Annotated in this window: 51 protein-coding genes, 17 tRNA genes, 2 rRNA genes and 1 pseudogene (1 of these 71 running past the window's edge); 53 read left to right on the top strand and 18 right to left on the bottom strand. The window is 41.7% G+C overall.

Annotation, left to right across the window (positions count from 1 at the left end; genetic code table 11):
- The 19 genes from ACIQXR_RS06575 to ACIQXR_RS06670 form a co-directional block, all read left to right on the top strand.
- Window positions 1-89: ribosomal RNA gene (locus ACIQXR_RS06575) — 23S ribosomal RNA — on the top strand; the annotation flags it as partial.
- Window positions 90-212: 123 nt separating this feature from the next.
- Window positions 213-328 (top strand): 5S ribosomal RNA (gene rrf, locus ACIQXR_RS06580).
- A gap of 9 nt (window positions 329-337) precedes the next feature.
- Window positions 338-412, top strand: a tRNA-Asn gene (locus tag ACIQXR_RS06585).
- 4 nt (window positions 413-416) lie between these two features.
- Window positions 417-508, top strand: a tRNA-Ser gene (locus tag ACIQXR_RS06590).
- A gap of 10 nt (window positions 509-518) precedes the next feature.
- Window positions 519-593, top strand: a tRNA-Glu gene (locus tag ACIQXR_RS06595).
- A 15-nt stretch (window positions 594-608) separates the two neighbouring features.
- Window positions 609-684: transfer RNA gene (locus tag ACIQXR_RS06600), tRNA-Val, on the top strand.
- Window positions 685-769: 85 nt separating this feature from the next.
- Window positions 770-843, top strand: a tRNA-Met gene (locus tag ACIQXR_RS06605).
- 5 nt (window positions 844-848) lie between these two features.
- Window positions 849-924, top strand: a tRNA-Asp gene (locus ACIQXR_RS06610).
- A 13-nt stretch (window positions 925-937) separates the two neighbouring features.
- Window positions 938-1,013: transfer RNA gene (locus tag ACIQXR_RS06615), tRNA-Phe, on the top strand.
- A 7-nt stretch (window positions 1,014-1,020) separates the two neighbouring features.
- Window positions 1,021-1,096 (top strand) — tRNA-Thr (locus tag ACIQXR_RS06620).
- A 12-nt stretch (window positions 1,097-1,108) separates the two neighbouring features.
- Window positions 1,109-1,192, top strand: a tRNA-Tyr gene (locus ACIQXR_RS06625).
- A 6-nt stretch (window positions 1,193-1,198) separates the two neighbouring features.
- Window positions 1,199-1,272: transfer RNA gene (locus ACIQXR_RS06630), tRNA-Trp, on the top strand.
- Between the two features lie 14 nt (window positions 1,273-1,286).
- Window positions 1,287-1,362: transfer RNA gene (locus ACIQXR_RS06635), tRNA-His, on the top strand.
- Between the two features lie 38 nt (window positions 1,363-1,400).
- Window positions 1,401-1,475 (top strand) — tRNA-Gln (locus ACIQXR_RS06640).
- Between the two features lie 3 nt (window positions 1,476-1,478).
- Window positions 1,479-1,553: transfer RNA gene (locus ACIQXR_RS06645), tRNA-Gly, on the top strand.
- An 8-nt stretch (window positions 1,554-1,561) separates the two neighbouring features.
- Window positions 1,562-1,635, top strand: a tRNA-Cys gene (locus ACIQXR_RS06650).
- Between the two features lie 9 nt (window positions 1,636-1,644).
- Window positions 1,645-1,725, top strand: a tRNA-Leu gene (locus ACIQXR_RS06655).
- Between the two features lie 422 nt (window positions 1,726-2,147).
- On the top strand, window positions 2,148-2,972 hold the full coding sequence (locus tag ACIQXR_RS20545; RefSeq protein ID WP_427651229.1) for a methyl-accepting chemotaxis protein: 825 nt from the start codon (window positions 2,148-2,150) through the stop codon (window positions 2,970-2,972).
- Between the two features lie 312 nt (window positions 2,973-3,284).
- Window positions 3,285-8,240 carry a S8 family serine peptidase gene (locus ACIQXR_RS06670; RefSeq protein WP_402867465.1) on the top strand — a complete coding sequence of 1,652 codons (4,956 nt, stop codon included), beginning with the start codon at window positions 3,285-3,287 and terminating at the stop codon, window positions 8,238-8,240.
- 188 nt (window positions 8,241-8,428) lie between these two features.
- On the opposite strand, the gene ACIQXR_RS06675 is transcribed toward ACIQXR_RS06670, so the two are convergent.
- Window positions 8,429-9,319, bottom strand: coding sequence for a TauD/TfdA dioxygenase family protein (locus ACIQXR_RS06675; RefSeq protein WP_402867466.1), 891 nt, complete (start codon window positions 9,317-9,319; stop codon window positions 8,429-8,431).
- Between the two features lie 613 nt (window positions 9,320-9,932).
- Window positions 9,933-11,090, bottom strand: coding sequence for an ATP-binding protein (locus ACIQXR_RS06680; RefSeq protein WP_403079763.1), 1,158 nt, complete (start codon window positions 11,088-11,090; stop codon window positions 9,933-9,935).
- Between the two features lie 362 nt (window positions 11,091-11,452).
- Here ACIQXR_RS06680 and ACIQXR_RS06685 point away from each other — a divergent pair, with 362 nt between their 5' ends.
- Both ACIQXR_RS06685 and ACIQXR_RS06690 read left to right on the top strand, forming a co-directional pair.
- Window positions 11,453-12,592 carry a zinc-dependent alcohol dehydrogenase gene (locus ACIQXR_RS06685; RefSeq protein WP_402867468.1) on the top strand — a complete coding sequence of 380 codons (1,140 nt, stop codon included), beginning with the start codon at window positions 11,453-11,455 and terminating at the stop codon, window positions 12,590-12,592.
- 299 nt (window positions 12,593-12,891) lie between these two features.
- Window positions 12,892-13,350, top strand: coding sequence for a hypothetical protein (locus tag ACIQXR_RS06690; RefSeq protein ID WP_402867469.1), 459 nt, complete (start codon window positions 12,892-12,894; stop codon window positions 13,348-13,350).
- A gap of 34 nt (window positions 13,351-13,384) precedes the next feature.
- On the opposite strand, the gene ACIQXR_RS06695 is transcribed toward ACIQXR_RS06690, so the two are convergent.
- Window positions 13,385-14,158 (bottom strand): STAS domain-containing protein, encoded by a 774-nt coding sequence (locus ACIQXR_RS06695; RefSeq protein ID WP_402867470.1) that lies wholly within the window; start codon window positions 14,156-14,158, stop codon window positions 13,385-13,387.
- 157 nt (window positions 14,159-14,315) lie between these two features.
- Complete coding sequence (locus ACIQXR_RS06700) at window positions 14,316-15,209, bottom strand: PdaC/SigV domain-containing protein (protein WP_402867471.1); 894 nt, start codon at window positions 15,207-15,209, stop codon at window positions 14,316-14,318.
- Window positions 15,210-15,321: 112 nt separating this feature from the next.
- On the opposite strand from ACIQXR_RS06700, the gene ACIQXR_RS06705 reads away from it, so the two are divergent.
- Window positions 15,322-15,870: a histidine phosphatase family protein gene (locus ACIQXR_RS06705; protein WP_402867472.1), complete on the top strand. Its 549-nt coding sequence runs from the start codon at window positions 15,322-15,324 to the stop codon at window positions 15,868-15,870.
- A gap of 202 nt (window positions 15,871-16,072) precedes the next feature.
- Window positions 16,073-16,861: an HAD family hydrolase gene (locus tag ACIQXR_RS06710; RefSeq protein ID WP_402867473.1), complete on the top strand. Its 789-nt coding sequence runs from the start codon at window positions 16,073-16,075 to the stop codon at window positions 16,859-16,861.
- A 33-nt stretch (window positions 16,862-16,894) separates the two neighbouring features.
- On the opposite strand, the pseudogene ACIQXR_RS06715 reads toward ACIQXR_RS06710, so the two are convergent.
- A pseudogene (locus ACIQXR_RS06715) lies at window positions 16,895-17,403 on the bottom strand (DUF3231 family protein).
- A 228-nt stretch (window positions 17,404-17,631) separates the two neighbouring features.
- Here ACIQXR_RS06715 and ACIQXR_RS06720 point away from each other — a divergent pair.
- A complete protein-coding gene (locus ACIQXR_RS06720) occupies window positions 17,632-18,237 on the top strand; it encodes a spore coat protein (RefSeq protein ID WP_402868498.1) in 606 nt (201 codons plus the stop codon).
- A 62-nt stretch (window positions 18,238-18,299) separates the two neighbouring features.
- Here ACIQXR_RS06720 and ACIQXR_RS06725 read toward each other — a convergent pair whose 3' ends face one another.
- From ACIQXR_RS06725 to ACIQXR_RS06735, 3 genes are all read right to left on the bottom strand, one after another.
- The gene (locus tag ACIQXR_RS06725) at window positions 18,300-18,665 is read right to left on the bottom strand and encodes a carboxymuconolactone decarboxylase family protein (RefSeq protein WP_402867474.1); all 366 of its coding nucleotides are present in this window, start codon (window positions 18,663-18,665) and stop codon (window positions 18,300-18,302) included.
- A gap of 85 nt (window positions 18,666-18,750) precedes the next feature.
- A complete protein-coding gene (locus tag ACIQXR_RS06730) occupies window positions 18,751-19,545 on the bottom strand; it encodes a cytochrome c oxidase assembly protein (RefSeq protein ID WP_403079767.1) in 795 nt (264 codons plus the stop codon).
- The gene (locus tag ACIQXR_RS06735) at window positions 19,542-20,057 is read right to left on the bottom strand and encodes a DUF2243 domain-containing protein (protein ID WP_402867476.1); all 516 of its coding nucleotides are present in this window, start codon (window positions 20,055-20,057) and stop codon (window positions 19,542-19,544) included. Before ACIQXR_RS06735 ends, ACIQXR_RS06730 begins: the two co-directional genes overlap by 4 nt.
- Before the next feature lie 352 nt (window positions 20,058-20,409).
- Here ACIQXR_RS06735 and ACIQXR_RS06740 point away from each other — a divergent pair, with 352 nt between their 5' ends.
- Window positions 20,410-21,249 carry a manganese catalase gene (locus tag ACIQXR_RS06740; protein WP_402867477.1) on the top strand — a complete coding sequence of 280 codons (840 nt, stop codon included), beginning with the start codon at window positions 20,410-20,412 and terminating at the stop codon, window positions 21,247-21,249.
- Window positions 21,250-21,426: 177 nt separating this feature from the next.
- Window positions 21,427-22,341, top strand: a complete 915-nt coding sequence (locus ACIQXR_RS06745) for an NAD(P)H-quinone oxidoreductase (RefSeq protein WP_402867478.1) — start codon at window positions 21,427-21,429, stop codon at window positions 22,339-22,341.
- 52 nt (window positions 22,342-22,393) lie between these two features.
- Here ACIQXR_RS06745 and ACIQXR_RS06750 read toward each other — a convergent pair whose 3' ends face one another.
- Window positions 22,394-23,059 (bottom strand): TetR/AcrR family transcriptional regulator, encoded by a 666-nt coding sequence (locus ACIQXR_RS06750; RefSeq protein WP_402867479.1) that lies wholly within the window; start codon window positions 23,057-23,059, stop codon window positions 22,394-22,396.
- A 224-nt stretch (window positions 23,060-23,283) separates the two neighbouring features.
- Between ACIQXR_RS06750 and ACIQXR_RS06755 the strand changes: the two genes are divergently transcribed.
- Both ACIQXR_RS06755 and ACIQXR_RS06760 read left to right on the top strand, forming a co-directional pair.
- Window positions 23,284-24,753: an aldehyde dehydrogenase family protein gene (locus tag ACIQXR_RS06755; protein WP_402868500.1), complete on the top strand. Its 1,470-nt coding sequence runs from the start codon at window positions 23,284-23,286 to the stop codon at window positions 24,751-24,753.
- A 210-nt stretch (window positions 24,754-24,963) separates the two neighbouring features.
- Window positions 24,964-25,728 carry an arylamine N-acetyltransferase family protein gene (locus tag ACIQXR_RS06760; protein ID WP_402867480.1) on the top strand — a complete coding sequence of 255 codons (765 nt, stop codon included), beginning with the start codon at window positions 24,964-24,966 and terminating at the stop codon, window positions 25,726-25,728.
- 36 nt (window positions 25,729-25,764) lie between these two features.
- On the opposite strand, the gene ACIQXR_RS06765 is transcribed toward ACIQXR_RS06760, so the two are convergent.
- Window positions 25,765-26,247 (bottom strand): tetratricopeptide repeat protein, encoded by a 483-nt coding sequence (locus ACIQXR_RS06765; RefSeq protein ID WP_402867481.1) that lies wholly within the window; start codon window positions 26,245-26,247, stop codon window positions 25,765-25,767.
- A gap of 193 nt (window positions 26,248-26,440) precedes the next feature.
- Here ACIQXR_RS06765 and ACIQXR_RS06770 point away from each other — a divergent pair, with 193 nt between their 5' ends.
- The 6 genes from ACIQXR_RS06770 (at window position 26,441) to ACIQXR_RS06795 (ending at window position 31,016) form a co-directional block, all read left to right on the top strand.
- Window positions 26,441-26,674 (top strand): hypothetical protein, encoded by a 234-nt coding sequence (locus ACIQXR_RS06770; RefSeq protein WP_402867482.1) that lies wholly within the window; start codon window positions 26,441-26,443, stop codon window positions 26,672-26,674.
- Window positions 26,675-27,047: 373 nt separating this feature from the next.
- Window positions 27,048-27,845 carry a transporter substrate-binding domain-containing protein gene (locus ACIQXR_RS06775; RefSeq protein WP_402867483.1) on the top strand — a complete coding sequence of 266 codons (798 nt, stop codon included), beginning with the start codon at window positions 27,048-27,050 and terminating at the stop codon, window positions 27,843-27,845.
- A gap of 67 nt (window positions 27,846-27,912) precedes the next feature.
- Window positions 27,913-28,557, top strand: coding sequence for an amino acid ABC transporter permease (locus ACIQXR_RS06780; RefSeq protein WP_402867484.1), 645 nt, complete (start codon window positions 27,913-27,915; stop codon window positions 28,555-28,557).
- Complete coding sequence (locus ACIQXR_RS06785) at window positions 28,554-29,288, top strand: amino acid ABC transporter ATP-binding protein (RefSeq protein ID WP_402867485.1); 735 nt, start codon at window positions 28,554-28,556, stop codon at window positions 29,286-29,288. Before ACIQXR_RS06780 ends, ACIQXR_RS06785 begins: the two co-directional genes overlap by 4 nt.
- Before the next feature lie 300 nt (window positions 29,289-29,588).
- Window positions 29,589-30,476, top strand: coding sequence for a YitT family protein (locus tag ACIQXR_RS06790; protein WP_402867486.1), 888 nt, complete (start codon window positions 29,589-29,591; stop codon window positions 30,474-30,476).
- A 168-nt stretch (window positions 30,477-30,644) separates the two neighbouring features.
- Window positions 30,645-31,016, top strand: a complete 372-nt coding sequence (locus ACIQXR_RS06795; RefSeq protein WP_402867487.1) for a hypothetical protein — start codon at window positions 30,645-30,647, stop codon at window positions 31,014-31,016.
- A 141-nt stretch (window positions 31,017-31,157) separates the two neighbouring features.
- On the opposite strand, the gene ACIQXR_RS06800 is transcribed toward ACIQXR_RS06795, so the two are convergent.
- The gene (locus ACIQXR_RS06800) at window positions 31,158-32,222 is read right to left on the bottom strand and encodes an ATP-binding protein (RefSeq protein ID WP_402867488.1); all 1,065 of its coding nucleotides are present in this window, start codon (window positions 32,220-32,222) and stop codon (window positions 31,158-31,160) included.
- Between the two features lie 271 nt (window positions 32,223-32,493).
- Window positions 32,494-33,954, bottom strand: a complete 1,461-nt coding sequence (locus ACIQXR_RS06805) for an aldehyde dehydrogenase family protein (RefSeq protein WP_402867489.1) — start codon at window positions 33,952-33,954, stop codon at window positions 32,494-32,496.
- Between the two features lie 118 nt (window positions 33,955-34,072).
- Here ACIQXR_RS06805 and ACIQXR_RS06810 point away from each other — a divergent pair, with 118 nt between their 5' ends.
- The 4 genes from ACIQXR_RS06810 to ACIQXR_RS06825 all read left to right on the top strand — a co-directional run bounded on the left by ACIQXR_RS06810 (window position 34,073) and on the right by ACIQXR_RS06825 (window position 37,494).
- Complete coding sequence (locus tag ACIQXR_RS06810) at window positions 34,073-34,951, top strand: LysR family transcriptional regulator (RefSeq protein ID WP_402867490.1); 879 nt, start codon at window positions 34,073-34,075, stop codon at window positions 34,949-34,951.
- 231 nt (window positions 34,952-35,182) lie between these two features.
- Window positions 35,183-35,275, top strand: coding sequence for a putative holin-like toxin (locus ACIQXR_RS06815; RefSeq protein ID WP_402867491.1), 93 nt, complete (start codon window positions 35,183-35,185; stop codon window positions 35,273-35,275).
- A gap of 149 nt (window positions 35,276-35,424) precedes the next feature.
- A complete protein-coding gene (locus ACIQXR_RS06820; RefSeq protein ID WP_402867492.1) occupies window positions 35,425-35,997 on the top strand; it encodes a TetR/AcrR family transcriptional regulator in 573 nt (190 codons plus the stop codon).
- A 63-nt stretch (window positions 35,998-36,060) separates the two neighbouring features.
- Entirely contained in the window at window positions 36,061-37,494 is a 1,434-nt protein-coding gene (locus ACIQXR_RS06825) for a DHA2 family efflux MFS transporter permease subunit (protein WP_402867493.1), read from the top strand.
- Between the two features lie 65 nt (window positions 37,495-37,559).
- Here ACIQXR_RS06825 and ACIQXR_RS06830 read toward each other — a convergent pair whose 3' ends face one another.
- Together ACIQXR_RS06830 and ACIQXR_RS06835 are read right to left on the bottom strand one after the other, a co-directional pair.
- Window positions 37,560-38,771, bottom strand: a complete 1,212-nt coding sequence (locus ACIQXR_RS06830; protein ID WP_402867494.1) for an MFS transporter — start codon at window positions 38,769-38,771, stop codon at window positions 37,560-37,562.
- A gap of 12 nt (window positions 38,772-38,783) precedes the next feature.
- Entirely contained in the window at window positions 38,784-39,170 is a 387-nt protein-coding gene (locus ACIQXR_RS06835; protein WP_402867495.1) for a MarR family winged helix-turn-helix transcriptional regulator, read from the bottom strand.
- A 296-nt stretch (window positions 39,171-39,466) separates the two neighbouring features.
- Here ACIQXR_RS06835 and ACIQXR_RS06840 point away from each other — a divergent pair, with 296 nt between their 5' ends.
- The 5 genes from ACIQXR_RS06840 (at window position 39,467) to ACIQXR_RS06860 (ending at window position 43,473) form a co-directional block, all read left to right on the top strand.
- A complete protein-coding gene (locus tag ACIQXR_RS06840; RefSeq protein ID WP_402867496.1) occupies window positions 39,467-40,495 on the top strand; it encodes an NADP-dependent oxidoreductase in 1,029 nt (342 codons plus the stop codon).
- Between the two features lie 193 nt (window positions 40,496-40,688).
- Window positions 40,689-41,069: a YbjN domain-containing protein gene (locus ACIQXR_RS06845; RefSeq protein ID WP_402867497.1), complete on the top strand. Its 381-nt coding sequence runs from the start codon at window positions 40,689-40,691 to the stop codon at window positions 41,067-41,069.
- A gap of 177 nt (window positions 41,070-41,246) precedes the next feature.
- Window positions 41,247-41,320, top strand: a tRNA-Gly gene (locus ACIQXR_RS06850).
- Window positions 41,321-41,489: 169 nt separating this feature from the next.
- A tRNA-Gly gene (locus tag ACIQXR_RS06855) sits at window positions 41,490-41,563 on the top strand.
- A gap of 179 nt (window positions 41,564-41,742) precedes the next feature.
- A complete protein-coding gene (locus ACIQXR_RS06860; protein ID WP_402867498.1) occupies window positions 41,743-43,473 on the top strand; it encodes an ABC transporter ATP-binding protein in 1,731 nt (576 codons plus the stop codon).
- A gap of 87 nt (window positions 43,474-43,560) precedes the next feature.
- Here the strand turns inward: ACIQXR_RS06860 and ACIQXR_RS06865 are convergent, their stop codons facing one another.
- Complete coding sequence (locus ACIQXR_RS06865; protein WP_402867499.1) at window positions 43,561-44,229, bottom strand: B3/B4 domain-containing protein; 669 nt, start codon at window positions 44,227-44,229, stop codon at window positions 43,561-43,563.
- Between the two features lie 105 nt (window positions 44,230-44,334).
- Here ACIQXR_RS06865 and queG point away from each other — a divergent pair, with 105 nt between their 5' ends.
- The 7 genes from queG (at window position 44,335) to ACIQXR_RS06900 (ending at window position 52,004) form a co-directional block, all read left to right on the top strand.
- Window positions 44,335-45,474, top strand: a complete 1,140-nt coding sequence (gene queG / locus ACIQXR_RS06870; RefSeq protein WP_402868502.1) for a tRNA epoxyqueuosine(34) reductase QueG — start codon at window positions 44,335-44,337, stop codon at window positions 45,472-45,474.
- Window positions 45,475-45,716: 242 nt separating this feature from the next.
- Window positions 45,717-46,574 (top strand): amidase domain-containing protein, encoded by an 858-nt coding sequence (locus ACIQXR_RS06875; protein WP_402867500.1) that lies wholly within the window; start codon window positions 45,717-45,719, stop codon window positions 46,572-46,574.
- A gap of 64 nt (window positions 46,575-46,638) precedes the next feature.
- Window positions 46,639-47,127 carry a tRNA (uridine(34)/cytosine(34)/5-carboxymethylaminomethyluridine(34)-2'-O)-methyltransferase TrmL gene (trmL, locus tag ACIQXR_RS06880; RefSeq protein WP_402867501.1) on the top strand — a complete coding sequence of 163 codons (489 nt, stop codon included), beginning with the start codon at window positions 46,639-46,641 and terminating at the stop codon, window positions 47,125-47,127.
- A gap of 69 nt (window positions 47,128-47,196) precedes the next feature.
- The gene (nfsA, locus tag ACIQXR_RS06885; protein ID WP_402867502.1) at window positions 47,197-47,946 is read left to right on the top strand and encodes an oxygen-insensitive NADPH nitroreductase; all 750 of its coding nucleotides are present in this window, start codon (window positions 47,197-47,199) and stop codon (window positions 47,944-47,946) included.
- Window positions 47,947-48,297: 351 nt separating this feature from the next.
- Window positions 48,298-49,041 (top strand): hypothetical protein, encoded by a 744-nt coding sequence (locus ACIQXR_RS06890; RefSeq protein WP_402867503.1) that lies wholly within the window; start codon window positions 48,298-48,300, stop codon window positions 49,039-49,041.
- 469 nt (window positions 49,042-49,510) lie between these two features.
- Window positions 49,511-51,406: a PrkA family serine protein kinase gene (locus ACIQXR_RS06895; protein WP_402867504.1), complete on the top strand. Its 1,896-nt coding sequence runs from the start codon at window positions 49,511-49,513 to the stop codon at window positions 51,404-51,406.
- A gap of 271 nt (window positions 51,407-51,677) precedes the next feature.
- Window positions 51,678-52,004 carry an SCP2 sterol-binding domain-containing protein gene (locus tag ACIQXR_RS06900; protein WP_402867505.1) on the top strand — a complete coding sequence of 109 codons (327 nt, stop codon included), beginning with the start codon at window positions 51,678-51,680 and terminating at the stop codon, window positions 52,002-52,004.
- A 58-nt stretch (window positions 52,005-52,062) separates the two neighbouring features.
- Here ACIQXR_RS06900 and ACIQXR_RS06905 read toward each other — a convergent pair whose 3' ends face one another.
- Window positions 52,063-52,272, bottom strand: a complete 210-nt coding sequence (locus ACIQXR_RS06905) for a heavy-metal-associated domain-containing protein (protein ID WP_402867506.1) — start codon at window positions 52,270-52,272, stop codon at window positions 52,063-52,065.
- 118 nt (window positions 52,273-52,390) lie between these two features.
- Here ACIQXR_RS06905 and ACIQXR_RS06910 point away from each other — a divergent pair, with 118 nt between their 5' ends.
- Together ACIQXR_RS06910 and yhbH are read left to right on the top strand one after the other, a co-directional pair.
- Window positions 52,391-52,570: a hypothetical protein gene (locus ACIQXR_RS06910; protein WP_402867507.1), complete on the top strand. Its 180-nt coding sequence runs from the start codon at window positions 52,391-52,393 to the stop codon at window positions 52,568-52,570.
- Between the two features lie 570 nt (window positions 52,571-53,140).
- Complete coding sequence (gene yhbH, locus ACIQXR_RS06915; RefSeq protein WP_402867508.1) at window positions 53,141-54,310, top strand: sporulation protein YhbH; 1,170 nt, start codon at window positions 53,141-53,143, stop codon at window positions 54,308-54,310.
- A 46-nt stretch (window positions 54,311-54,356) separates the two neighbouring features.
- Here the strand turns inward: yhbH and ACIQXR_RS06920 are convergent, their stop codons facing one another.
- Together ACIQXR_RS06920 and ACIQXR_RS06925 are read right to left on the bottom strand one after the other, a co-directional pair.
- Window positions 54,357-55,592 carry an ABC transporter permease gene (locus tag ACIQXR_RS06920; RefSeq protein WP_402867509.1) on the bottom strand — a complete coding sequence of 412 codons (1,236 nt, stop codon included), beginning with the start codon at window positions 55,590-55,592 and terminating at the stop codon, window positions 54,357-54,359.
- A 32-nt stretch (window positions 55,593-55,624) separates the two neighbouring features.
- The gene (locus tag ACIQXR_RS06925; RefSeq protein ID WP_402867510.1) at window positions 55,625-56,098 is read right to left on the bottom strand and encodes a MarR family winged helix-turn-helix transcriptional regulator; all 474 of its coding nucleotides are present in this window, start codon (window positions 56,096-56,098) and stop codon (window positions 55,625-55,627) included.
- A gap of 329 nt (window positions 56,099-56,427) precedes the next feature.
- Here ACIQXR_RS06925 and ACIQXR_RS06930 point away from each other — a divergent pair, with 329 nt between their 5' ends.
- Window positions 56,428-57,671: the 5' portion of a methyl-accepting chemotaxis protein gene (locus ACIQXR_RS06930; RefSeq protein ID WP_403079849.1), read on the top strand. Its footprint extends 463 nt past the window's final position; only the first 1,244 of its 1,707 coding nucleotides appear in the window; it begins with the start codon at window positions 56,428-56,430; the stop codon falls past the right edge of the window.

Below are 57,671 nucleotides of genomic sequence, written 5' to 3' on the forward strand. Positions count from 1 at the left end.
CCTGAAAGATGATCAGGTTGATAGGTCAGAGGTGGAAGCGTGGCGACATGTGGAGCTGACTGATACTAATAGATCGAGGACTTAACCAACGCTTTAAAAAGATGAACACCTTCTGATATTATCTAGTTTTGAAGGAATGAAAATTTCTTCTTGCATTTTTTAAAAAAGATGATATAATAATAGATGTCTTGAAAAAATGCTAACCAACAATGTTTGGTGACGATAGCGAAGAGGTCACACCCGTTCCCATTCCGAACACGGCAGTTAAGCTCTTCAGCGCCGATGGTAGTTGGGGGTTTCCCCCTGTGAGAGTAGGACGTCGCCAAGCTTGTATTGTTCCGCAGTAGCTCAGTGGTAGAGCATTCGGCTGTTAACCGAACGGTCGTAGGTTCGAGTCCTACCTGCGGAGCCATATTGGAGAGCTGTCCGAGTGGCCGAAGGAGCACGATTGGAAATCGTGTAGACGGGTAACCCTGTCTCAAGGGTTCAAATCCCTTGCTCTCCGCCATTTAATACCTGGCCCGTTGGTCAAGCGGTTAAGACACCGCCCTTTCACGGCGGTAACACGGGTTCGATTCCCGTACGGGTCACCATTTCGATAACTTATTGGAGGATTAGCTCAGCTGGGAGAGCATCTGCCTTACAAGCAGAGGGTCGGCGGTTCGATCCCGTCATCCTCCACCATTTCTTTTAAAAAGCATCAAGTTGTTTCTTTATGAATGGAACACTTAACACGAAAACTTGAGGCATATAGTAACATTATTATTATCGCGGGGTGGAGCAGTCCGGTAGCTCGTCGGGCTCATAACCCGAAGGTCGCAGGTTCAAATCCTGTCCCCGCAATCTATGGTCCCGTGGTGTAGCGGTTAACATGCCTGCCTGTCACGCAGGAGATCGCGGGTTCGATTCCCGTCGGGACCGCCATTTTTAATTGTTTGGCTCAGTAGCTCAGTCGGTAGAGCAAAGGACTGAAAATCCTTGTGTCGGCGGTTCGATTCCGTCCTGAGCCACCATAGTAGTGCCGGTGTAGCTCAACTGGTAGAGCAACTGACTTGTAATCAGTAGGTTGGGGGTTCAAGTCCTCTTGCCGGCACCATGTTTCATCCGTGGAGGGGTAGCGAAGTGGCTAAACGCGGCGGACTGTAAATCCGCTCCTTCGGGTTCGGCAGTTCGAATCTGCCCCCCTCCACCATCTTACAGGGGTATAGTTTAAAGGTAGAACAGAGGTCTCCAAAACCTCCGGTGTGGGTTCGAGTCCTACTACCCCTGCCAATTTTATTGTTATGGCGATTGTGGCGAAGTGGTTAACGCACCTGATTGTGGTTCAGGCATTCGTGGGTTCGATTCCCATCAGTCGCCCCATTTTCAATAAAATGATGGTATAATGAATATAACATTAATGGGCTATAGCCAAGCGGTAAGGCAACGGATTTTGATTCCGTCATGCGAAGGTTCGATCCCTTCTAGCCCAGCCATATGCGAAAGTAGTTCAGTGGTAGAATACAACCTTGCCAAGGTTGGGGTCGCGGGTTCGAATCCCGTCTTTCGCTCCAAAAATGTTGGCGGCATAGCCAAGCGGTAAGGCAGAGGTCTGCAAAACCTTTATCACCGGTTCAATTCCGGTTGCCGCCTCCAACAAATTTTGCCCGAGTGGTGGAATGGCAGACACGCTGCACTCAAAATGCAGTGCCGCAAGGCGTGCCGGTTCGACCCCGGCCTCGGGTATCATACGGTCGAAGATATTAAATACAAAAAGGATCTCAACTTAATTGTTGAGGTCCTTTTTGTATTTAATAAACATGAGATTTAGATTATACGTCAGAAAGGATGTGAAATATGTCCATTCTCAATTCAGGTTATGCAATTCTTTCTTCAATAACTTAAGACATTCCCCTTACTTGTTATTTACTATGGTGATTGGATTATCAAAAATTCGAACCATAATGTTTTTATATGCGTTTAACAAAGCGATAAACGCAATGCTCTTAGTGAACGAAACTAATTGAAATAGGTTGAAACGCTAGGTGGATTGCCCTGAAATTTTCTAATGACATGATTAAATTGAAAAATAAAGAGTTCAGTATAGGCGTTCTTACCCATTATCCTGTAATATTATTACTAAACGTAATAACAGGGGGTTTTTTGATATGAGCATTTCTTTAAGGACTAACATAAGCACTCAAGTATTGGATGAAACATCCGTTTTAGCTGCACTGGAGTCAAATTTAGCAATGATAGAATTCAATCTAAATAGAGAAGTAATATGGGTAAATGAAAACTTTGCAATGACCTTGGGATATACAATTGACGAAATGAAAAATATGCAGCATCATCAATTTTGTACAACGGAATTCAGGAATACCCGAGAATATGAATCATTATGGGTTACCCTCAAAAATGGAAAAAGGTTTCAAGAAAAAATTCAAAGGGTCGGTAAAACCGGTAATCTCCTATGGCTCGAAGCCACCTATATACCCATCCTAAATGAAGAAGGTAGAGTCCATGCTGTTCTTAAAATCGCAACAGATATTACAGAGCGTGAAAACAACACAATAAAAATCATTTCTCAGCTAAAAGATATGCCTGAAAAATTAGTGAATATCGTTGTTGAGAATTCCAATGAGAAAATTCAAGCAGTGGAGTCACTAAAAAAACAAACGGGTTTAATAAGTGATGTATCTAAAATCATACAAACCATCTCTTTCCAAACAAATGTATTGGCCTTAAATGCAGCGATCGAAGCAGCTCGAGTAGGGGAACAAGGTCGAGGTTTTAAAGTGGTTGCAGACGAAGTTAGAAGATTAGCAGGAAATGTTGATAAAGCCATAAAAAATATAAATTCCAATGTAGAAAATATTACTTTAGACGTAGTGAAGGTTAGTGAGATAACAGAAGATTTACAAAAAATAATCATAGACACTCAATCCATATTCAATAAGACGATTGAAAAGTTAGAAGGGATGACTAAATAAATGAGAAGGCTAGGTTTTCCTAAACTCAATATTCTTAATTTTTAAAAAATGTGGATAAAGAGAAATCATTACTTGATATCATAATGGAGCTATTGAAAATCTCTACAGATTGGCCCTCTTAGTATAGGGCTTTTTTTGTTTTCCAAGCTATGAGCTATATCAGGGCATGGGGCTGAATATTGAATCTAGGTATTAGGGATGATACTGCTAGATTTTTCGGAAAAATTATTGACAATGATAATCATTCTCGACTATGATGGTTTGGTGTGGTCCACCACATATACGGTAATGAGTAGGGAGAGAGCTTATTTTATGAGACAGAAAAAAACTTGGCTTCAAACGATGGCAGCAATTACGCTTGCCACATCTGCAATTCTACCAGTCGGTTCAATAGCTTCTGCGGAGGAGGAATCCAATACAGAGACCGATCAATTAATAGTTAAATATAAAACGAATAAAACCGCCTTATCAAAAAAACAAATGAAAAACATAGGCGTTGAAGATGTAGAAGAGGAAAATCAACTGGGGCTGTATGATGTAAAAGCTGAAGAAGCAAATACTGCCATTACAAAGCTTGAAAAGATGGATAACGTCGAATATGTTGAGAAAAATGTTACATATCAAACCGCTGAAACTATAGATGTAAATGATACATATTATAAAAACCAATGGAACTTAAGTGCCATCGATGCACAGGGCGCATGGGAAAACGTCAAGGATAATAGCAATCTAGTAAAAGTAGCTGTGCTTGATACAGGTGTTCAAGGTACTCATGAAGACTTAGCAGGCCGTGTACTAGAGGGGAAAACATTCGTAGAAGGATATGATGCAGCGTTTCAAGGGGATGACCAAGGTCATGGTACATTCGTATCCGGGATCATTGCCGCGAATGCTAATAATGGAAAAGGGATTTCCGGTATAGCAGGTGAGAAGAATGTCCAAATACTCCCTGTTAAGGTCATGAATAAATCAGGTGTCGGGGATGCCTTCAATATTGCACAAGGTATTGATTATGCAGTTGAGCAAGGTGCTGATGTCATCAATATGAGCATAAGCGGTGAATATAGCGAGACAATAGAAAAGGCCGTAAAGAATGCGGCGGACAAAGGTGTCGTCGTTGTAGCTGCTTCAGGTAACGGTGGCGGCAATGCAGATGCATCCTATCCTGCCGCTCTTCCGAATGTCTTATCGGTTGGTGCCATTGCTACAAAAGATCAAGTGTATGAACGCTCGAATTATGGGAGCACTTTAGATATCGTGGCACCAGGCGTCAATGTTTTAAGTACTTCATTACTTGGTGATTTAGGTACGGATGCAGGCCACTACTCTACAGGTTCTGGTACATCCTATGCTGCTCCACATGTCGCTGCCGTTGCGGCGCTGTATAAGCTCAACCATCCAGAAGCGACTTCGAGTCAAGTCGAAGAAGCATTAACATCAACGGCAATCGATTTGAACGAAGAGGGCTGGGATGAGAAAACGGGCCATGGTAAGCTAAATGCGAAAGCCGCGTTAGCGGATGATGTGGAAACTCCCTCATTAGCATTCGTCTTACCGAAAAAGAATGCGAATGTCGTTGGCACCACGACTGTACAAGTAGCGATTAATGATGCGAATACAAGTAAGACTATTTTCTATACAGACGAAGTAAACGATGGAAATGTCATCGGTGAGGTAAAGACAGCGAGTCAAACCTCGGTGCAATTCAAATGGGATACGACTAAGGTGGCAGACAGGTCACATCAGGTAATTGCCGTTGCACTCGATTCGAATGGTAAAGAACTGTCCCGTACTCAAACATCAGTGAAGGTAATGAATGCCCCGCAATCAGGCTACATGTTCACGGTTACGACACCAAGCGGTACAATCGCAAAAGGTGCATCCGTTAAATTGTATGAAAAAGTGGAACAAGAGGATGACACAAATGCTCATGGCTACAATGAATTGTGGACAGGCACGACAGATACGGAAGGAGCCGTTCGTGTACCGAGCCATGTGGGTACGGATTTGAAAAACTTACAAGTTGTTGTACAAGGGAAATTCGATACGGCAAAAGGTAACTCGTGGTTCATGTATTCACGTGAGGTGGCTTCATCAGGAACGATTACGTTAAAAAGTGAAAATACCGTTCCAGTCGCATTGAATACGGTGGATGAAGAAGGAAAAGGTTTGCCAGGTGCACAATACTTCATCGCCATGAAAGATGCAAAGGATATGACATTAGGTTCAACGACAATGATTAATGAGGAAGGTGCGAAAGAGGCACCGACTGTCTATTTAGATAAGGGCGCATATAATATTTTCTCCTACCATAAGGCCGAGGGGAAAACGTACTTCCTATCAAATACAGCAGCCCAAGTAGGGAACGATACGAAGACTTTGAATTTTGACAGCCGTGAAGCTGGGGAAGTGGCCATTGATAATCGTGAAAAGGGACTGGAAAATGGCGTGTTGTATTTATATAATGATGCCATTTCAGAAGCAATCGGTTCAGACGAAGTCATCACTGGTCAAAAATTCTTTGCCACACCGGGTGACTACGATTATATGGTTGATGCGGAAGTGAAGGATCCGGATGGCGGGGAAAACTGGGTTTACGTCCTTGCGAATGATAAAACAAAAGCCGTCATCAAAAAAAATAAAAAGACGGTGATTAAAGCCGGTGGTTCAATCGATATTACAAAATTTGAACCGGATCAAGAATCACTTAAAAATTACTACAAGCAACGGGGCTTAACGTACATTGAACGTCCTTATCCAAATATTGCGTATAAACTAGATAAAGCATTTTACACGAAGCAAACATTTGGTGATGATTACGGCAATAAATTAGCGGGCATGTACCGAGGCTCCCTACATTCAGAAGATGCTTTATATAAAAAAGATGTGAATACAGGAAAAACCGTGACCACTGTGGATGATGAAGCACAGATCGAAACGATTAACTTTGGTGATATTTATTCGAAGTACAAAGTTATGAGACTATCTGATAATAAAGTGATGCTTGATAGCCATGCGAAAAACGCAACAAACCCAGCCAACCGCCAATATTATTTCTATTCTTTCTGGGTGACGAGCAGTTCGGACGTGACAGAAGGAAAATATGAAATTTCACTGACGTTAGATGAAAACCCTTTAGCGAAAAAGGGCTTATACAAGGCAATCAATATTGACATGCAGGATTCAGGCACGACGATGCAGGTAAAAAATAAGGGTGGTAATAATGTTCCATCATACATCACGATCAATCGTTTAGAGAAAACGGAAGATGGCGATTCGGAATGGGTCCAATCTCTGGGTCAGAATACGGATACGACGAAAAGTTTATCATTACCAAGCAATCTCGAATTAAGCGATGAAGAAAATGGTAACATGGCGATTATTCGTTATATGCAGCCATCAGGTGAATACTCGTATATATTCCGCCAGTTCACCAGTTTAGATGAATTAAAGAACATCTCCATTCCGGATAATATGCAAAAGGTTGCGGTGACGGCGATGGATGGGGACAAAAAGCTTGATGGTGTCTCTACAAGACTTTGGATGATTAAAAAGCCTGTTACAATAGGTGGTCAAACAACCTATGTAACGGCGAATAATTTACAAAATTATAAGTATGATTCAATTTATCTAGAACCAGGAAACTTCGTCATGGAAGGGAACTATGTTTCATTACCGGATGAAAACAACCAGAAGGCCAACTATTATTTCCTTGAACCTACAGTACAAGTGAAAGATGGCCAAACGAATACAGTGGTTTTCGATAAAGAGAAATTAGCCCAAGTGAAGGTCTCAGCTGACGCAACAGGCTACAGCGATGTACGAGGGGCCATTATTTATCCGTACAACGAATATAGTCAGTCCTTTATAAAAACATTACGCGTTGGTCATACCTTTTATGTACCGTCCAATTTAAAAATGGATTTACAAGTTCAACTAGGTCTTGGCGACAATGAATCAGCGAATATCATTTGGAACTACTTCCTATCAAAAGGTGAACAAACATTCCAAAAAGGGCAGCAAGTCCAGTGGCAGGTTGGAGGCGACTTCAAGGCTAATATTACCCTCTCAAAAACAAAACTGCTTCAAGGAGACAAGCTTTCCGGTCATACATCCATAAATGATGCATATGGGAATGCCGTATCATCGGTATTAGTCAATCAGTCGACTGACTTCAGCATAGCTGACGATGCACTCATTGCCTATGAAAAACAAGCGAACGGGCAAATTGTTGAAAAAGCAGTGAAGAGCGACTATACGATTAGTCATGGTGGAACAACGGCTTCAGCTTCAAGTGTCAAGCCTGTACTGCGTATTTACGATAAAGCGGATAATAAGGTATTCGAAGACGCCAGTCTGAGATATTACGGACATATCGATGATAAGGATATATCTTTGAAGGAAGGTCAATATCGTGCAGAATTAGCACTGGCCGCAAGTCCTAAAGGACCAATCGCATCAGCGAAGAATACGGGACTATTCAAAGTCGGTAAAGACTCTGAGATGGTAGCACCGGTTCCGGGTATCAAAGAAGAAGTAAAGGTACCGACTATCTCACCGGTCACTGATCAAACAACCATGGTAAAAGGAAAAACGACGCCTAAAGCGGTTGTGACCTTAAAAAATGGTAAAAAGAATATCAAATCAGCAAAAGCGGATAAAAATGGGCAATACACAATGAAGATTTCCAAGCAAAAAGCGGGTACAAAGTTATCTCTTTCTGCGACACTAAAAGGCTATACGGCTAGTAAGGTAAAAACGATTACCGTGCTCGACCGCACCGCGCCAACCGTTAAGCCCATTACAGTGACAGATAAAACGACTGCTGTCACGATCGTTACCGAAAAAAATGTGACGATGACATTCACTGCAAAAGGAATGACGTATACAAAGCCTGTTTATAAAAATGGAAAGTATACATTAAAAATCGCCAAACTCCCTGCCAAGACGAAATGGACATTGATCGTCAAGGACAAAGCCGGGAATAAAACGAAGAAAACAGGCGTTGTATTAGATCGAACTGCTCCAAAAGCAGCGACTGTAGAAAAAGTGACAACGGCAACTACTATCGCGAAGGGAAAAGCTGAGAAAAAAGCCACGGTCACCATATATAAAGGAAAAGAAAAAGTAGCATCGGGTAAAGTCAATGCGAAAGGCACATTCTCAATCAAGGTGCCAAAGCAAAAAGCCAATACGACATTGCATGTTGTCGTCCAGGATGCAGCGAAGAATAAGTCAAAAGTGGCGAAAGTTAAAGTTGGGAAATAACTACGAACCAACCTCCGATATAGGAATATCGGAGGTTGGTTTTTTTTAGCTCTAAATGATTTGGGGTTAACAAACAATTCAGGGATAGAAAAATAATCGGATTTAATGTCTTACAATTCAAATGAAGATCATGGAGTCCTATCAACATACTGAGAAGAAACAAATATCTGGGAGGCTCGTACTATCACTTATTTCTTATTAATTAACTTACTGGCTTCGCCTTGCTGATTTACGGGAATATCTTTTCCGACTGTGACACGGCGTACGACGCGTTGGTCTTCGTAGTCTGCTATTGCGTAATGTTGAGTGGCCAAGTTATCCCAGATTACGACATCCCCTTCAGTCCACTGCCAGCGTACGGTGTTTTCCAAGCGCGTGACGTAAGAATCAAAGATGCTTAGTAGTCTTTCGGATTCGCTTGTGGAATAGCCTTCGATCCTGCCTGCAAATCCTCCTAGTAACAGATGTTTTTTACCTGTTTCGGAGTGCACATGAACTACGGGATGTCTTGTTTTATAAACGGTCGATGCAAATACGGCACGATAGTTCTTTTTCACTTCATCATCAATCGTTTCACTTGGTTTGAATTGTGCATAATCATATTCATTTGTATGAATACCCCATGCTTCATCTGCAAGCTTTTGCAAACCTACCGGAAGGTCTTCGTATGCTTGATTCGTATTCGCCCAAACCGTGTCTCCACCCACATTTGGAATGGTGACGCCTCTTAGAATGGAGTATTTGGGAACTTCGGGAACGAACGTGACGTCAGTATGCCAATGGTTGGCTTTGGCACCTTGTTTGGAATCGAGCTCGAAGATATAGTTGGTATTGTCTTTTACGGGTACGGTTGGATGAGCGTAGGGTTCACCCAATAGACTGGAAAATGCTTCTTGGCCTGCATCGTCTAAGTGGTGTTGCCCTCTGAAGAAAATCACTTTATGCTCGTTCAGTGCTTGCTTGATTTCGTTAAAAATAGCCGGGTCCAGGTCTCCGCTTAATTGAACACCTTGAATCTCCGCTCCGATTCTTCCTGCTACTGGTACCACTTTGACTTGTTTTGTCTTAACTTCAGTCATACTATATTCCTCCTCAATTTTTGAAATGAATGTCTCCTTGATATAACCTTATCAAATAAAAATATGGTAAAGTGGGGGGACCACTGGAAAAACCCACTACGCTCTATAGCTGCATGATGTTTCAGAAAAATCCACTTTGAAAAATTTCTTTTTTCTTTCCACTAACTAGAAGTCCCATTTTTTAGATGGTTTGATTTTCTAGTGAGGTTTCACTGACATTTACAATACATCCCGCTAATACTAATCGAGAGACCGTACCTTTTTAACTGGTACTATTCCTTCAATAAGTCCCCTCCTTGTTTTAAATTACACTTTACCTACTTGAATAGTCGACTTTTAAGACGTAAGAAACAAAAAAGAGATCCAACAAAGAGTTTCCTCTTGTTGAATCTCTGGTAGACCAGTTGATTCCGAACGTCTAACTATATGGTCTATTCTGGAAAGTGGTTTGTGTATGAATGCATCTTACCAATGATTGGATGAGTTTGTCAATCTTTTATGTATTAATCTTATAGTTTTAGTTGGAATAAAAGGAAAAATTGTTTTAACGTCCAATAGAAAAGGATGACCTTATGATAGCGGGTCACCCTTTGTACCTATAGTATCAATACACTCATCCCTTATATACAGGGAAATAAATAATAAAGGAAGTTCCTTTATTCACTTGGCTTTCAACGACGATTTTCCCCTTGTACTTTTGGGCAATGGTATAGCAGACTGTCAGACCGATACCGGTTCCTCTATCTTTCAGTGAATAAAAGGGGGTGCCGATTATTTCAAGCTGTTCTTTGGATAGACCGATGCCTGTGTCGGTTATTTTGATTTTTGCCATGTCTCGTTCCTGACTGGTCTCGACGATGATAAATCCTGGATTGTTCATGGATTCAATGCCATTTTTCATAATGTTGACCAGTAGTTGCTTGAGCTCAATGGGATTGATCTTTATGATTAAATCTTCCTTGAATAGTAGTTGGAATCCTATATTACGATTGTTTGCAAAGCTGGTCAAAAGGTCAGAGGTCTTCTGGATTTCCTGATTCAGCTGGATGACCTCAATATTATCGGTATGGGGTTTTGCCAATGATAGATAGTCATTGATAATGACCTGTGTGAATTCCAGTTCGGTAAGCATCGTTTGTACGTAGAATTTTTCCGTTTTGTTCAATTCCTTTTCTTGATCCAATAGCTGGGCAAATCCCTTTACGACCGTAATTGGGTTTCGAATCTCGTGGGCGATGGTGGCAGCAAGCTGACCGACCGAATCCAATTGCTTGGCTTGTTGTAATTCAGTATGAAAGGCATTTATGGAATTCATCCTGTTGTTTGTACTGATGAACACAAAGGCCAAGATGATCTGGATCGCGATGAAATTCAAGATATTTCCGAAACTATCAAATGAGACGTACTTATATGTATATTGTAAATTTGTATGAGAAATGAAATGGATGAAAATTGGACCGAGTATGGCATTTGATGCAGCTACAATGTAAAATCCGATTTTATCAAATAAAAATATGGGGATTAAGGGTGCCATGGCAAACATGGCCATCATGATGGCGGTATCTGGATACAACCAGAATTTCAGGTATAGGTAAATCGTGATGAGTAGAATGAAAATCGTTTTCCATTTGTTTTCGTCTTTTTTTATGAAAAAAAACAAAGATAGTATGATGGCGGATATCAAGAAAACTTGTATAGCCATATCGATAGGGTCATGTTTCCAGCTTATTGGCGATACGGAAATGCCCACCACTAGTAATAAAGACAACACAATCATGAAACTCTTAAGAATGAATCGTTGTTGGTTTTGAAAATACTGATGGTTTTTTAACATACATCACCTTATTCTAAAAATTCTATTTAATTAATAGTAATCTTTTCCTGGTTCTTTGTAAATCAGAAAAGATAGGGTGTGTGTTCAGCTTTTGATTTCCTGTCTATTACTAGAGTATGAAAGGCAGGTCAGTAAGGAAGTTGTTAGGCGGCAATAGGAATAGGTAGGAATGTATGCCCTGATTGAATCGTGGAAGTTTATTTTTTTACAAAATTTTCTTTGAAAATTTTCAAATGGGGACATATTAGTAAGATGGACGGGTATAAAAAAAGTAATAAGAATCCATTAGGAGGTTGAATATGAAGGCGGTAACTTTTCAAGGTGCAAAGGATATAAAAGTAAAAGAAGTGGAGGATCCGAAATTACAGCAGAAGGATGATATCATCGTACGGGTGACATCGACGGCGATTTGTGGGTCCGATCTTCATATTTATCAGGGAGCGCTCCCGACACATAAGGATTACGTCATTGGCCATGAGCCGATGGGAATCGTGGAGGAAGTCGGACCGGAAGTCACGAAGGTAAAGAAAGGGGACAGGGTCGTCCTTCCTTTCAATATTTCGTGTGGACATTGTTATTATTGTGAACATGATATGGAAAGCCAATGTGATAATTCGAACCGTAATGAAGAAATCGATACGGGTGGATATTTCGGCTTTACGGAACGTTATGGGAACTATCCAGGCGGACAGGCTGAATATTTGCGGGTACCATACGGAAACTTCATGCCATTCGTGATCCCGGAGTCGTGTGAACTAGAGGATGAGGCGCTTCTGTTCATGTCGGACGTGCTCCCGACCGCTTATTGGAGTGTGGAGAATGCGGGTGTGAAGGAAGGCAGCACGGTCGCCATTCTAGGGTGTGGACCAATCGGTTTGATGGCCCAGAAGTTTGCCTGGATGAAAGGCGCCAAGCGTGTGATTGCCATCGATAACCTTCCCTACAGGCTGAACCGGGCAAAACAGATGAACAAGGTGGAGACGTATAATTTCGATGAGTATAATAATATGGGTGCCTATATTAAGGAAATCACTTCAGGCGGAGTGGATATCGTCATTGACTGCGTCGGAATGGACGGAAAAAAATCAACCATTGAAGCCATCGAGCAAAAACTCAAGCTTCAGGGCGGAACATTAAGTGCCATCGAGATTGCGATGAACTCAGTCAAGAAATTCGGTACGATCCAACTGACCGGTGTATACGGATCCAAATATAATATGTTCCCGCTTGGTAATTTATTCGAACGGAACATTAACCTGAAAATGGGACAAGCCCCGGTCATTCACTACATGCCGATGCTTTTTGATAAAATTACAAAAGGTGAGTTCGATCCGACAGAAATCATCTCACATAAAGTCCCGCTCGACCAAGCGAGTGCTGCTTATCAAATATTTAACGACCATGAAGATGAATGCATCAAAGTCGTGTTAAAACCATAAAAATGCTTCATGCATGCCAAAAGCCAATGCGTCTATCCATTGGCTTTTTTTGTGCAGAGGATGAAAATACGAGTATACGAGGTCCGGTTATTCCAGTATGGTCGATATGGGAAATGGACATTTTGGTATGTTGTCTGGCAGATCGGGGCCAGGTGAGGAAGAGACTATCAACATTCACTTTTATGCTAAAGAGAAAAATGTACTGTTATTAAGAAAGAATCGCTTCGAAGGGAGATTGAATAGACGCGTCAGGGGGAGAAAATGTTATATAATAATAGCAAAAGTAAGGGGGAGAGTGAATGATAGTGAATACTGTAGCAGAATTGTGTGCAGAAGTTGAGAAGGTGTACCAGCCGTTACATGTTACATTAACGATTGACATCCTAGATAAGAGATTCGGTCCTGTAAAGGCGGAAGCGGAGATTACCGTTTGCCCCGTTGAATCCAAGGGGTATTTCGAGATCCTGGTCGAGGAACTTGAATCGGAGCATATCTATGCTGCTGAAAATGGGTCCATTTATGGCAGCTTTGGCATTGACCAAAGTATCCAGGTTTATGATGAGGTATTGAACACGGTTCCATTCGATGCATTAATCGGAACGGGAAACTGGAAAGAAAAGATGGATTCATATTTGGCGGAAGATACATTAAAGAGTCAACTTGAAACCGTGCTGAAGAATTACCAGTTCAGCGATATGAGCGGGAAATATAAATTCAGAAAAATATGCACGATAACGGACTTTCACCTTGAAAAGTGAACAAAATAATAGAGAAGGCGATGTCGCCTTCTCTTTATTCTTTAATTAATTTAAATCCATTGGTATCCAAGATATATTGAATGCCTTGCCTAAAGGAATTGAAGGGACGAAAATCGATATCTATCCGAGATCGGAGGATCGACTGAGCAAGTTTTGGTCCGATGCCGACCACGACGGGTTCCACACCCATTAAGGACAGGGCCTTGAATATTTTATTGATACCATCCAATTCGAACATATCAAAGTCATGTTTAAACGAAGTGAAATCCAGGATGATATACTCGATTTGGTGATCTCTACAATAGTTCAGGATTTTAGATTGAATCGTTTCTAAACGGTCGGGCGTCATTTTTCCTATGATAGGCACTAAAGCCGTTGAATCGTGGACGGTTGGGATTATCGGCGTATCGATTTCCATAAGCAGTTTTTTGCCTTCCTTGATCGTTTCCTCATATTCCGTTACATCTTGCCATGAGAGGATAAAGCCTGTTCGCTTTCCACTTTCATTCAGTATTTCATCCACCATGATATTGGCACTGAATTTTTTGAAAAGAACGATTTGTGCCGAGTGTGGAAAAGGACCATCCCGAAGAATTTTTTCCTGTCGTTCCCCGTGAAAGGAACTGACGTTTAGTCCAATGAAATCATCGGGATTTGTTATTCTCACATAGGGACCGATGGTTACTAAAAGATCCCTCGCATATTGGTTAAACCAAACAATGGTATGGTCGGAATCCGTTAAAAAGATGTTTTCTTCTATTTTATCCAACAGTTGGTATGTGTTGACGTTATTTAATATATCTGACATGGAGATACCCCTTTATGCGATTTCTTATGATGCTCGCTCGCCAAAAATCGTAACAGATTGAGATGGATCTGTCTATTCTTTATCATATGTTAGCGAGAATGAATAAAGGGTAGTAAAAAGGCATAGGAGTTAAAGCCAATCCCCATGCCAAACTACATCATTTATAAACCGACCCCGGGATTTTTACGGATGGGTTTCCGGAAGAATAGGGAGCTACTTCGTATTCCTGGAATATTAGATAAATTCCGTCTTTAGTGTAATAAAACTGGGAATGTTTGTTTACGGGAACATCACTTTGTTTATCGACAAAAAAGTCTTCATGTTTGCTCATGTATTTGTAAGCGTACTTCTGTACTTTCTTATATTTCTGTTTCGATGTGAGGATGTCGGCAATTTTCATTTGCTTGCCGGAAGATATTTTGAAATTATATGATGTTACAGCGCCGATTCCGTGTGCCCCGCCCTCATATACATAATTGTAGAGCAGGATACTTAGCTTTCCGTCTTGGTTGTACTTCACTTTATATTGGGTCGCATACATATAGTTACACGTTTTCCCATTGCACCACTCTTCATTTTTATCATCCTTATCCGCTTGTTTCACTTTTAAATAGGATGTATAAGCTTCTTTGGCATGTTTAGTGAATGTTCGGTTGATTTTTTCCTGGGCTGTTTTACTTTTTAGTCCGGATACTTGAGGATACGATAAGTCACTGATACTTTTATACTTCTTCTTGGTAATCTTCACGGGGCTGAACGCTAAATATTTAGTAGATACATAGGATTTTTTGTCTTTGTAACGAATTTCCGACCATCCCGATTTGGTTCTGGAATAGACGGTCACTGATTTTCCTTTCTTTAGGGAGCCGACTTTTTTATAGTTGGTCCCAGGACCGCTCCTGACGGTCAAATCACTGTTCTTCGTATTGACCAAGGCATTTTCGGTAGTGGCAGCGGAAGCAGAGTCAGTTGATAGCAGAAAGTATGAAATAGTTGAAAAAGCTAGTATGGTAGCGAGGACGATTTTTGAGAGGTTTTTGATTGGCCACATGCGCATTCCTCCTAGTGCTATATTTTTACAGTTCCATTATATAAGGGTATTGATTAACTAGATAGTGTTATTTACGTATCAATTATATTACACAGATAATGAGGGGAATAGGATGAAAATTGGACTTGTACGACATTTTAAGGTCAATCATGATTTTCCAACCGGAAAGTATGTGACGGCCGATTTCATGGACCAATGGTTCAAGGATTATGATGAAGCGGATATTGTTTATGGGGAAACTCCACTATTGGATGTGGAGTGGAAGGCTTGCTACACAAGCGATATGTCGAGGGCACTGAAGACCGCCGAGCATATTTATCCCGATAAAATCATTCAAATGAAGGAACTGCGTGAAATTCCTTCGCCCCCTCTTAAAGGGAAAGTGAAACTGCCCTTCATTCTATGGGCCATCTGGATTCGGTGCTCCTCATTCTTGAACAAGCAAACGAGACTGGAAATCAAGAAAGCTGAAAAGCGGATCAATCAAGCACTGGATCAAATCTTGGCAAATGGGGAGCAAGATACCCTGATCGTGAGTCATGCGGCTCTCATGGTGTATATAAGGAAAGAGTTGATCCGAAGGGGGTTCTCTGGTCCGAAGTATGCAGTCGCCAGCAATGGGAGGTTATATATGTTCGAAAAGGTCCCCTTTCCTAAATAAGTGGAAAATAGTTTGTAAGGGGCCACAATGATAGTGGTATGGGTGGTTTGTATCCGTGTAAGTAATGCGAAAATCTTTTTATTATTCCAGAAAAAGATGTAGGTAATTTCCCCAATAGTTATTCTTTTTCCAACCGTTGTGGTTTATTATTGTAATAGTGCAATTTTTTCGAATATAACGAATGGAAAAGAGGGTGAACGTCTTGGTGAAAGCTATATTTTTTGATTTGGATGATACATTACTCTGGGATCAGAAAAGTGTGAAAGAAGCTTTTGTAGCAACATGTGAAGTGGCAAAGGCGAAGTATGACGTGAATATTGGCGAGTTTGAGGAAGCGGTGCGCAAGGAAGCACGTGAGCTTTATTCTTCTTATGATACATACGAGTTTACGAAAATGATTGGAATCAATCCTTTCGAAGGGCTTTGGGGAGATTTTCAGGATGACCATGATGAGTTCCGGAAAATGGCCAAGATTGTGCCGACATACCGGAAAGAGGCATGGACCAGAGGGTTGAAGGCCCTAGGTATTGATGATCCGGCATTCGGGGCGGAACTTGCAGAACGCTTTCCGGCTGAGAGACGGAAAAAGCCGTTCATCTATGAAGAGTCCTTCCGCGTGTTGGATGAGTTAAAAGGAAAGTACAAATTGTTATTGCTGACGAATGGTTCACCCCAGCTTCAAAATACGAAGCTTGAAATCACGCCTGAACTTGTCCCATATTTTGATCAGATTGTCATTTCCGGTGCGTTTGGACGCGGAAAACCGGATGCTTCCATTTTTGAGCATGCACTTGAACTCATGAATCTTGATAAGGATGAAGTGCTCATGGTCGGTGATAATTTAATGACGGATATTCTTGGTGCCACACGTGCCGGCATTCAGTCGGTATGGATCAATCGTCATGACAAGGAACGGAATGAAGTCATCCCTTCCTATGAAATCAAACATCTAGAAGAACTATATCCCATTCTTGAGGGGTTAAAAGAATAAAACAGAAATCCCCCTTTATCTTGGGGATTCATTTTATTTCGTTTTATTAAAATGGAGGGGTGGCGGGACCAACCATCCTTTTTTCTTGTTCAAATGAAGGAAATTGGCACCCATAGCTGCATGTTCAGTATGGAATTGTTCGAACATCCCTGCAATGTCCTCCCGTATGGATTGGGCTATCATATTGCTGCAAGCTATTAAACCGGCGGCAATATCCATGGATATGGAAGCGGCGATTTCCGGGTCCTGAAAGCGGGCGCCAACGGGGATTTCTTCAATATCGACTTTTGATCGATCAGGTGGCGTTGGAGGTAATCCGATACCATTTTCCTTTCAATAGTGCCTCCACTTTGGCGATTTCCTGTTTCCCTCTTTCGATTTTTTCTTCAATCAATTTACGCAGATCTTCATCACCAGCATGGTTGAGCAAGGTTTGATGACAAGCGATACAAGCCCTTTGTGGTTGCTAAATAGGTCCACGTTCCAAATACTTCTCCGTAGTGCATCGGTTCTTCTTTTGGATTTCCACTTAATATTCCCATCGTCAACCTCCTTATGAAATAGGCAATCATACTGTAATGTACTCTGTTTCCACACCGTTATTAATCGCAACGAAGAACGATATTTCAATGAGAAATTTGGTCAATGGAAGGGAACAGGCATGAATATTCCCTATCGGTTTACCCATACTAATATTGGTTCCAACATCATACAAGGAGGGGATGTAAGTGCAAAATCAAAATCAACAACAGGGTCAAACACATCAAAATATGCAAACAGGCGCGGTACCTCCGCAAATGAATCATGGTGGTCATGAACTATTTGATGCACACGAAGTGCTAGCGGGGACGATTAGTGTTTTGGATACCTATATGTTGCTCCGTCAACATGTACAGGACCCAGAATTATTGGATATCCTTGATCGTCAATATCAGTTCATCCAACAGGAATATAATACTTCCTTAGAGGCTTTCCAGACGGGGCAAAAACCTTCCGTCCCAACCCAAACCTACAATATGAATCAAGGCAATGATTTTATTTATGGCCTAAAACCATCGAAGCCGAAGAAACCTTACCAATCGGTGTCAGAGATTAATGATCAAGGAATTTCGGGCTTGATGCTAGGGGCTTTGAAATCCAGTGCAACGTTAAAAGCCATGTCCGCACTTGAGATGACAAATCCAGTACTGCGTCGGGTCATCGCTGATTCCGTTCCGAATTGCATAGAGATGGCCTATGAGATTTCGCTTTATCAAAACAAACATCATTATTACCAAGTACCACAGCTTCAACAGCAGGATATGCAACAAATGATAAACTCATTTGCTCCTGCAAGCGGGAATCCAACCAATACCAACAACAATATGACCCATTGATCGGACCATAATCATTAAAGAAGGCGAGCATGCAATATGCTCGCCTTTCCTTGTTTCGATTGTTATTGTTTGAGCTGGTTCAAATCATCAATGCACGTTTGGATGAGCGTGACTGCCTGGCTCATCGCTGCACCACCACCAAATGCAACGGTTACGCCTATTGTTTCAAGTATTTCCTGTTCCGAGCAACCTTGATCGAGGCAGCCTTTCGTATGATAGATTATGCAATATTCATCCTGGGAATATAAGCTTATCCCTAAAGCTATCAGTTGTTTCTGCTTCTTCGATAAGGTGCCTTCTTTAAAGCATTCTTCCGTTAAAGAATTGAACTTTGTTGCAAGTTCAGGCATCTTTTCCGTAAAAGAGCCAATTCCAGCTTTATATTCATGAAGAGCGGCTTCTGTCGTATTCTTCGTTTCATATTCCAAGTTCCATTCAGCTCCATCCCTAATATTCTTTTCCTAGAAATTAGTATGAGCCAAATAGGGATGATTAAACATAAAATCATAGGGATTAAAATTCCGTATTTAGCGGCGGACGGGGGCTGGCGGTTTTATACCATTGAAAGCAAAGCAAACCAATGAGTACGAGGTCGATGGCATCCCCGGCATAGTACATGAGGACGGCTCCGGATTCCGCCTGGTGAGACATGACCCCGATTGGAGGGTTTGCATAGATGTACTTGGATAGGATTCCATGACCGGCTAAAGCAAGGACGAAGATAATGCATCGGAATACGAAACTGAACCGGTGCGGGGCCGGATCGATATAAACCATGGAAGCCGTGAAAAGATAGCCGGCAAGGAATACATGGATATGCACCAACAGATAGAGAGAGGCATGTTGATGCATGGCCGCATACAATTCCGTCGTATAAAGCACCCAAAGCCCTCCGATATTCAAGGTGGACGCTGTGATGGGGTTACTCAAAATGCGTACTGGCCAGGTTTTCAACAGACGTGAAAGTCGCCTTGCGTGAGGTACTTTTAATGTGCGGAGCAGAAGAGTCATGGGTGCTGCAAGGACCATCAGCAGTGGAGCAAGCATGCCAAGGAGCAAATGGCTGACCATATGTGCGGTGAAACTCATATGACTCCGGTCTGCTATGGGTCCGATCACTGAAGCGGCAGCACAAGTCACTCCGAACACCCAAAAGAACATTCGGTAAAGTGGCCACTTTTTATGCTTCCGGTTGGAAAGGATCATCGCTGCTATATATAGGACTAAAATGATGGCGAGTAGAATCACCAGAGGGAGTCCGGTAGAAGGCCCACTAGTGATATGGTGGATATGTTCATCCTTCGTCATGATGATTTAGATTCTTTCGCTCTTATTATCGTGCTTCGTCTTGTTCGATAGATGAGGTAGACACCGACTACAATCAATGCCGCAGCAATTATATTCCAAATCATATCGTACGGGAGGATATCCACATCATAACGAATTTGATGCAGCCTCATCAGCTTATGTTGGATGGTTCCGTCATATAATTGGAAGCCACCAGCCCCTAGAAACACACCGCCTTGCCATCTTTTCAACCATAAGGCATTCCGTCTGCGAAGGTCAGCGAACATGAATAAAGAACCGATGGTCGCAAACCAGCTCAAAGCATGAAATAAACCATCAGAAACGAGTCCGATATTGGTCGTCGACTTATCATAAAAATGATGCCAATGCAGGAGTTGATGAAAAACCATTTCATCTATGAAGGCGACAAGGCCGATGCCGAATAAGATGCCCGACCAAAGATTGCGGGACGAATGGATATAGCGATTTTCCGACATGGATTTATTTTTATGGTGCCGTGGTCTAACGTCCATATATGTATCCTCCTTCAATGAATCGTAGGTATACTAAACCGTGAATCCTCTCAGTTTTTTTGAAACTATAAGTCCCCCTACAGTTAAGTATCTTCCATATATTGATAATATCCATTGTTTCTACTATACCACCCGAAGGACAAAATGAACCTCTTATTCAACCAGTATTCACAAATTTTTTTGTGAAGATTTTTGTGGTTTTGGGGCAGGAAATCCGGGTAATAAAATAAACGTGACAGTAATTAGTAACCTTCCATTCGGAAAAAGGAAGGGACGATGTCAACCTAACAGCAAAGAAAGATTCATAAAATAGCACGGATAAAAACTCTAGAAAACTAAAGGAGGAATCATTATGTTTCGTCATCAAAAAGAATTGCAATTTGAAGTGAAACCAGATCGTCCGGATCCTATGCTTGCCCGTCAAATCCAAGAGGTATTGGGTGGACAGTTCGGGGAAATGACAGTCATGATGCAATATTTATTCCAAGGCTTTAACTGTCGTGGAGAAGAAAAGTATAAGGACATGTTGATGGACATTGGTACGGAGGAAATTGGACACGTTGAAATGCTTTGTTCCTTGATTAGTCAATTGCTGGATGGAGCTTCACCCGAAGATCAAGCAGAAGCAGCCAAAGACCCGGTAACAGCAGCCATCATGGGCGGCATCAATCCACAGCATCTGCTTGTAAGCGGACTTGGGGGACTGCCAACGAACTCAAATGGTGTTCCTTGGAACGGTTCCTACATCGTAGCGAGTGGTAATTTATTAGCGGACATGCGTTCAAACCTGCATGCTGAGAGTCAAGGACGTTTGCAGGTAGCGCGTTTGTACCATATGACAAAAGATGAAGGTGTACGTGCGACCTTCCGTAAAATGCTTGCACGCGACCGTTATCACCAATATCAATGGATGGCGGCCATCGCAGAGTTAGAAGAGAAAAATGGTGTGGTCGTGCCGGCTTCCTTCCCACCTGAAGCCGAATTGGAATCACAGAAGGAAGCCTATGAATTCTGGAACCTTTCAGAAGGACAAGAATCAGCAGAAGGTCTATGGGCGACAGGAAGCGCTCCGGATGGAACAGGCGATTTTGTCTATGTAGCCGAGCCCGTTGCAAAAGGTCAAATCCCTAATCCAAAGGTTCCCGCTACTCAATTGCATCATGATCTGGATGGTAAGGCAGTATTGAAATAAGACCTTTTAATTATCAGGTTTTGTAACCTGTCCCTCGGGGGGCAGGTTTTTTCTGATTAGGAAGCAAGGGAATCATGCTTATTTTAACGCTTTCCTAGTTTTGACATTCAATGATTTGCCTGATGCTTTTATTTAGAGTAGCATATAGCTCACAAAAAGGACTGGGGGAGATTATAAATGAAAGCAGTGACAGTGAAGCAACCTGGAGGTGCGGATCAATTAGAATTTGAGGAATTCTCCATTCCACGTATAGGTCCTGGTGATTTGTTGATCAAGGTGCAGGCCTCTGCAATCAACAGAACGGATATCATAGCCAGGGAAGGAAAAGCAGGATACATGACCAATCCCATTTTAGGCATCGAAGTGGCCGGTGAAGTAGTGGAAGCAGTACCTGGAACCCGTATCGATTTAGGAACAAGGGTAATGGGACTTGTTAAAGGTGGGGGATATGCAGAATACGCCGTCATGCCCGCGGACCGGGCAATGTTGGTACCGGAAAACCTCACATTTGAAGAAGCTGCAGCCATTCCCGAAGTATTTCTGACAGCTTATCAAACTCTGTTCTGGTTAGGACAAATAAAAGATCAGGATACCGTGTTGATTCATGCCGGAGGAAGCGGAGTCGGTACGGCCGCTATCCAATTGGCTAAACAAATGACCCATGCAAAGATCATCACAACCGCCGGTTCGGAAGAAAAACTGGAGTTTTGCCAATCCCTTGGGGCGGATGTATGCATCAATTATAAAAAACAATCGTTCGACGAAGAAGTACTGAAGGCTACTGATAATAAAGGCGTGGATGTAATTCTTGATTTCGTCGGTGCTTCATACTGGGAGAAAAATCTTAGAAGTATAGCCACGGATGGACGCTGGGTGTTAATCGGCATCCTGGGCGGAACCGTGGTGAATCAAGTGAACCTGATGGATCTGCTGCTTAAGAGGGTCCATTTGAAGGGTACCTTATTGACTCCAAGAAGCGATGCGTATAAAAAAGAGCTGACGGAAGAATTCGTCCAAAAAGCGAAAGAGGCCCACCGACATATGGAACAGAATAAGAATACAGGGAAAATAGTCATGAAGGTACATGAATAGAAGCAAAGGGGCTGACCAGAAATTTTCTTGGTCAGCCCCTTTTTCATGATCATCAGAATGTCGATGCAAGCTTTTGAAGGATGCGTTCGATCACTTCATGGATCTGTTCATCCACTTCGCCGTCAATTGCCTCAGGTTTTAGCACTTGTACTTTCTTCGCTTGATAATGATCATAAAGGACATGCTTCAAGGAAAGTCCTTCTTTTAATAAAAAGGAGGAGTGCGTCATGACTTTCAGTGCAGCTTCATCCTGAATGATCAGGATTGTGGGATTCAGCTCATGGAAAATTCCAGCTGCCATTCCCTGTGAATAGAACGAGTGGACGGTAGCCAGCCGCTCTTTTCTCGCCTCCATCTTTCTTGAATAGAGTGCGGGACAGCCAATCTTTAAGTCATTCATGAATATGTCAGAGGCATAAAGCGCCGATAAGACCGTTTGCTCATACACCTTTTGAAGCCGGATCTGATACGATAATGACTCATCGGCAATCATCTGATCGGCTTCATGGATGTAGGAAAGGTAGTATTCGATCACTTCTAAAAGGATTTCTTCTTTTGAGGAAAAGTAATTATATAAAGAAGCCCGGCTCATATTCATCAATTTGGCCATATCTGAAATGGTCAGGGATAGGAACCCTTTCGTACGTACCACGTTCATGATTCTTTTCACATAGGATTTTCTCAATAATTGTTTTTCTTCAGGTGCGATTTTTCGCAAAAACGACACCCCCTTCAATACGAAAATTATATCATACTCCCATTTTCCATGCCTTGAGGCGGATAAGTTTACAAAATGACGTAAGAGGTTTAAAGTATGAATATAAACACTTTAGACACAATCTATCCATTTAGTCTAAAATAATGGGCGGTTGCTTAAGCACATGAACAATCCCCTCGAAGTGAATGACACAATAGATACATGTAAAGGAGAAAACATAAATGATGAATATAGATTTTACTCGTATGTATATAGCTGGAGAATGGCAAACAGGGAATAGTGACAAGTCGATGACGAACGTCAATCCTTTTACAGGTGAAGAACTTTTCACCATCCAGGCCGCTACAAAAGAAGATCTGAACAGGGCCTATGAAGCAGCAAGCCTTGCACAGGAAAAGTGGGCTAACGAACTTCCGCAAGTTAAACGGGCAGTGTTGGAAAAAGCCATCCTTGTCATGCAGGATAATAAGGACCTGATCACCGAGTGGATCATTAAAGAATCAGGAAGTACCTTCATGAAGGCTCAGTCTGAATTCCAAGCTTCCCTCAACATCTTGAAAGAGGCTACCACTTATCCATATCGCATGGAGGGGAAAATCCTTCCTTCACAAGTACCAGGAAAAGAAAATCGTGTGTACCGAAATCCATTAGGCGTAATCGGCATCATTAGCCCATGGAATTTCCCTTTCCATCTGGCGATTCGATCTATAGCCCCGGCACTAGCTACCGGAAATGCGGTCGTCATCAAACCTGCTACAGATACACCGGTCACTGGCGGTTTGATCTTTGCCAGCATTTTTGAAGCGGCAGGCCTTCCAAAAGGCTTGTTGAATGTCATTGTCGGGCGCGGATCTGAAATCGGTGATGATATCGTTACCCATCCGACCCCACGCCTGATTTCCTTTACGGGCTCCACGGAAGTGGGCAGGCATATTGGAGAGCTTGCAGGTCGGGGACTTAAGAAAACAGCATTGGAATTGGGCGGAAATAATGCCTTCATCGTGCTTGATGACGCAAATATCGAGCAAGCCGTCGATTCCGCATTATTCGGGAAATTCTATCACCAAGGACAAATCTGTATGGCAATCAATCGGATTTTTGTCCATAAAGACATTTATGACGAATTTGCTGAACGATTCACCCAACTTGCAGGAAAACTTAAATACGGAAATCCTGCGAATGAGGATACCAATGTAGGACCGCTCATCAACCGAGATCAGGTCGATCGTATCTTAAAAGATATAGAAGGAAGCGTTGAGCAAGGAGCCAAGATTCGCTTGGGCGGACAAGCAAATGGCAATGTTCTTCAGCCGACCGTGATCACTGGAGTGACAAATACGATGCCACTTGCTGAGAACGAAATCTTTGGACCGGTTGCCATCTTGATACCTTTTGAAAATGATGAAGACGTAATCCAAATGGTCAATGCGTATCCATACGGCCTAAGCGGATCCGTTCATTCTTCAAATCTTGAACGTGGCACACAAGTCGCTCATAAAATCCACACGGGCATGATTCATGTTAATGATCAATCCGTTAACGATGAGCCACACATGCCTTTCGGAGGAGAAAAAGACTCAGGTCTTGGCCGCTTCAATGGAGAATGGGTACTTGAAGAATTCACGACGTTAAAATGGCTGTCCGTTCAACATAACAGCCGTAATTATGGTCCATTCATCAATAGATTAAAATGAATGGGATAAACCGAAAACATCCAAAGAGAACGTTCTTTGGATGTTTTTTGCGCGTATACATTTTTAGAATGATTAAAGGAATGAATTTTCCAGCGTTTATAAAAAGTGTGGATATTCATATTTAATATTTTTCGATTTCACGGGGGATATGATAAGGTACAAGACATATACCACATATCTTATCAAAACATTGAATAAGGAGAGTCGAACATGGGACAAATCAATGAATTGTTTCGAAAAAGAATTGGAATCTCGGAAAGTGAAAAAGTAACGTTTGGAAATATTCCCAATATACTTGAGAAAACGGCCAACACGATTCCCTTTGAAAACTCATCGGTCCTTGCCAAACAATCAAGTGATATCTCCGAAGAAAACATTATGGAGAAAGTCTTGATGAGGAATGAGGGGGGCGTTTGCTATGAACTGAATGCGGCCCTCTATTTTTTCTTCCTCGAAAATGGATTGGAGGTCTCCTTGGTTCGCGGAGTGATATACAACCAAGGATGGTCGATAACCGGAAGAACACATGTAGCCATACTATTAATGCATGAAGGGGAACCCTATTTAGTGGATACGGGTTTTGGAGGCAACTTACCATTAAGGCCAGTACCGTTAAACGGGGAAACCGTTCATTCTAACAATGGGGAATTCCGGGTGAAACGGATGGATACCGATCATGGCAATCATATCCTGGAACTGAAGCTGAAGCATAAAGATCCTGAATGGAGAATAGGATATGCCTTTGATACGGCACATCCTGTAGAACATATGAGGGAATTGAATGAGGTACAAACCATCATCAGGCAACATCCGAATTCACCTTTTAACAAAAGCCGACTGATCACACGACTTACCGACAATGGGAGTATCACGTTGACGGAAACCTCCTTTACCCGATGGGCAGACGGGAAAGTAGAAAAAGAGGAAGTCGATGAGAAACGTTTTAAAGAGATACTGAACCAATACTTCGGATAATGATGCAAATGGTGATAGGCTAACATGACCTGCGTATCACCATGTCTGATTTAATTTGTCACTATAAAAAACGATGGCTTCTTTATACTGTAATATGGATTCGTCAGATGTCGTTTCGACTAAAGTGTTTAGAAGGACTGCCATCGCTTTTTCATATTGCTTTAAATTATATAAGGTCATGGAATAAAAAACTTTTATTTGCTCAGAGTCTGGGAATAATAATAGCGCCTCTTCAAAAAGGTTCTGTGCCTCTACATATCTTCCTATTGATCGATAAGTACTTCCCAATCCTAAATAGGCTCCTTCTAAGTCTTTAGGAGGGAGTCCTAATTGAATGGCTTTTTCGTAATGAGGGACTGCCTCAGTTTCCAATCCCAAATTATCGTAGCACCAAGCCATTTGATACTGAAATATGGCATGGTCAGGTTCTTTATTTATTAATGTTTTCATTACGTTTTTAGCATCTTCAAATCTTCTCGCTTTTCGATATGTGAAAACTTTCATCAGTAAATCATTCATAGTAAAAATCCTCCTGCCTCAGGTTGATTTGGTATAAATTGAAATATGATCATTTATATCAAACTCCATAAAAACCCGCAAGAGAAAAAGAGACCAGGAATAAACGTTTTTATTTTTATATTCACCATATAAGCAGGACTATCATGTATCTCTGTCGAATAAAGTACGTTAGGTGAAAAGAGGATGATGAAAAATGAGTAAAGAGAAATATAAGTTTTATTATGTAAATGGAGTAACGGAAGAGTTAGAGGCAAATGAGCCATTAACTGATCATGCGAGCATCATTAACCTTCAGTTAATTCAGAATGCGACGTGGCTTCAAGTCGGCGGCAAACATATAAATTTGGCAAATGTCATTAGTATTGAGTTTGTTGGGGAACAAGATAGACTGAAACAAGACCCAATCCAGTATAGACCCAATAAATAAAGCGCAAATGTTTTTATTATGGAGTGAAAACTTTACGAAAAAGAATAATCCAGGGATGGTCATTTATGATCGTCCTTTTTCTTATGGGGATGAATTTCTGGAAGAAGGGACAAGGCATATAGGTATCTACCCGTCTAGTAGGGGTATCGTACTATTCACAGGTACGAGTGTACTCCTCCCTAGTAAATAAAAACTTTTCATAAGAAATCTAGCCCATCATCGAAAAGATTCTACTGAACCAGTAATGGATGATCCAGCGGATGTTTTATATTTATCCAGACTACAAATATAACATTTTTTTATATTTATGTTATATTATAGGATATAAGTAGTTAGTGAGAAAATACCTAAAAAGGTATATCGGAGGGATTTTATGAAGAAGCTTGGTTTACTTAGTTTGTTTTTCATTCTTACTCTTGTAATCTCAGCATGTGGAACCAATGACACAACAGCTGTAAAAGAGAAAGGGAATGGTACCGGAACAGAAGAGAAAAATGAAAAGGTTTACAAAGTGGGTGTGGATACAACCTACCCACCATTTGAATTTAAAGATGGAAATGATTATAAGGGTATTGATATTGATTTAATCCAGGCGATAGCGAAAGACCAAGGCTTTACGATTGAACTTTCCCCAATGGATTTTGGTGGAATCATCCCGGCACTGCAAGCGAATCAGCTTGACGTGGCCATTGCAGGAATGAGCATCACCGATGAAAGAAAAAAGGTAGTGGATTTCTCGGAGCCATATTTCGATGCCGGATTGACGGTGGTCGTCAATAAGGATAATACGGCCGTTAAATCTGTTGATGACCTTAAAGGAAAAACCGTGGCCGTGAAAAAAGGAACGACGGGTGCCAAATATGCACAAGATAATTCTAAGAAACTAGGAATTAAAGTCGTTCAATTCAATGACAGCCCAGCTATGTTTCAGGAAGTGTCGAACGGAAATGCAGAAGCGCTTATCGAAGATTACCCGGTTATCTCCTATGCAATCACTCAGAAGGACCTAGGCCTACAAATCGTGGGAGATCGTTTGAATGGTGATCAGTATGGCATTGCCGTATTGAAAGGGAAGAATCAGGAGTTGCTGGAACAAATCAATAAAGGGCTTGCCAACCTTAAAGAAGACGGAACATACGATGAGATTTTAAAAACATATCTTGGTGAATAAAGGATGCTTAAGGCGCGCTTAAAGCGCGCCTAAAGCGCGCCTTCTTTTTTGAAAGGAGATGAAAAGAATGGATATCATTGTTTCGGCGTTACCCTATTTATTACAAGGACTGCAAGTGACGCTATATATATTTGTGATTGCCATCATATTAGGTTTTTTAATCGGTTTAGTCGTGGCCATGCTGCGCCTGGCCCCACTCAAGATATTGAATTGGATAGCGAAGATCTATGTAGACGCGATTCGGGGAACTCCTTTTATCGTTCAATTGTTTTTCATCTACTTCGGGATAAACTCCCTGCAATGGATCTCCCTGAACAATACAACGGCTGGGATCATCACCGTTGCAATCAATGCAGGGGCATACTTTGCCGAGATAATAAGAGCGGGCATACAATCCATTGATAAAGGACAAACGGAAGCGGCGAGATCCATCGGATTCACCAGTCCACAAACGATGCGCTACATCGTTCTTCCGCAAGCTTTCAGGAGAATGCTCCCTACTATCACGAACCAATCGATCATTAGTTTAAAAGACACCTCGCTTCTATCGATCATAGGCATTGCGGATTTGACCCAGCAAGGGCAGATTCAGGCGTCGGCGACATTTGAAGCGTTCAAGATTTGGCTGACTGTCGGTGTAGTCTACTTTATCATCATTTACCTGTTAACCTTGCTTGCTAATTTCATAGAGAGGAGGGTCCAATTAAGATGAGCATGATCACGGTGAAAAATTTGAAGAAATCCTTCGGTCAGGTGGAAGTCCTGAAAGATATCAATGCAGTTGTGCAGGAAAAAGAAGTGATTTGCGTTATTGGTCCTTCGGGTTCTGGAAAGAGTACATTCCTTCGTTGCCTTAACCTCCTTGAGGATGTTACGGGTGGGGAGGTAGTGATTAACGGGCATGAGATAACGAATAAAAAAACGAAAATCAATATAAATAAAGTGAGACAAGAGGTAGGGATGGTTTTTCAGCATTTCAATCTATTCCCGCATAAAACCGTTTTGGAGAACATTACATTGGGGCCCATTAAAATAAAGGATATCGAGAAAGGAAAGGCGGAAGAATTCGCATATGGATTACTGGATAAGGTAGGGCTTAGAGAGAAAGCGAAAAGTTATCCCGGAGAGCTATCAGGCGGACAAAAACAACGGGTGGCCATTGCGAGGGCACTAGCCATGAATCCAAAAATCATGCTTTTTGATGAACCGACTTCCGCACTTGACCCTGAAATGGTGGGGGATGTTCTAGAAGTCATGAAACAGCTGGCCAAAGAGGGGATGACCATGGTTGTGGTCACCCATGAAATGGGCTTTGCCCGGGAAGTCGGGGACCGTGTTCTATTCATGGACGGTGGGTATATAGTCGAAGAAAACGAACCAAATGAATTATTTGGAAATCCTCGGCATGAGCGCACCCAATCCTTCCTAAGCAAGGTGCTTTAATAGAAAGGGCTTCGTTTAGGGGGCTGATGTCGATGTGTAGCGAAAACGATGCGTTTTAAGGAAGGCAACTTACCCTCAAGGGAAGTTGCCGTTTTTGCGATGGAGAACTTTTTTATGAAGCCTTTTGCATCAACAGATAACCTCTTCTCTACCATGACAAATTCCGAGTTTTTTTGCCTTATTATTTTTGATTTTTATTGATTTACGCTATACTTTATAACAGAACAATAAAAAATGTTATCGTTAAAAGCCACTTGCACCATGGGCTGGAGACTGAAAAATAAGTAGGAACGAAGCGAAATGAAACGGGGAAATCAAATGCATAGTAGAAAGAAAAGAAGTAATAAACTGAAGGTCGTTTCCAAAGTAATCCTTATCATAATCGGTGCGCTTATTGCAGCATACGGATTGGAAGCCGTATTGATCCCGAATAACGTATCGGATGGAGGCGTAACAGGGTTAAGCATCGTTGGTTCCCAATTGTTTGGATTACCGTTAGGCGTTCTGATTGGAATCATTAACATTCCTTTTGTTTGGTTAGGGTATAAGCAAATCGGTAAGAGTTTTGCTTTTTATTCCGTTATCGGCATTGCCTCGTTGGCAGTCGGTACGGTCCTGATGCATCATGTCCCTACAATCATTGAGGGTGATACATTGCTCGTTACCGTTGTCGGAGGGATCATCATCGGTTTTGGTATGGGTCTAGCATTGCGTAATGGTGGGGCATTGGATGGAATCGATATGTTGGCCGTATTGCTTTCTAGAAAATTACCTTTCGGAACAAGTGACCTTATCCTATTCTTGAACACGTTCGTGTTTATTGTCGTTTCCACAGTATTCGGACTACAAGGGGCTATTCTATCGGCAATCGCATACTTTATTGCATCTAAAGTCATTCATATCGTGGAAGAGGGTTTAAGTGGTTCAAAAACTTTCAAAATCATTACGAAACAACCAGAATTAATGGTAGAGACGATTCGCGATCGCTTAGGTCGTGGTGCTACTTATAATGATGCTTATGGCGGTTATTCAAATGAGCTATTCAAGGAAATCACTTGTGTCATTAACCGTTTGGAAGAAAGTAAAATGAAAGAAATCATTTATGAAATCGATAAGAATGCCTTTGTGACCGTATATGACGTAGCTGAAGTCAAAGGCGGCAGTTTCAGGAAGCAAGATATTCATTAAAAGTATCTATACAAGGCAACAAGAAGATGACCTCCGTGCTTTATACGGAGTGTCATCTTTTTTTCTTTCTTATGAATCATGAAGGATTAAGTATATTGCTAGTATTAAAATAATATCTTAGAACATACACTCTTATTAGGATGGAAAGGAAAGAAGGGAAGGGGAAATATGAATTTCGAGATGCAAATGGCGAGAATGCTGGCTGAAAATATAGATGGTTTTGTGAAGTTTGTCCAAGAACAGTACCAAGACGAACGTAATTGCTTTACATTGAATCGGGATAAACTGTATCAGGTGAAGCTTCTAATAGAAGAGTATAAGTTTCAAATATTAGCGGATGAGCTCCAAAGAATAAATCGATTCACTTGGGATGAAACGTACACATATTTATTGGTTGATAGATTTAGGGAAGGAATGGCCATCATCGATGAATATGTTGAAAATAACTATCAAGATTTATTCATCTTAACCGCTAGAATCTATACCTTGACTAACTTCAGCCTATCCATAGGCAGGAAGGAATCATTCAAGGAAAGTTGAAAAGGGCCCTGATAGGCCCTTATGTTATTTATATGATTTCATCTTCCTTTTTGGATTTAATTTTTCCTAATTTCTTTCGTTATGCTAGCCTCTTGAGCTTAATGGAGTCCATATTCATCCTCTGCAGCCTTCGATTTTACCTTATTTAGGTTTAAGGACTTTAGGTAAAGTGATGTTCACTTCCGTTCCTTTCCCTACCTCACTTTTAAAATCAATGATTCCCTGGTGTAGCTCGATAATGCGTCTATCAATCATCAGGCCTAATCCTGTTCCTTTTTCCTTCGTCGTATAAAAAGGTTCAAATAGCCTTTTTAACCTTTCTTTCGTCATGCCTGAGCCCTTATCCGTTATTTGGATTAAATAGTGCTGTTGGTTGATGTCTTTCAATGATACTTCTATGTCCCCACTATTTTCGTTGGTTGCTTCCAAAGCGTTTTGGATAAGATTCTTCAAAACCTTTGCGATGAGGCTTTGATCACATTCTGCTGTAATCATCGTTTGGTTATGAAAGTTGAGCTTAATGCCCTTTATAGCAACCTGACTTTCCAGACTTTTTATAACAGAAGCGATGATAGAGTTAATGGAGCATTCACTAATATTCATAGTTTTATCAGGTTGTGCTATAAACATGAATTTATTGACAATGTCGTCGATTCTATCTAATTCGTTCCTCATGATATCCAGATAATCTTGGATGGAATCATCCTTCACATGTTCTTTAATGACTTGGGTGAACCCGAATAGTGAAGTTAATGGATTTCTGATTTCATGAGCGATTCCCGCTGCCAACTCACTGACTACTGATAGTTTCTCTAATTCTTGTATTTTTGTTTCACTTCTTTTCTGATCTGATATATCGATGGCTGTCCCGATGACCTCCATGACTTGTCCATCCCTCATCATTGGATTTAACGAGGCAACATATTGTACGTCATCGATTTGCCCTTCATATGTAACGCTTTCCCCATTCCACGCCCTTTCATAGTATGTTAGCTTCTCTAAGGCTTGTTTCTGGGGTAAGAAGTCCTCTAAGGTATGACCCACAACCGTGGCAGAAGGGGTTATCGCATCTGTAATGAACGAACCTTCAACGAAAGTATGAACGAAGCGGTTATCTTTTTTTCTGAATTTAAATATAAACCCATTCCTTGGGATGAGTTCGCGGTAGTCAAGCGTATCGAAATTATGTAAGTCTTTATTTTTCATGTTTTTTCATCCTTAAAGGTGTTTTGTAATAAATTCCACATAATTCATAGCAATCCTTCATTAGGGAGAATTTTAATCTAATTGTAACAAACAAGGAAAATAATAGTGAGTAAGGGTGAAACCCTTAAGAGGGATGTGGTGACTTACAATCCGAAAAAATAAAGAGAATTCTTCAGAGTCAGGGTGAGCAGTTGACTGATAGTAAAGTCCCTTTAAACAAAATCCCCTGACAATGTAAAATTGTCAAGGGATTTTATGGTAGAGATTTTAATTAAAAGGGAAATTCACGATAATTTGTTTGAAGGGAAATCCATTTCGTCACAGTGAATTCTTCGACAATCCATGGGTTACCGAACCTTCCTAAGCCACTCATTTTGTTTCCGCCAAATGGTACATTCGTGCCATCATTAACCGTTTGGTCATTGATGTGTGTCATGCCACTGTCGATTTGAAGACCTAACCGTTCCGCTTTCTCCAAATCCGAAGAGAAGATGGCAGAGCTTAGTCCATACTTTGTGTCATTGGCAATCTCGATGGCGTCTTCATCTGTTTCTGCTTCAATGATGGAAACGACAGGAGAGAACAATTCCGTTTGGGCAATGGCATCTGAATTTTTAACATCTCGGAAAATGGTTGGAGTCAATACATTGCCAACGCGTTCTCCTTCTAATGCTACATTCACGCCGGCTGCTTTAGCATCTGCGATGACTTGTTGAACCTTTTCTAATTGGCGTTCGTTCACAAGTGGTCCAATCACGGTTTTAGGATCTAATTGATCACCATATGGAAGAGCTTTTGCCCGCTCTACGAATTTAGTGATGAATTCTTCGTAAAGGTCTTTGTGGACAATCAGGCGGTTGATGGCCATGCAAATTTGCCCTTGGTGAATGTATTTTCCAAAGATCGCAGCATCAACAGCACGATCCACATCCGCATCGGACAAGACGACGAATGGGTTGTTCCCACCAAGTTCTAGTGCAACTCGTTTCAGGTTTTGTCCAGCGATGGCCCCGATATGTTTTCCGACAGGAGTAGAACCTGTAAAACTGATTAGTCTAGGAATCGGATTTGTCAGCATACCGTCACCGATTTCCTCTAAATCCGTAAGAATCATATTGAAGATTCCTTTTGGTAGTCCAGCATATTCGAAGGCTGCGGCAATGAAGATTCCGCCTGCAAATGCAACTTGAACATCGGGTTTATGAACGATTGCGTTTCCTAATGCAATCGCTGGAGCAATGGTTCTCATTGATAAATTCATAGGGAAGTTAAATGGTGAAATAGAAGAAATAACTCCCAAAGGCAAACGATGTATATGATTGACCTTTCCATCGATGGCTGATGGCACTTCATGCATTTGATGAATTTCATCGACCATATTGACCGAAGCTTCTACTATTTCTGCAGTCAATTGAAACTCTACAGTCGCTTTGATAAGTGATCCACCCGTTTCGCGAGCGATCATCTCGATGATTTCTTCACGATTTTCCTGTAGGTATTCCCCGACTTTCATCATAACCTGGCGACGTGTGTCTGCAGAAGCTTTTGCCCAGTCTTTTTGAGCTTGTTTCGCTATTTCAAAAGTATCTTCCAGTTGCTTTGCTGTAGCCAAGCTAACGTTCGAGATTACTGAATTGTCATATGGGTTTAAGATATCATATCTACGTGAACTTAATCCTTCTACCCATTCTCCATTAATGAAGCTTTTGTTTAAATCTTTGATAGTTTTCATTCCATCCACCCCTTTTTTATTGAAACGTAATGAGTTTATCATGGTTTGCAACTAATTAAAAATACCTATATTATTACTTTTATATATGTTTGTCATATATAAAAATTCGAGGTGAAATATGGATATTAGACAGTTACGCTATTTTCTTGCCCTTTCGGAGGAGGGGCAAGTTTCTCGTGCGGCCAAAAGATTGAATATGTCTCAGCCACCGTTAAGCCAGCAACTTAATCTTATGGAAGAAGAACTGGGCGTGACGTTGCTTGATCGGAAAAGAAATGGAAAAAGGATGGAGTTAACCGAGGCTGGAAGAGCGCTATATGAGAAGTCTAAGGTGCTGTTGGAATTATTCGATGACTCCATGCTCGAAGTGAAGGAGACAGGTGAGGGGATACAAGGTACTTTAGCCATTGGGGCAGTACTTGCTTATATGTCTTACTTACCAAGCAAAGTCAAACAATTTAACGATAAATATCCTTCTGTTACTTTTAAATTATTTGCAGGAGATCCCTATGAGATCAACAATTATATGGAGAATCAGGATATCGAGCTCGCAATTGTTTATTTACCTGTGGATAGTAATCAAGTTTTCATCAAGAATATAGGGGAGGTACCGAACGTTTTTGTTGTTCCTGAAGAATGGGAGGACTTTCATTTTAAGGATAAAATTTCGTTGAACGATTTGGAAAATACGCCTTTGCTATTAGTACATAGGGAAAAAGGGTTGGGGATCTATGAAGAGATTATTGAGGAGTTTAAGAAAAATGAATTGAAGCCCAATATTCTGTGCGAGTGCCATGATGTAAATGTACTGCTTTCTTTGGTTTCAGCGGGTATCGGCGCAAGCATCGTCCCGAAATCTGCCGTCTCACCACACGGTATAAAAGGCGTAAGGATGCTTGAAATTATCGATTCGGCGATTCAATCGAAAATCGCATTGATCTGGCGGAAAGACCGCTACCTTTCTAAGACGGCTAAACACTTCATTGATTTGTTTTAATTATAGAGTAAAAGGCATTCACCCGATCGTTACTTGCAATACCCGCAAATTTAATCTTCGAAGTATCTTCAATAGGGCATATTCCCTGGCATCGATTTGATTGAAGGACTTATTAAGTGAATGGTTAGGATCCTTACGAAAGCAGACTCCAAATGGGTTTGCTTTTTTTCTTTATTTTGTATAGGACAATCTTATATCCGTAAATGCTGAAAGAAAGGAGGCGATGAAGGAATGGGCACTTTTGAAGTTCTGTCTCTCATGCTTGGTTTTGGGATGTTTGTCATTGCGATTCTTGATTTTAAAAATCATGATAAGAATTCTTGAATGGGTGGCTATAGATCATGGGCCCTGTGTGATAGGCTTGGCCATGGATTCTTTATATAACGGCACCTCACTCTGGATTGACAAAGCACAGGGCTACCCTTATTGTACTAGTAGACCGGTTGTTATAATTTTCAAGGAGTGATTCAGTATTGTCTGAAAAACCAACTTCCAAAGACATCCTTATTGAAGCGGCTTCTCGTCTTTTCAGAATCCGGGGTTATTATGGTGTAGGGCTAAAGGAAATCATTGAGGAAAGCAGTATTCCCAAGGGTTCACTTTATCATTATTTTCCAAAGGGGAAAGAAGAACTGGCTATTGAAGCGATTAACCATGCTAAGGATCTTGTCTTACGGGAGATAAAACATGTATTCGACAGCAATGATGATCCTGTTAAAGCACTTCAAGATCATGTTTATGAATTATCGAAGTTATTCGGTGAGAATGGGGATCTCGTTGGCTTGCCGATAGGTACGATAGCGGGCGAGACATATTCCACGAGTGAGCCAATAAGATTGGCCTGTCAAGATGCGTTTACACAGTGGCAATCCATTTATGTGAATGAGTTTCTGGATGCGGGATATAGTAGAGAGCGGTCGAAGGAGCTAAGTTTTGCCATTAACGCTTTGATCGAAGGGGGCATCCTGTTATCGTTAACAGCGAAAAGCGCAGAACCCCTACAAGCAATTTCCAAGCTTATTCCGTCATTATTCATGAACAAGTAAGAGATACAGAAAAACTATGATTAGCTAGGTCTATTCAGTTAGTAATTGGAGGGAATTATTTTTATGTCAGATGCAACACAGCAACAAAATTCGACACCCGTCATTAGAACGACCCCTATTTTGATCGCTTTCCTAATAGCGGGATTCATCGGATTATTTAGTGAAACAGCTTTAAACATGGCATTGGGTGATTTAATTGAACAATTCAGTGTCAGCCCTTCCACGATCCAGTGGTTAACGACAGGCTACCTGTTGACGCTTGGAATATTAGTTCCGGTTTCAGGGCTTTTGATCCAGTGGTTCAGTACTCGTCAACTATTCTTTGCTTCATTGGTGTTCTCCATCATTGGAACGCTCATCGCCGCATTAGCGCCAGGTTTTGGTCTTTTGCTAGTAGCCCGTGTAATTCAGGCAATTGGAACAGCACTGTTATTGCCTCTTATGTTCAATACGATATTATTGATATTCCCAGTTCATAAACGGGGAGCAACGATGGGTCTAATGGGGCTCGTCATCATGTTCGCACCAGCGATCGGACCAACAGTTTCTGGCTTGATTCTTGAACACCTTACTTGGCATTGGATTTTCTGGATTTCGTTGCCTTTCCTTGTGGCCGCATTATTATTTGGCTTGATATATATGCAAAATGTCTCTCCAATCACTAAACCAAAAATTGACGTGCCATCGATTATTTTATCGACGATTGGTTTTGGCGGAATCGTATATGGCTTCAGTATGGCCGGGGACAAAGGATGGGGTAGTGCCATCGTCTTGATTACACTCATTGTCGGATTGATCGGCCTTCTCTTATTCTCCTTAAGACAATTGAAAATGGAAAAGCCGATGATCGATTTAAGCGTGATGAGATACCCTATGTTCACGTTAGGGCTCATTACCGTTTTCCTTGCTTTCATGGTCATCCTGTCTTCCATGATTCTTTTACCGATGTACTTGCAAACGGGTATGGCATTGGCTGCATTCACAGCTGGACTTGTACTTTTACCTGGTGGTGTCCTGAACGGGATCATGTCGCCAATAACGGGACGTATCTTTGATAAGTATGGTCCTAGAGGGTTGGTCACTCCAGGATTCATCATCATGATTGTCGTGTTATGGTTCTTATCGAACGTCACGACAGAAACGACGATCACCATGATCATCATCCTGCATTCTTTATTGATGGTAGGGGTTTCCCTTGTCATGATGCCAGCACAGACGAATGGTCTTAATCAACTTCCGAAAGAACTGTACCCTGATGGAACGGCTCTAATGAATACATTACAGCAAGTGTCGGGTGCAATTGGTACGACAGTGGCGATCACCATCATGTCTGCTTCCCAAAAATCTTATATGATGAAATTGGAAAATCCATTAGACCCAGCTGCCATAGGAGCTTCATTGACAGCAGGTGTTCAAGATGCTTTCATTTTCGGTCTGCTTCTTGCGGTCGCCGGACTGGTTGTTTCCCTCTTCATTAAAAACGCACGTGAAAAGTAAATAAAAAAAATTAGCCAGAGAGAGAGTGATTCTCCTCTGGCTAATTTTTTTTATATCGGTAGTAATCAAGCTAGCTTGGATTTCTTAAGTTCTTCCATGGCGGCATGTTCTTTTTTACCATGTAAGAAGTAGTATAGGACGGTAGTGACAAGGACGGTAATACCCAGGATGACGTACAATGTACTGTATCCCGTTTTTGGAATGATGTATCCAAGAAGGTAAGGCCCAAATCCGAGCCCTGCATCAAGTGCAATGAAGAACGTTGATGTGGCTAACCCCATCCGGTGAGGCGGTGTCAGTTTGACTGCAATGGCCTGTGTGCTTGATTGCATGTTCCCAAATCCGAGTCCAATCAAGATACCGGACAATAGTAATGTAAAGCTATTTGTTGCTGTACTTAGGAGTAACATTCCCCCGGCAAAAATGATGAATGTCGGATACATAATGTAGTTTGCACCTTTGGAGTCCATCAATCGGCCTGTGAAAGGACGCGATACCAATACGGCAACAGCGTAGACAAGGAAGAAGAAGCTGGCTGTGCTGACCAGGTCGATTTCAATCGCATAGAAGTTAATATAAGAAAGGACGCTGGAATAACAGAATGCCACTAACAAAGTGATGATTGCAATTGGGACGGCATTCGGTTCAATAAAGCTAGAAAGCTTAAAGCCTTTCACCTCAGCTGTTTTAGTTGAGATCTCTAATTTCGGTACATATATGAAAAGAGCCGTCAGTACCCCGATGATGCCCAAGGCTACACAGAAAATCAATATCACTTGGAAGCTTGTATGCTGACTTAAAGATAGCCCGATGAAAGGTCCGATTGCTGTGGCTAATGTTGCACTCATGCTGAAATAGCCGATTCCCTCCGCTTTACGCGTAATCGGTATGATTTGGGCGACGATCGTTCCAGATGCAGTTCCGGCCATCCCCATTGTAAAACCATGAATTAAGCGGTTGGCGAGGAGGAAAGGAACCCCGAAATCCACAAAGTATAAAAGGGTAGCCAAGGTGAAGAAGACTAATCCGATCAATAATGTATTCTTCCGGCCAATGGCGTTGATGAAGCGACCGATCAAAAGCCGTCCAATCAATGAACCGATGATGAAAATTCCGGTAATGAGTCCTGCCTGGCTCGTGGTGGCACCATATTCTTCTACGGCATAGACCCCGATCGTGACCATTAATAAATAAAAGATTAACGTAATGAAAAAGTTGACGGAAGAAACGATGATAAAATCTTTCGTCCATAATTTTGGTTTAGCAGCTTGTTGCAATTTTTTGTCTCCTCACTTTATAAGTTTATTTCTTATGCTTTCCATGACGCGTATAGCTTCTTGCTGCTCAGCCTCCGAAACGCCTATCAGGATGTCCTGTTCGAATCGGTCAATCGTTACACGCACTTCCAGATAAACGGTTCTCCCCAGCTCAGTAAGATGCATGATTTTTTCACGCTTATCCTTACCAGGAATCTGTTCAACGTACCCGAGTTCTTCTAATCGGTTAATCGTCCTTGTGACGGTCGGTTTTTCCACACCTTGATAATTGGATAACTCTACAAGCGTCGAAGGTCCGTCATTAAATAGGCGATATAAGATCGTCCATTGGGCCCTATATAGATGGTGTTTACCAAGCTGTATATTGAGGTTGTTTTCAAAGGGTCTATATAACAACATTAGTTGATGGAAGAATTTACGATATGTCTCGATTTTTATTGCCTCCTCACCGATAATAGTTACCCTTGGTAACTATAGTAGTGTACCAGATATGGTAATGGTCTGTATAGTGCTATTTTTCTTGTTTTGTGGATTGGGAAATTCATTTGATGCAAAATAAGAAAGTTTAGGATTTACAAATAGGGCTACATATAGAATAGTATTGGAAAAAGTAAGCAGAAACTTTGACCGTTAATCTGCATCAATGCTACGCTAACTTTTCTATAGTATGTAATAAAAATCAAGGAGGAACATGCATGACACAATCAACGCAACAAACGATCACACTGGCAAACCGTCCAAAAGGGATGCCTTCCAAAGAAGATTTCAAATTTGTGGAGAGTGAAGTTCCCTCACCGAAAGAAAATCAGATTTTAGTACGGACGCTTTATTTATCCGTTGATCCTTATATGCGTGGAAGAATGCAAGATACTAAATCCTATATTGCCCCATTTGAGTTGAATAAAGTCATTACTGGTGGCGTCGTGGCTGAAGTGGTGGAATCCAAATCGTCCAGCTTCAAGCAAGGCGATGTCGTTGTGGGAAATATCGACTGGGCGGAATATACGGTCGTGAATGAAAAGCAAGTCAGGGTGATTGATCCTAAAGTGGCACCAATCACGACTCATTTAGGCATACTGGGCATGACGGGATTGACTGCATACTTTGGGTTACTGGATATCGGTAAACCGCAAGAAGGCGAAACGGTCGTCGTTTCCGGAGCGGCTGGAGCCGTCGGTTCTGTCGTTGGACAGATCGCAAAAATCAAAGGTGCCAAGGTAGTGGGGATTGCCGGTTCGGATGAGAAAATAGAGTATTTAACAAAAGAACTGGGCTTTGACGGAGCTGTTAATTATAAGAAGGAAAGTTTTGAAACGGATTTGAAGAATGCAGTCCCTGATGGAGTCGATGTGTATTACGATAATGTTGGCGGCCAAGTAACGGATGCCGTTTTCAAACTGTTAAATATGAATGCGCGTATCCCATTATGTGGTGCAATCTCTTCTTATAACGCAGAAGGTAAAGATTTTGGGCCACGCCTGCAATCGGCCATGATCAAAACAAGCGCACTTATGAAAGGCTTCACGGTCGGGAATTATGCAGATCGTTTCCAAGAAGGAGCTTCAGATTTGGGGCAGTGGCTGCAACAAGGTAAACTGAAGTACGAAGAAACTATTGTGGAAGGGTTCGAAAACACCCCTGAGGCATTCTTGGACTTATTTAAAGGAAAGAACCTAGGGAAGCAGCTTGTCAAAGTTGCCGATCCGGAATACGCAGTTCTTTAAGTTTTTATACTGGGCATAGTGGAGGGAGACCTTTACTATGCTTTTTTTATGGTCCATGAAAGGGAACGCGTTAACTATTTTATAGGGAATGCACGAAATATGTGTAAAAATGCCATATTTCGTTATAAAATGTATATACAGACAGAAAGGGTGATGGATGATGTCAAATGTTGCGAAATTTCGAGATTTTTTAATGCGCGAAAAAATCCATATGAATGAGTTCAAAGAGGAACATATCACCTTTTTCAGAGTGGAACAGAAGTTGAAGGATGGATGGAAGGTCCTGTTAGTCTTTTCATTTAATCAAGATGAAAAAGTGGCGGATTTATTTTGTTTTAATGTAACGGAGCTAAAGAATCCCGATAAGAAGGCAGCCGTGCATACGTTATTGAATGAATATAATGCTCAATTCCGATTTTCAAAGTTATATGAGGAAAATGGGACGATTTCGATTCGCTATTCGTATTCCCTTGATGGTGAATTTTTACCGGACTTGGCATTCCGAAAGCTGATCATGTTGCTTGAAACAGCGGAACAAGTTTATCCAAGGCTTATGGAAGTGATCTGGTCATAATGTTTGGAAGAATCCTTTTGCCGGGAACTTTTTAACATCTTTATTGGGTAGAAACATATACTAATTCTATCTCCAGGAATTATTATTATTTTTTTTGAAAAGACTATTGCACTTTTGTGAAATTAGCTATATAATTATTTTTGTTGTTAGTAATTCGACAAAATTCTACAAGGATATGCGGGTGTAGTTTAGTGGTAAAACCTCAGCCTTCCAAGCTGATGATGAGGGTTCGATTCCCTTCACCCGCTCCAACTATACATACTCATAACGCAGGGTTTCGTTACCTGGAGAACGAAGCTTTGCGTTTTTTATTTCAAACAACAAGAGGGTATGAAAAAATTTCATTTAACGGTTGCATATTTTTCTATTAAGCTATATAATTATTTTATTAGTTGATTCGACAAAATTCTACAAGGATATGCGGGTGTAGTTTAGTGGTAAAACCTCAGCCTTCCAAGCTGATGATGAGGGTTCGATTCCCTTCACCCGCTCCAATCATACATACTCATAACGCAGGGTTTCGTTACTTGGAGAACGAAGCTTTGCGTTTTTTATATTTTCGAACAGAAATCCTACTGATTACAGCAGGATTTCTTTTTATTTTATAAATTTGTAAGTATCTGTTCTCTTGCCTATAATTCAGGTAAGCGAAAATGGAGGAATGAGGTTGTACATGGATAAGAAGCTGAATGTGAAATCATTTTTTTCCTTGTTAAGATCGGAAAAACTGCCAATGGGAATGGTGTTATTTGTCGTAGTGTTAAGTTTGGTGGAAACGGTGGCGAGTCTCGTCGTCCCGTTGGTTACGAAGAATCTGGTCGATATGATATCTGGAAGCGGGATCGAGCGAACAACGATATTCCTTTTGCTAGGGGCTTTTATTGTCCAGACCGTTGCGGGAGGTTTTTCCTTCTACTTTCTGAGCTATATCGGTGAAAATGTTGTAGCTGGAATCCGTCGGAAATTATGGGATCATATTTTACAATTGCCCGTATCGTTTTTTGATTCCCGCCAGTCCGGTGAAACGCTTAGCCGGATCACTCAGGATACGAATACGATTAAGACGATCATCACGAATCATTTCGTGACATTCATTTCAGGGATCATATCGATCATCGGGTCGATCATCATCTTATTCCTGTTGGACTGGCGGATGACGGTCATCATGCTCAGCATCGTACCACTATCCATGCTGATCCTGATTCCGCTTGGGCGGAAGATGTATAAAGTCTCTAAGCAGACGCAGGATGAAATGGCCACCTTCAGCGGAAATCTAGGGAGGGTCCTAGGCGAGGTCCGTTTAGTGAAGTCGCATAATGGCGAAGAGTTGGAACGTGAAAAAGGCAATCGTGGCGTTAGGGAGCTCTTTCGTTTTGGATTGAAGGAGGCTAGGATCCAAGCCATCATTTCCCCCTTCATGACGACAATCATGATGGTGATTCTCGTGATCCTTATTGGATATGGGGGAGTTCGGGTGGCTTCTGGTGCACTGACAGCGGGGACACTTGTTGCCATCATTATTTATATGATCCAAATCATCGTGCCCTTTAGTCAGATGGCCTCATTTTTTACGGCATTTCAAAAGGCGATGGGAGCGACGGAACGAATCCAGGGCGTCCTTTCGATACCTGGTGAAACCTATGAAGGGAAGCATGACACATTGGTCACAGCTGATTTGACGTTTAAGGATGTATCATTTTCCTATCAAGCGTCTAAGCCCATTTTGAATGATTTATCGTTTACGGTTCCTGCCAATAAGACGGTCGCCCTGGTGGGACCAAGCGGTGGTGGGAAGACGACGATATTTTCGTTGATTGAACGTTTTTATGAACCCACGAATGGGATGGTCTCGTTGGGAACGGTGCCAATTAAGGATATTGAACTTTCCATATGGCGGTCGCAAATTGGGTATGTGTCACAGGAAAGTCCAATCATGACGGGGACGATAAAAGAAAATATAGCATACGGGCTAGGCCGTCAAGTTGAAATGGATGAAATCATCGACGCAGCAAAGATGGCAAATGCCAACCAGTTTATCGAAAGGCTTCCGGATGGCTTTGATACGGAGGTAGGGGAAAGAGGCGTGAAGTTATCGGGTGGTCAACGGCAGCGGATTGCCATTGCCCGGGCTGTGTTGCGCAATCCGAAAATCCTGCTATTGGACGAAGCGACATCCAATCTCGATAGTGAATCGGAACTTCTTGTTCAGCATGCCATCAAGAACCTGATGGCAGGCAGGACGACCCTGATCATTGCCCATCGGCTGTCGACGGTCATTGATGCGGATCGATTACTGGTTGTGGAAGAAGGGCGGATTACTGGGGCGGGGACACATGAAGAATTGCTTGCAAGTCATGGCTTGTATCGAAAGCTAGCCACGCAGCAATTGCAACTGCAGAATTGAGCACTTCAGGGGAGTAGCCTCCGAATCTGTTAAAAAATACACAAAAAAAACATGAGCCATTATCTCGATATGACTCATGTTTTTGCATTATCCTTCTAGGACGGAAAAAGATCCTTCTCCGCCGTGAATCTCGAGGAACATATCCATCAATGACTTTGTGAGCTGTTCGGCTTCTTTGATGGGTGTCTTTGCTTGTAAATAGATGATCTGGATGGCATGTTTGGTGTCTTCGGTGACCTTCGTCCGTTCCGAATCGACGTAGGGACTCCCGAATGCGCCGTCATCATCAGCTGAAACGATCATGTTTTCCATCGAGTTCACCCGCCCATTCAATCCAGGATATTGGTCCGGACTTCCACCAATTTTAATGGAGAGATCACCTGATAATGCATCTGCATCATAGATGCCAATCGGGACCTCGTATAAAAGCGAGAAGAAGTTATTCAAGTCGATGGCTGAATGGATAGGGGATAAGTAATTCTGCTTTTTGACTCGGCGGTATAGGGCCTCGACGGAAGGGCGATAGCGTGAAGGGTTCGTCCCGGTCATTTTGAAAATCTCCCGCCATTCTTTGATACCCGGAAAATCCGTGAGTTCCTTTTCTTCAAGATCAAAAAATAAAGCTTCTTGAAATAATTGAAGTCTCCCTTTTACCATTTGCGGCGAGGGGCCGACTTCGATGTTTTCGTATGTAATGAAACCAATCTTGAAATCGGGAACTTTGCTTGCGAGATTAGAGGAAATCTTAATTTCCAAGTGATACACCTCCAAAAATGATTGAAATTAGTTTATCATAGATACCAATGGTTTGATATGTTACAAGCATCATTGGGTAGAATGAAGAGAACGAAGGTGATAGAAATGGATATGCATGCACTCAAGCAAGAAATGATTTTATATAGTAAGGAAATAGGCATCGATAAAATCGGTTTTACGTCAGCCACGACGTTCACGGAGTTGAAAAGCAGGCTGATCCGACAGCAGGAGCTGGATTATCAGTCCGGCTTCGAAGAAAAGGATATCGAAAAAAGGGTCAGGCCCGAATTGATCTTCGATAAACCGCAATCGATCATATCAATTGCGCTTGCCTACCCTTCGAAATTGAAGGATGCCCCTCAAAGCAAGAAAGGAGAGCGCCGCGGGATTTTTTGCCGGGCCTCCTGGGGAACGGATTACCATACCGTGCTCCGTAATAAACTGCAGCTACTTGAAGATTTTATAAAAGGGAAAGTCCCTGGAGCCATGGCGAAATCAATGGTGGATACGGGCGAACTTTCGGACCGGGCCGTTGCAGAGCGGGCAGGAATCGGATGGAGCGCCAAAAACAGCATGATCATCACTCCGGAATTTGGTTCGTATGTGTATTTGGGTGACATGATTACCAACTTGCCGTTCGAGCCGGATCAGCCGATGGAGGATCAGTGCGGCACATGCAATAAGTGTGTGGATGTATGCCCAACAGGTGCCCTTGTGCAAGGTGGACAGTTGAATGCCAAACGCTGTATTGCATTTTTGACGCAGACGAAAGATTTCCTTCCAGATGAATTCAGGACGAAAATAGGCAACCGGTTATATGGATGTGATACGTGTCAGACTGTCTGTCCAAAAAATAAAGGGATGGATTTTCATTTTCATGAAGAGATGGAGCCGGATCCCGAGCTTGCCAAACCGCTGCTAAAGCCATTGCTCACCATCTCCAATCGTGATTTTAAAGAGACATACGGACATGTATCTGGATCATGGCGTGGCAAAAAGCCGATTCAGCGGAATGCCATCTTGGCATTGGCTCACTTTAAGGATGAAACCGCTATGCCCGAACTGATCCAAATCATGCAAGAAGACCCGCGCCCCGTTTTGCGTGGCACGGCTGCCTGGGCGATCGGGAAAATCGGTCGGGAACGGTCGACCTCCATTTTGGAAGAAGCCAGGTTGAAGGAAAAAGACGAAGAAGTGCTCGTGGAAATTGAAAAAGGATTACAGTTCACTTACCATAATGAATAAAAAGGAAGGCCCCGAATGCAACCATTCGGGGCCTTTCCATTTTTAGCAGTTTGACCGATAAATAGTGTGATTTGACCGATAAAAGTGGCAAAACGACCGATAAAAAGCCGAATTGACTGATAAAACCACCCCATCGACCGATAATTGCTCCTCAGTTGAACAATGGACCGAATGAAGTTGTGTTTTTAACCAAGCCCTCCTTCATACACATTAGAAGAGGTGCTATGAAGGAGGGCTTGATTTTGAGGGAACAGTTGAAACGGCTTTTACAGGAAAGGGTTGAACTTTACACTTCCAATGAGCATGTACGGGGAGAGGGTAAGATCTATCTGAAAAAGGAAGCACTGAAGAAGCATGATACGGAAATTGTCCGTGTGAATGCTGCTGGAAAGGTTGACTCGGAACGGCAGGAAGGGGATTTGAAAATCCTGACCTATCAAGTGCATCTGCAGTATTTAATGAAGCAGGAGGATGGCTTCTATATAGAAGAGGAGATGGAAGAGAGGGAGGCGCGGTTTCGGGATGAATACTTAATAGAAGAACGGGAGCTTGAACCTGATTTAGAACCTGACGAGGACCCGGAAAATTGGGAAGTGGGTTTGGATCGGCTTTCTTATAAGTATGACCGGATGAAGGCGGTTCAGTATGCGGAGCGATGGTGGAATGAGTTCAATCCACAGTATTATAAATTCACGGATGACTGCACCAACTTTATTTCCCAGTGCTTGCATGCCGGGAACATCCCGATGTGGGGCGAGCCGAACAAGAATAAAGGGTGGTGGATCAGAGGAAAGAATTGGAGCTATACCTGGACGACAGCTCATTCTTTGTATCATCTGCTTAAGGGAGGGAAAGGGATCAGGACAAAAGAAGTGGAGACGGCACAGGAATTGAACCTGGGTGACATCCTGTGCATTGACTTTGAAGGTGACGGGCGGTTCGATCATAACTTGATTGTGACGGCAAAGGACCAAAAAGGCATGCCGCTTGTGAATGCCCATACGATGAATAGTCGCCATCGATATTGGACGTATGAGGATTCGACTCGATATACACCGAACATCGTCTATAAATTTTTCGTGATATTAGATGGAGTGTGATTGTTTTTAGTCTGTTTGTTTAATGCTATAATTAGTTGAAGTTTAAACTAGAGGTGAAAATGAAGTGGCAATACATGTAGTTTTATATCAACCACAGATTCCAGCAAATACAGGAAATATCGCAAGAACATGCGCAGGAACGGATTCACACCTGCACCTTATCCGTCCGCTTGGTTTTTCAACGGATGATAAACAGCTTAAACGGGCTGGGCTCGATTATTGGGAACATGTGAAGATTCATTATTATGATTCATTGGAAGAGTTTTTTGAGAAGAATGCCGGCGGTGCATTTTATTACTTAACCAAATTTGGTGAACAGCCGCATACAACCTTCGATTACAGTGATCAAGAAAGTGAAATTTATTTTATTTTCGGACGCGAAACGACAGGACTGCCAAAAGAGTTGATCAAAGAGAATATGGACAGATGTCTCCGTATTCCAATGACGGATAAAATTCGGTCACTGAACCTTTCCAATACGGCCGCCATCTTGATTTATGAGGCGTTAAGACAACAGGATTACCGTGACTTGGAATTAAAAAGAGAATATTAAGGAGTTATTCGTCAGCGGGGTGGGGATGCTTTGCTGACGAATGCTTATACATAATTAGGGGGGAAAGCAATGAATAACATCATCGAGAAAATTCTGGACCACCGTTCCGTCCGTTCTTTTGAGGACAAGCTATTGTCTGCGAAACAAATTTCCACGATTGTTGAGTGTGCACAGGCTGCATCAACTTCAAGCTATATCCAGGCCTATTCGATCATCGGGGTGACCGACCCGGAAAAGAAAGCCAAGCTTGCTGAATTGGCTGGACCTCAATCATATGTAGAGAATAGTGGACATTTATTCGTGTTTTGTGCCGATTTACATCGTATGGACATAGTAGCCGAGATGGAAAACGAAGATCTTACTGCACCAATTGAAAGTACGGAAAAATTCATGGTGGCCTGCATCGATGCCGCACTCGCTGCTCAAAATGCGGCGCTTGCTGCTGAATCAATGGACCTCGGCATTTGCTATATTGGTGGTATTCGTAATGACCTTCAACAAGTTTCGGAAATCCTGGACATCCCACATCGTGTCGTTCCTCTATTCGGCCTTGTTGTCGGGTATCCTAAAAAACGTTCAGACAAGAAGCCAAGACTTCCTCAAGCCAATGTATATCATGAAAATGGCTATCAAACGGATAAACAGACCTTCATCGGTCAGCTAGAAGTATACAATGATACGATTTCCGACTATTATGAGCAACGGACCAAAGGAAAACGGAAAGAAACCTGGACGCAACAAATGGCTGACATGGCCGGCAAGAAAAGCCGGATGTATATGAAGGACTTTGTGGAAAAACAAGGATTGAAAAAACAATAATTATAGGTGGATGATTCTCTACTTCATGTTCGAGCATCCATTTAAAAGGATTACATCCCATTAATTATATAGAGCTTAAAAATAAGAGCCTGACACTAAGTGTTGGGCTCTTATTTCTTGTATAAATTAAAATAATGCAGATATTCTTTTTCTGATAGGATGTAAAAAAAATTTCCGATGAATTATTTCGAAGGTTCAAGGAGGCATGTCATAAATCAAGTAAAAGGAGATTATCCGCTTTTTAACAAAGTAAATATTAACAAAGGCAATAGTGAGAAAACTTCACAGCCTAATTAAGTATATAATAAACATTTGTACTGATAACTTCATAATAAGAAAGGAAGTAACAATTTGCAGGTATTAGGTGGTATTTTATTTTTTTGTAGCTTCATATCTATCTTTGTATTTATCATTTTAGGTATAGTAGCACTACTCAAAAAGAACGGAAAGGCAAAATCACGTTTTATTGGAGTGGGTGGTTCATTTATTGTAGCCATCATTTCATTTATTATTATAGGAGCAAGCGGGGAATCTGAAGAAACCACAACAGATAAAGAGAAGCCAGCTCAAGAACAGAAAACAGAAAAGGCAGAAACACCTGAAGAGAAAGCAGAGAGAGAGGCCAAGGAGAAGGCCATTGTTGAGGAGAAAGCGAAACAGGCTGCTGAAGAAAAAGCTAAGGATGAAGCAGAGGCTAAGAAGAAGGCTGAAGCTGAGAAGAAAGCTAAAGAAGAAGCTGAAAAGAAAGCTAAAGAAGAAGCGGCTGCTAAAAAAGCAAATGCAAAACCTATTGAATATAATAGGTTGAAGAAAAATCCAGATAAAATGATTGGTGAGTATACGAAATATACTGGTGAGGTTATTCAGATCCAGGAAGAAGAGGACTTTACGGCCATCCGTTTAGCTGTTACAAAAACATCATATGGATATGATCCTAATGACATTATAATGGTCATGTATGCAGGTACGACCGATTATATAGAAGATGATGTTATTACTGTGTACGGAACTATTTCTGGCGAATACAGCTACACTTCCCAAGCCGGTTGGGAAATCTCTATTCCAAGCATGCTTGCTGAAGAGTTTGAAAAGTAAAAGGAAAGTCACTCTTAGTGGAGGCACTTATTTGGTGTCTCTTTTTTATATGCTTTTCTTCCAAAAAAAAGGGGCTTCCCCCACAAGTCATTTTCATGACTTGTGGGATAGCTCCCTTTTTCGTATGCTCTTATTTATTTTTCACACCTGGTTTGTCGGCATATCCACCAGTGAAGATGGCAGCTAAAAACGCAATTGTTACGGCAATGACAATAACTGTTCCCATGATGTAACCTCCCTTTACCCATATTGTCCCACTTAAGTATAGGCTTAGTATACCCCAATTTTTAGTAGATGTGCACGTAAATTTTCTTGCCTCGTGATTTGTCACCAAATATTCAAGACTTTAAAGGAAAACCTTGGATTGGGCAGCCGGACAAGATGAACCTCTTTGGAAAGTCTGACATGTTTGTCAAACTCGGCGCATAGATTTAAGTATTCTCTGAAAGTGATAGGGGGAGGTTCCTAGATGGATATTTTAAAGAAAATCGAAAAATTTAGAGAAGATGAACAGAAGCTGAAGTGGGAAGGCACCTTCGCAGAATACTTAGAGATACTGAAAGAAAAGCCATTAGTTGCACAATCTGCTCATTCGCGTGTATACAACATGATCAGAGATGCTGGGATAGAGGAAGTAGATGGAACGAAGAAGTACAACTTTTTCAGTGGTCAGCTGTTTGGACTTGAGGATTCATTGGAGAGGCTCATCGAGGAGTATTTTCATCCCGCCGCTAAGCGGTTGGATGTCCGAAAGAGGATTTTGCTTTTGATGGGACCGGTATCAGGCGGGAAGTCTACATTGGTTTCACTCCTTAAGAGGGGGCTTGAAAGTTATTCGTTAAATGACTCAGGGGCGATCTATGCGATAAAAGGATGTCCGATGCATGAAGATCCACTGCATCTCATTCCTCAAAACTTGCGGCAGGATTTCTTTGAGGAGTATGGCATCCGGATTGAGGGGAATCTGTCACCGCTGAATGTGATGAGATTGGAACAGGAATATGGCAGCCGGATTGAAGACGTGATGGTTGAGCGTATCTTCCTTTCAGAAGACAAACGTGTGGGGATTGGTACATTCAGTCCGTCCGACCCTAAATCACAGGATATTGCCGACTTGACCGGAAGCATCGACTTTTCGACGATCGCCGAATTTGGATCTGAATCAGATCCGCGAGCCTATCGCTTTGATGGTGAGCTCAATAAGGCAAATCGCGGAATGATGGAGTTCCAGGAAATGCTGAAATGTGATGAGAAGTTTTTATGGCATTTGCTCTCACTGACCCAGGAGGGGAATTTCAAAGCAGGAAGGTTCGCATTAATCAGTGCAGATGAACTGATCGTTGCCCATACGAATGAAACGGAGTACAAGGCATTCATATCCAACAAAAAAAATGAAGCCCTACATTCCCGGATTATCGTCATGCCGATCCCGTATAACTTAAAGGTGAGCGAAGAAGAGAAGATTTATGAAAAAATGATCCATGAAAGCGATGTTTCCGATGTCCACATTGCTCCGCATACCTTGCGGGTGGCAGCCATTTTCAGTATCATGACCCGTTTAAAGGATCCGAAAAAAGGTGATATCGATTTATTGAAAAAGATGAGACTGTACGATGGGGAAAATGTTGAAGGATTCAACTCCGCGGACATCAATGAGCTGAAGAAGGAATACCAAGATGAAGGCATGAGCGGGATAGATCCACGGTATGTCATTAACCGGATATCCTCCACTATCATTCGGAAGGAAAACCCGTCTATCAACGCACTTGACGTATTGATGTCGTTGAAGGCAGGCCTTGACCAGCATCCGTCGATAACGAACGAGCTAAGGGAACGATATTTGAACTTCATTTCGCTTGCACGTAAGGAATATGATTCGATTGCCAAAAATGAAGTGCAAAAAGCGTTTGTGTATTCCTATGAAGAGTCGGCGAAGATCCTTATGGACAATTACCTAGATAACGTCGAAGCATACTGCAATAAATCAAGACTGCGCGATCCACTGACTGGGGAGGAAATCAATCCAGACGAGAAATTGATGCGCTCGATTGAAGAACAAATCGGCATTTCTGAAAATGCCAAAAAAGCCTTCCGTGAAGAAATCCTGATCCGTATCTCGGCCTATGCAAGGAAAGGAAAACGATTTGATTATAATTCCCATGACCGCCTACGTGAAGCCATTCAGAAAAAGCTGTTTGCTGATTTGAAGGATGTTGTCAAAATCACGACTTCAACCAAGACACCGGATGAAAGACAACTGAAGAAAGTGAATGAAGTCATCAAGAGACTTATTGACGAACATGGGTATAACTCGACTTCCGCCAATGACTTACTTCGCTACGTAGGAAGCTTGTTAAACCGCTAAAAACAAGAACACCCCTGCCTTAAAAGGTGGGGGTATTTATTGAAAGAAAATATTGTAAATAATACCAATTCGTGATATCTTTTAGCTGAAGCAGTTATTCTCCGATGTTAATAATACAACCTATTAAAATCCTCTGAAATACTTCGCGCTTCGGATATTTTCACATGATCGTCCAACATGTACATGAAGAAACGTTGTCGTTGTCATGGATCAGTAAGGTTTTTTCTGTTTTGTAAGCGTAATCATAAAAAGGTTGATGGAGGGATTTCAAATGAGTGTAATCGCTGAATTGAATGAATTGGCTGGTAAAATCAACAGTAATCCGGAGCATATCCAAAACGAGGAAAATCGTGTGTATCAATTCAACATTGAAGAGATTGGACCGGTTCAGCTGTTGATTAATAATGGACAAGTTGAAGTGATCGAAGGTACGACAAATGATCCAGAAGTGACATTGAAATTATCAGAGAAGAATTTCTCCAAGTTATTAAAGGACGATTTAAATACAACGGTCGCTTTCATGACAGGTGGCCTAAAGGTAGATGGAAACATCGCTTTGGCATTGAAACTGCAGGAAATTGTAAAACGTTATAAATGAAAATACCGAACTCTGCCGTTCTTGGGAGAGTTCGGTATTTTTTGTGTTGTGGGTTCTTTTATTCAGTGACATTTAATCCGTATTGTTCGATGAGTGTGACGAGCTGGCTTGGTGATAATTTGTCTTCGCTGTATTCGATTTTGATTTCGCCGTCATCCACATCGATGATGGCACGCTCGACGCCTTCCGTACTCAATAGGATGGACTCTAGATTTAAAATCGGGCCCTCGGTTGTCGCTTCCCTCACATAGAGTGTAGTGGTTTCCATGCTCCATTCACCTCCTGGATTTTTTCCATATAGATTATCTATACCCTTTACCCGTTGGACATATGTACGGTTTGGAAATTGGAAATATAGGGTATCAATAAGGTAGAGGTGATATAAAATGAGTAAAGAAGAAGTGAAAAGAGAACATGTTCCAGAGAACAGTTCGATGGCGAAAGACTTAGACGAGATGAAAGAACTTGGGAAGCAAATGGAACGGCAGAGAACGAACGAAGAACTGAAGGAATGGGATAAACGACCAGGTACCGTCCAACATGAAGTCGAGGAAAAAAAAGAGTGAAAAGGCGTGCCATTGAAATCGTTCCATCCATGTAAAAAAGGGTATCCAAGGAAATCACAGGGATGCCCTTTTACTTGTGTCAATGCCTATTGAAAAACCGCATTGATCGAGATGGGAGACCGACATCCCCTGCTCCTACAACTCCTTCTTTTAAAGATTCCTACAAATCTTAAAAACCCCGTATTATTTTATTCCCATTGAAACAAACGACTCCGCTCGATTAAATCATCTCATTAACATTGGTCACTCACTGAGGATATTCCACGCAGTGAGTTTCTTGATGTTCAGGTTATCCTTCACTGTCGGCCTGGGCCAGCCGCAAAGCATGTCCAATTTCTTTTATCGCGTAGGAACCCGTCTTATTTTTTGGGCAAAACAACCATTAATGAATTTTTGTGTAAATTATCCTTCGCCGCTGCATAGGATAGAGTAATACTTTTATTTTTATCCGATTTTTCTCGAATTGTATATTTGAATAGCTAAACCTGTGTTGCTGTGGGCTTTCTCACACTAATTTATTATATGAAGGAATGATGAAAAGCGTGCAAACATTTTTAAGGGGGGAAGAGAATGTCAGAAGAGAATAATAAACAATACGTGATCTCAGAGGAAAACTGGTCCCTCCATCGGAAAGGCTATGATGATCAACAACGCCATCAGGAAAAGGTGCAAGAGGCTATCAAGAATAATCTGCCTGATTTGATTTCTGAAGAAAGCATCGTGATGTCCAATGGTAAGGATGTTATCAAAATCCCGATTCGCTCCTTGGATGAATATAAAATCCGCTATAACTATGATAAAAACAAACATGTCGGTCAAGGGGACGGGGATAGTAAAGTCGGGGATGTCATTGCAAGAGATGGATCGCCATCGAATGCCGGTTCCGGAAAAGGGCAAGGTGCTGGGGACAAGGCGGGCGAGGATTATTATGAAGCCGAAGTGTCGATGATGGAGTTGGAGGAAGCATTGTTTAGCCAATTGGAGCTGCCGAACCTTCAGAAAAAGGAACATGCGGAGCATACGCTTGAGCATATTGAATTCAATGATATCCGGAAAACCGGCTTGATGGGGAATATCGACAAAAAGAAAACGATGATATCGGCCTTCAAAAGGAATGCCTTAAGCGGCGATCCAGGCTTTCATCCCATTTATAAGGAAGACTTCAAATTCAAGACATGGAATGAGGTCGAAAAGCCGGATTCCAAAGCAGTCGTGCTGGCGATGATGGATACATCAGGAAGCATGGGTCTGTGGGAAAAATATATGGCAAGGAGCTTTTTCTTTTGGATGAACCGCTTTTTACGGACAAAATATGAAACCGTCGAGATAGAATTCATTGCCCATCACACTGAAGCGAAAGTTGTGCCTGAGGAGGATTTCTTTTCAAAAGGGGAAAGCGGTGGAACGATTTGTTCATCCGTCTACCGTAAAGCATTAGAACTTATCGATCATAAATATGACCCTGTGAAATTCAATATCTACCCGTTCCATTTTTCCGATGGTGACAACCTCACATCCGATAATGCCAGGTGCGTCAAGCTCGTGGAAGAACTCATGAAGGTCTCCAATATGTTCGGTTACGGCGAAGTCAACCAGTATAACCGCCATTCCACCCTCATGACTGCCTATAAGAACATTGACAATGAAAAATTCAGGCATTATATCCTTAAGCAAAAGGCCGATGTATTCCATGCGATGAAGAGCTTTTTCAAGGAAGAAGAAAGTAAGAAATACGCATAAAACAAAGAAAAAGAAGCCTGTGATGGCTTCTTTTTCTTTGTTGGCTTTAGGCCTCTACGAGAGAGGGTTCCAGTTTAGCTTTTGAAGAATCTTTCTTATGGGTGGTAAGTGTTACAACTAAACAAATGCCTAGGAATACAACAAACAAGCTGGAGATGACCCATAATGCCGTACCAAGGCTGGCTTGCATATTACCACCATAGTAAAGCAACGACCTCATTCCATCGACCATGTACCTTGTTGGAAGGAAGATGCTTGCGATACGGTGGAAATCCGGTAGGTTTGCGATAGGAACCGCCCCACCACTGCCGAAAATACCCATGATGTTGAGCGGGAACATTATAAGCATTCCCCATTTGCCGAAGAATAGGCTGATTACTTTAAACATGAGGAACATCGTCATACTGCTTAACAAGGTAAACCAGAATATTGGCCATATGCCAATGGAATGCACACTCCCGAAAAATCCGAACACCGCGAGTTGAAGCATGGCTGAAACCAGTAGTGTTACGATTAAACCGAAGAGCAATTCTGTAATGAGAATCTTTGTGTTGCTGATCGTGTGTCCCTTTGAGTTAAGAGTTTCACTGATTTTATTAATATAGCCATTTATCATTTGTACACCCAGCAGTCCTGTTATTGATGTAATCAGCACAATCATGAAGGGGGTCATCCCTTTATTTAAATTGGCTGGCAATCCAAGGACATTGGTTGATGTATAGTGGATGGGTTGATCTAATACAGAAGTTGAAAGTGGAGATACTTGCATATTTTTTGAAACCAATGCGGATTTAATTTGGCCGCTTAGGCCATCGGATGCTGATGATGCCATCGTTTGTAGCACATTAGAAGCAACTGCAGTAGCCATCTGACCACCAGCTTCATTGATCAAGATTTCCACTTCGGCCGCTTTTCCATCCGTCTCCCCTGAAATGAAGCCACCCTTCAATTCGTTAATGGAAGCTGAGAAGTTTTCAGGTATAACGATGGCTCCATAAGCATTATCATCCTTAATTTGATCGATTGCTTTTTCTTTGCTTGTCACCACAGACCATTGTAAGGAATGCCCGTCTACTTCTTTGGAAAGGTTACTTAGCAGACTTTTACCGAATTCTGAAGAGGTGAACTGTTCATCTTCATTCACGATGATTAACGGAAAGTTGGACAATTTTGGATCGGCTCCACTGAATACGGGCAAATAGATGCAAATCATGCTTAGCATTAGCAAGGGTACCGCCCAGATGGGAAACCAGGTCATTTTAATTTTTAATAATTTCTTCAAATCAATCATTCTCCTCAAACTAGTGAAACGGGTCAGTCATCAAGTCGGTCATTTGATTCTGCCTTTGAAAATACCTTTTTATTCATGATTTTTACCATTAAGTACAGCACTTCCCTGTCTTCCTGATCCATTTCCTCAAATATCTTAGAAGCATGGGAGTTATCTACAGAGTAAGAAACGACGCTATATCCAGCATCCGTTAATTGGATGAGTTGACTCCTTTTATCCAAAGGGTTTTCCACCCGTATAACCAATTCTTTTTTCTCAAGAGAATCGACTAAATAAGTGATCGATGCTGCTTTTAAGTTTAAATGCTGTGCCAATTGAATCGATAAGCAAGCGTTCTTCCGTTCGATATAGCTTAATATGGAATATTGATTGAGCGTCAACTCTTGTTTCCTCAAATGGCTGGCGAATGCCTTTAACCGATTATTTGCCATTTTCTTGGCCAAATCATTATAAACACTTATTAACATGTCGACTGTAATCCCTTTATTCTCCTCCAAAAAAACACAACTCCTTAAAAGCGATAAAGTCAATAATACTTTAAATATTCTAAGTTGTAAAGGAGTTAAATCCGCTTATAATAAGGAAAATATTATAAAGTGCTTTGAATCATCAAAGTTTATTGTGTGAGCGTTCACAAACTCTCCTAAGAAATGATGGGTAATGGTCTTTTCCTAGGAGCAGTTATAAATAAAATTATAATGTGAGTGTGCTGGTTGCATTAACTAATTTCTTGAAGTGCCGATATAAGAAGAGAATGAAGGACTTTATACCTAAAAGGGAAGAGTTTTAAGAATAAAAATAGTATACGGAGGGAAATAAAGTGAAGATGTATAGGAACTTGAAGATAAAAGTAAAATTGATTGTGGCATTTTTGTTAATGAGCATGATTCTAGGAGCTGTCGGAATATACGGATTAACGAATCTAAGTCATTCTAACGATGATCTTGAATCCATGTATCATGACCAGCTTGTGCCCCAGCAATATCTTAATGAAATTGAGGTTGCGTATCAAGATATTCGAATCGGTGTCCGTAATTTGGCATTTGTCGCAAAAACGCCTGCAGAAAAAGAAGCGGGTGAGCAGGTAATCCTTGAAAAGATGGACGAAATTGATGCATTAACGAAGAAATTTGAAAGCAGTAATATGAATGCTTCTGAAAGAAGCCTTGTTGAAGAATACAAGATAGCCCTGGCGGATTTTTATGTCCTGACGGAAAAGAATATGGCATTAGGGAAGGCGAATGATATAGAAGGATTCCTCCGAACATTAAAAGAAAACAAAGGGAAGGGCGACCAATTGGAAATAAAGATTGAGGAGCTAAATATCATGACGGATGAATTGGCCCGTGATGCTTATAAAAGCGCCAATGATTCCTTCACCCATACTAAGAGCACAACATATATCCTTATCATTTTTTCAGTATTGCTTAGTATTGCTTTAGGCTATTTTATTTCTCAGGTGATATCGAAACCGTTGAATAAGGTCATGCAATTGGTCGTGGATATCTCAAAAGGAGATTTAACCCAAACATCGGATATTGATACGAAAGATGAAGTGGGGGTTCTTGCCAAATCGATGAATGAAATGGTAAGCAATCTTAGAAATATGATGAAGGGGGCATTCCAAACATCCGATCAGGTGGCTGCCTCGTCAGAAGAGCTGACAGCAAGTGCTGAACAAACAAGTAAGGCAACGGCGGATATCTCCAGTGCCATCCAAATGATAGCGGATGGAGCCGGCAGCTCTGCAGCAAGCCTTGAGGAGAGTTCGACGGAGTTAGGGGAAGTATCGCTTTCCATTCATCATATGGCAGAAAGTTCCCATGCCATTGCGAAGTCTGGATTACATGTCGCTGAGCAGGCGAAATTGGGTGGCGAATTCGTTGATAAAACGGCGCTACAGATTCAGACGATTTCCCAATCAGTTGATAAAAGTGGAGAAGCGATTCAATCACTGGATAAAAGGTCTCAGGAAATAGGCGAAATAACAAAAGCGATTACAGAGATAGCGAATCAGACGAACCTGTTAGCATTGAATGCGGCCATCGAAGCAGCTAGGGCAGGAGAACA

It is taken from the genome of Peribacillus sp. NPDC097224 (assembly GCF_044761985.1).
GTDB lineage: Bacteria > Bacillota > Bacilli > Bacillales > DSM-1321 > Peribacillus.

Coding starts and splice junctions, on each gene's coding strand:
- ACIQXR_RS20545 (WP_427651229.1), top strand. CDS start 2,148: ATGAGCATTTCTTTAAGGACTAACATAAGCACTCAAGTATTGGATGAA.
- ACIQXR_RS06670 (WP_402867465.1), top strand. CDS start 3,285: ATGAGACAGAAAAAAACTTGGCTTCAAACGATGGCAGCAATTACGCTT.
- ACIQXR_RS06675 (WP_402867466.1), bottom strand. CDS start 9,319: ATGACTGAAGTTAAGACAAAACAAGTCAAAGTGGTACCAGTAGCAGGA.
- ACIQXR_RS06685 (WP_402867468.1), top strand. CDS start 11,453: ATGAAGGCGGTAACTTTTCAAGGTGCAAAGGATATAAAAGTAAAAGAA.
- ACIQXR_RS06690 (WP_402867469.1), top strand. CDS start 12,892: ATGATAGTGAATACTGTAGCAGAATTGTGTGCAGAAGTTGAGAAGGTG.
- ACIQXR_RS06695 (WP_402867470.1), bottom strand. CDS start 14,158: ATGTCAGATATATTAAATAACGTCAACACATACCAACTGTTGGATAAA.
- ACIQXR_RS06700 (WP_402867471.1), bottom strand. CDS start 15,209: ATGTGGCCAATCAAAAACCTCTCAAAAATCGTCCTCGCTACCATACTA.
- ACIQXR_RS06705 (WP_402867472.1), top strand. CDS start 15,322: ATGAAAATTGGACTTGTACGACATTTTAAGGTCAATCATGATTTTCCA.
- ACIQXR_RS06720 (WP_402868498.1), top strand. CDS start 17,632: ATGCAAACAGGCGCGGTACCTCCGCAAATGAATCATGGTGGTCATGAA.
- ACIQXR_RS06730 (WP_403079767.1), bottom strand. CDS start 19,545: ATGACGAAGGATGAACATATCCACCATATCACTAGTGGGCCTTCTACC.
- ACIQXR_RS06735 (WP_402867476.1), bottom strand. CDS start 20,057: ATGGACGTTAGACCACGGCACCATAAAAATAAATCCATGTCGGAAAAT.
- ACIQXR_RS06740 (WP_402867477.1), top strand. CDS start 20,410: ATGTTTCGTCATCAAAAAGAATTGCAATTTGAAGTGAAACCAGATCGT.
- ACIQXR_RS06745 (WP_402867478.1), top strand. CDS start 21,427: ATGAAAGCAGTGACAGTGAAGCAACCTGGAGGTGCGGATCAATTAGAA.
- ACIQXR_RS06755 (WP_402868500.1), top strand. CDS start 23,284: ATGAATATAGATTTTACTCGTATGTATATAGCTGGAGAATGGCAAACA.
- ACIQXR_RS06760 (WP_402867480.1), top strand. CDS start 24,964: ATGGGACAAATCAATGAATTGTTTCGAAAAAGAATTGGAATCTCGGAA.
- ACIQXR_RS06765 (WP_402867481.1), bottom strand. CDS start 26,247: ATGAATGATTTACTGATGAAAGTTTTCACATATCGAAAAGCGAGAAGA.
- ACIQXR_RS06770 (WP_402867482.1), top strand. CDS start 26,441: ATGAGTAAAGAGAAATATAAGTTTTATTATGTAAATGGAGTAACGGAA.
- ACIQXR_RS06775 (WP_402867483.1), top strand. CDS start 27,048: ATGAAGAAGCTTGGTTTACTTAGTTTGTTTTTCATTCTTACTCTTGTA.
- ACIQXR_RS06780 (WP_402867484.1), top strand. CDS start 27,913: ATGGATATCATTGTTTCGGCGTTACCCTATTTATTACAAGGACTGCAA.
- ACIQXR_RS06785 (WP_402867485.1), top strand. CDS start 28,554: ATGAGCATGATCACGGTGAAAAATTTGAAGAAATCCTTCGGTCAGGTG.
- ACIQXR_RS06790 (WP_402867486.1), top strand. CDS start 29,589: ATGAAACGGGGAAATCAAATGCATAGTAGAAAGAAAAGAAGTAATAAA.
- ACIQXR_RS06795 (WP_402867487.1), top strand. CDS start 30,645: ATGAATTTCGAGATGCAAATGGCGAGAATGCTGGCTGAAAATATAGAT.
- ACIQXR_RS06800 (WP_402867488.1), bottom strand. CDS start 32,222: ATGAAAAATAAAGACTTACATAATTTCGATACGCTTGACTACCGCGAA.
- ACIQXR_RS06805 (WP_402867489.1), bottom strand. CDS start 33,954: ATGAAAACTATCAAAGATTTAAACAAAAGCTTCATTAATGGAGAATGG.
- ACIQXR_RS06810 (WP_402867490.1), top strand. CDS start 34,073: ATGGATATTAGACAGTTACGCTATTTTCTTGCCCTTTCGGAGGAGGGG.
- ACIQXR_RS06815 (WP_402867491.1), top strand. CDS start 35,183: ATGGGCACTTTTGAAGTTCTGTCTCTCATGCTTGGTTTTGGGATGTTT.
- ACIQXR_RS06825 (WP_402867493.1), top strand. CDS start 36,061: ATGTCAGATGCAACACAGCAACAAAATTCGACACCCGTCATTAGAACG.
- ACIQXR_RS06835 (WP_402867495.1), bottom strand. CDS start 39,170: ATGTTGTTATATAGACCCTTTGAAAACAACCTCAATATACAGCTTGGT.
- ACIQXR_RS06840 (WP_402867496.1), top strand. CDS start 39,467: ATGACACAATCAACGCAACAAACGATCACACTGGCAAACCGTCCAAAA.
- ACIQXR_RS06845 (WP_402867497.1), top strand. CDS start 40,689: ATGCGCGAAAAAATCCATATGAATGAGTTCAAAGAGGAACATATCACC.
- ACIQXR_RS06860 (WP_402867498.1), top strand. CDS start 41,743: ATGGATAAGAAGCTGAATGTGAAATCATTTTTTTCCTTGTTAAGATCG.
- queG (WP_402868502.1), top strand. CDS start 44,335: ATGGATATGCATGCACTCAAGCAAGAAATGATTTTATATAGTAAGGAA.
- nfsA (WP_402867502.1), top strand. CDS start 47,197: ATGAATAACATCATCGAGAAAATTCTGGACCACCGTTCCGTCCGTTCT.
- ACIQXR_RS06895 (WP_402867504.1), top strand. CDS start 49,511: ATGGATATTTTAAAGAAAATCGAAAAATTTAGAGAAGATGAACAGAAG.
- ACIQXR_RS06900 (WP_402867505.1), top strand. CDS start 51,678: ATGAGTGTAATCGCTGAATTGAATGAATTGGCTGGTAAAATCAACAGT.
- ACIQXR_RS06905 (WP_402867506.1), bottom strand. CDS start 52,272: ATGGAAACCACTACACTCTATGTGAGGGAAGCGACAACCGAGGGCCCG.
- ACIQXR_RS06910 (WP_402867507.1), top strand. CDS start 52,391: ATGAGTAAAGAAGAAGTGAAAAGAGAACATGTTCCAGAGAACAGTTCG.
- yhbH (WP_402867508.1), top strand. CDS start 53,141: ATGTCAGAAGAGAATAATAAACAATACGTGATCTCAGAGGAAAACTGG.